The organism is Providencia vermicola (assembly GCF_010748935.1).
GTDB classification, from domain to species: domain Bacteria; phylum Pseudomonadota; class Gammaproteobacteria; order Enterobacterales; family Enterobacteriaceae; genus Providencia; species Providencia zhejiangensis.
The window spans coordinates 295,687-353,357 of record NZ_CP048796.1 but is presented as its reverse complement, the minus strand read 5'-3'; the positions used below and the strand labels follow the sequence as shown (position 1 = coordinate 353,357).

The following is a 57,671-nucleotide window of genomic DNA, read 5'->3' as shown; positions in this document are numbered from 1 at the left end:
GCTTCATCATTGTCATTAAATGCCATCATTCATCTCCTGAGCAACTTTCGGTGAGCTGCCGTTATCATTGTTGTCATTGCGAGTACGGTTGAAGAAATCAATCAGTGCGATTGCGAATGCCCCCAGCGCGACCGCGATAATAGGCATGTTTAAGAACGTCACTGAAATAAAACCAAGAATAAAATAGGCAACATAGGTCTTTTTCATCATGATTTTCATCAGTAATGAGAAACCAATCGCTGGCATCATTCCACCGGCTACGGCTAACCCATCCAAAAGCCATTGCGGCGCTTTTTGTACCATGGCACTTGCGGCATCAGCACCAAAGTAAATGGGTAAGAAAGCAACAATAAAGTAGAAAGAAAATAGAATAAGGATCCCAAAATAGTTCACCATCTCAATACCGCGCCAATTGAGCTTTTTCACCATTTCGTCGCATTTATGCATCATAGGCGAATAAAGTGTGAACAACAGTGTGATACAACCTTGTACGGCGATAGAAAATGGAACCGCAATACCGATAGCAACTTTAGGATCAGCCTGTGTCATGATGGCAAATGTTGTTCCAATAATGCCGCCAATAACGACGTTAGGTGGTTGAGCCCCAGCAAGTGGCACCATTCCCATCCAAACCAATTCCAATGTTCCGCCGACTAATAATCCAGTTTGAACATCTCCTAAAATCAATCCAACAATGGGGCCAATCACCACGGGTCGATGAAAGTGCGTCAAGCCATTAAATAAATCGACCCCAGCAATCCCCGCAATTAAAGCGATAAGTAGTGCGTCAGCCAGCATACTGACCTCCTTAGCTAATTAGCTTAGAGACGGCTTCACCCGCCTCATCCGGTACACGACGAATTTCACAAGTGATCCCTAATTTTTCTAATTCGCGAAAGGCATGAATATCGCTATCATCCACAGAGACCGTTTTATGAATTTGTTTTTTACCTTCAATGAAATGCATATTGCCAACATTGACAAATTTGATAGGAACACCGCCCTGAACTAGGGTGAGTACATCTTGAGGAGTTTTACAAACGATGAAAATCTTTTGACGGTCTGCGGCCTTATGGATCACATCTATGGTTTTTTGCAGGGTAAAATAACGGGTTTGCACACCATCAGAAACCACCATGTCCATTAAAGATTGGGCGACAGGATCGACAGCGGCTTCATCATTTGCAACAACCACCAAATTGGCGCCAAGCGAATTCGTCCATGTCACACCAACTTGGCCATGAATCAAACGATTATCGATACGAGTCATCAATATATTTGGGGTAGACATACTCACTCCTATTATTATTTTGTTGATTTGTATGGGTATAGCTGAACACCTTTAACAACACGATTCACTTCACCATTCGGGCAAGGGTTATCTGGTGATAAACCATGATGAAGAGAGGCTTCAAATGCCAAAAGTTGCAAAAAGACAAGGTAAGGAAATATCAACCAAATATCATTCAGTTGGCTATCAAGCTCGACGGCCTGTACTAAAGGCTGACTGCTCAGTGCCACAATATTCTTTGCTCGTTGGTCATGTTTCAGCTCATTTAGCAAATCTATATCATAGCGGCGGCAATACTCTTCAGCCGATAACATCACTATTACCAATGTTTCTTTATCAATCATAAATTTAGGACCATGGCGTACCCCCAATGTTGAGTCAAAGCGTGTTGCCACTTTCCCTGACGTTAGCTCTAACATTTTCAACGCCCCTTCTTCGGCTATGCCCGTAAAGCAACTTGAGCCAAGCACAACCAGACGACTAAAACTATCCTCTGTTATGCTTTGAATCATCGGTAACCATTGTGAAAGGCCTGTTTCTGCCAATGTGGCAATCTCTTCAACATGGTTAAGTGATTGTGTGAAGTCTTGAACACCAAAGAGTAATAAGGTTGCTAATGTCATACAGCTAAAGCTTGAGGTCATGGCAAAACTGCTGTCATGAGAGCCATCCGGCATGATTAAAGAACAAACATGCTTTTTCCCTTCTGCATAACGTGCTAGCGCGCCGTCGGGATTACAGGTCAACATCAAGTGATAGACATCGTCGAGTAGCTCATCGGCCAGTTCGATGACCCCCACACTTTCAGGGCTATTACCTGAACGCGCATAAGAAACTAATAATGTCGGCTTATGTTTATCAAGGTAGTGCCAAGGGGTTGGGACGATATCGGTAGAGGCATATGCATGTACGTCTAACCCACAGTATTCGCGTAGCCAAGGTGCCATTGCTTTCCCTGCAAAAGCCGATGATCCTGCACCGCATAACACAATTTGTAAGTCTGGCTTGGCGAATAATTTGGCCAAAAAAGGCTGCCATTGTGCTGATTTTGCTGTCAACTCTCGATACAGTTCACGCCACAGTCGAGGCTGGTGTGTAATTTCTTGCGCGGTAAACAGAGCGCCATGCTGTTCTAACCAAGATGGTGAATATGACAATATGGTTTTCATGCCATCACTCCTTGTGATTGAGACTCACACGCCTGTGCATATTGAAGGAGCACCCCTCGAACTTTATCCATAACCCAAGCTTTTGGGTCATTCTCTAAATCGCCGACTTTAACGGCTTCTGCCTGTTCAGGTAGGTATTGGCTTAACATTGAAATAGGAACGGGATTGCGCCTTAAATTGTCTAATAATTTAGCGACCGCGGTTTCCACTTCAGGTTCTGCCCAGTAATAACGAATACGGTCACTTAGGCTATATTGTCTGTCGATGTACTGCTGGTGAGCACTACCTTTGTAATAAGGGCGCCAACGCTCTGGCTGCTCATTCATAATTTGTTCGAGAGTGGCGTGTAAATGAGCGGCATCACGTTCACCATTCCATTCACGATCTAATTTATCGAGTGCAAATAATCCTTCACGTAGAGCAAACGTTAATGCCGGTCCGACTTTTAAGATTGCAAAGTGATCACGTACTAACTGACGATAAGCCTTTAATGCTTGGTAATCGGTAGAGTGGGCTTCATAAACGATATGAGGAACTGATTCGATAAATTGGCTAAGTGCCTTCGCTTTTTCGGGGTGATAATGTTCAACATTGTGATGGTCAAATTCGACGCCAGGTTGTACAACCAATGCAATCACTCGCGGCCACACATGAGCTAACCCATGCTCTTGCCACTTATTTTCATGGATAGACAATGTCGCTTTAGCCGCTTCAGGCGATGTCACCTGCAAGCCATCCATCGATTCTTTAGCACCGCCCGGTACAGGAACCTCTGTGCCAATAACATAAACAGGCGCTTCACCACCATGATCTTGCCAGCTACGTTCCGCCACTTGGCATAGTCTTGCCGCACGAGAAGCGACCACTTCATCACTCAAAGGGATGGGATCATCCGCACAAGACATTGAGCAATCAAGGTGAATTTTACGAAAACCTGCCGCAACATAATCATAAATTAGCGTTTCTGAAAGTTGCATCGCCTCATCAGCACACCGATTTTGCCATGCATTTGGACCTAAATGATCGCCACCTAACCATACTCTCTCACGCGGGAACGCTAATTGATCCGCAATGTGCCAAACCATTTCACGAAAATCGCTAGGCAACATGCCAGTATAGCCACCAAACTGGTTAACTTGATTAGACGTTGCTTCAATTAATACGGAAGTATTTCGCTGTTGAGCAAAACGAATCGCACTTTCTAATACCCATGGATGTGCGGAACAGACAGAGTAAACCCCAACGTCCTCGCCCGATTTATGGCGATGGATCAGCTGTAATAGCGGCTGCATAATTTCTCCAAATAACTCAGATATGATTAAAAACGTTGCGTTTTTAATTAAGAATTAAAATAGATATGCCTTATTCATCAACAACAATGACTTCTACACCAAATGCCGTCAAAGCTTGGCGATAATGAAGTGGGATGCGGCTATCAGTAATAAGACGATGGATCAGTCTAGCTTCGCGTATTAAACAAAAACTCTTACGTCCAAATTTAGTCCCATCTGCCACGGCAATAATTTGATGAGCAACATCACACATCACACGGTTTAGATGTGCTTCTCCGCTATTCGGCGTTGTGATCCCTGCTTCAAGATCAAAGCCATCCACGCCAAGAAACAAAGTATCAAAACGATATTGCGATAACTGCTGTTCAGCAGCTGGCCCATAAAGAGAATAAGAATTTTTGCGCACGTGTCCGCCAAGAACCATAACATCTACGCTGTCGAAACCGGCCAGTTCGTATGCGATATTGAGAGCATTAGTCATCACGACTAAATCACGGTGCTGTTTTAGAAAAGGAACAATTTCGGCTGTGGTTGAACCTGAATCAATGATGAGAGAATCCCCATCATGAACAAACTCCGCCGCTTTTTTAGCGATACGAGTTTTAATTTCACGGTCCATGCGCCCCTTGACCTGTAACGGTCTATCGAAAGCAAATTTATGATTGACCATTGCTCCACCATAAGAGCGCAAGGCACACCCTTTTTTTTCCAGATAACGTAAATCATTACGAATAGTGACGCTAGAAACATTAAATTGTTTGCTTAACGCATCGACACGTACACTCCCTTCTTGGCACAACATATCCATGATGCATTCACGCCTTTTTACGGTATCTGTACTCATGCATATCACTCCTAAAAAACAGTACCTTGTTATCACGATTGACCATGCTAACAACATAGATGAATTACAGCAGAGTGAGCTAATCGAAAATGTGATCCTTGTTAAAGTTCATTTTTAGAACAAAAAACCACTAAAAACCTTTCGTTTCCATTCAAATCGAAAGACTGACCTTTCAATTGATTAATTTACTTTTCAACGAAAATGCCTAATAGAGGCCAATATTTAGGTTAGTGAATGTATTAACAACGAAACGCCCCGAAAGAACGTCAAACAAACCGTTTTCAAATCACGCAGTGATTAAGGTCACAAAATTGAATTTAGTTGCAATAGCTGGCGGGCTGATAAGCAGAAAAACATGGCGAAGGGAAAGGGAGAAAAACAATCAATCCTCATGGATTGGCAATGTCTCTGTGAATACATCACTCAATCAATGTCACGCATCGTAATCTCATTTGATATATTGGAAAGAATATAAGTGGGTAAATACTCACGACCTACCCACCCTATCCATTATGGCTTTTTGATCACTTCAGCAGAAATGATAGAGATTGGCTCAACGGGCACATTTTGGTATGGGCCAACGTTTTCGGTTTTTACTTTAGAAATTTTATCAACCACATCCATTCCTTTGACAACCTTACCAAAAACGGCATAACCAAAGTCACGCTGGCCATGGTCTAAGAAGGCATTATCAGCAACGTTGATAAAAAACTGGCTGGTCGCACTGTCTTTATTCGCTGTACGAGCCATCGAAATCGTTCCACGCAAATTACGTAGACCGTTGTCTGCTTCATTTTTAATGGGGCCACGAGTCTGCTTTTGCTGAAGATCTTTGTTAAAACCGCCGCCTTGAATCATAAAACCAGGAATAACACGGTGGAACGTGGTCCCGTTGTAATAACCTTCATTCACATATTGAAGGAAGTTTTCAGTGGTTACGGGTGCTTTTTTATCATTTAGTTCTAATTCAATGTTTCCCGCGGAAGTCACTAATTTGACATAGGTTTCACCCGCAGCTAATGCCAGAGAAGACGCGCTGATAGCACAGACCGCGAGTAAAGGCACAAAAATTCGTTTTAACATTCAAGATCCCTTTCGCTATAGCTTAATGACTTAATTATACTCTAAATAATTCAAGGTACAGCTAATACACCAAAAAATTGATGGCTAGACGTATAAGTGTGAGCCTGAAAGCATCATCAGCAATGCTGTAAACTTGGACTATGATGAGTGTAATTCACCAATTCTAGAGCGAAGCTAAATATATTGCTAAAGATTTACCTTTATTTACGTCAGATAATCTACAAACTCTCGACAATGGTTAAATTACTACAAATATGAGATAAAAATAGCAAATTTAAACGCATATCATCAATTGTATAGATTAATTTTGGCTTTGTTTGTCAGCCTTCAATAGCTATAATCCCTCAGCCTCAAAGGTCAACTCAGGGAGAACCACCTATGACAATCAAAAACCATAACTATCACATGACAAAATTTGTCATCAGTGCGCCCGATATCCGTCATCTACCAAAAGATACCGGTATCGAAGTTGCCTTTGCTGGCCGTTCCAATGCAGGAAAATCTAGCGCATTGAACGCGCTGACACAGCAAAAAAGCTTAGCCCGTACCAGTAAAACACCGGGACGCACTCAATTAATCAATCTATTTGAAGTCGAAGAAGGCATTCGTCTTGTTGACTTACCGGGCTACGGTTATGCCGAAGTGCCTGAAGAGATGAAACGCAAGTGGCAAAAAGCACTCGGCGAATATCTGCAAAAAAGAGAATGTATTAAAGGCTTGGTGGTATTGATGGACATTCGCCACCCCCTGAAAGACCTAGATATGCAAATGATTGAGTGGTCTATCGCGATGGAAATTCCTGTTTTAGTGCTCCTCACGAAAGCTGATAAACTCGCGTCTGGTGCACGGAAAAAACAATTAATGGAAGTTCGTCAAACATTACAACCATTAGGGGGTGATGTGGAAGTCGAATATTTTTCCGCACTGAAAAAGATTGGTATTGATAAATTACGTATCAAACTCGATAGCTGGTACAGCACGCCCGTTTAATCCATTTCCATCCTTGTGCGTCAATCGGCGCACAACGGCAAATATCATCAATTAGCTCAAATTTTGAATAAAAAAATGCTCCAGTCAAAATATTGACTGGAGCAGCTAATATTCAGCTAAATCCGATTACGTGAAGTAAAAGGTCTGAAAGATAGAACATCTTACCTCTGTACCCTACGCCGTATACTCTACTTGATTTTTTGCGCAAAAAAAAGCTTTTATGTAATTTTTTTTCAATGCTTACTACGATTCAGCGAATATAAAACCGCAATATGCGTTAAAAAACGTATTTTTATTACATATTTATGAGAGATAGGTCGCATTAATATGTAATGTAAATTTTTATTCCACTCAGCTAAAACACGTAGTTTTGCACAAATAACACACAAAAAAGGGGGTTCTCCGCCAAATAAAAACAGCAGGAAAAACCCAAAAAGATAAAGGATGTTTTATGGCATGACACTTTCAAATTGCGCAAAAGAAAACAGAGCAAACATCATCGGTGTCGAGCATCGAGCGAGATCAGGTTCACCTACAAAACAGTTTCAGGCAGTAATGCCCCACCATCAACGACAATCGTCTGTCCCGTAATATAGCCTGCGGCTTGCGAGGCTAAAAATACCATCGCGGCAGCAATATCCTCTGGTTCACCTAAACGGCCGAGAGGCACTGCCCTAGCTATATTTTGATTAAGTTGGTCATCCCCTAAATTGGCCATGGCAGGTGTACGGATCATTCCCGGTTCAACGCCATTTACCGTGATCCCAAAAGGCGCTAACTCCAATGCAGCTGACTTAATAAAACCATTAACTCCCGCTTTAGAGGCCGCATAATGCGTAAGTCCTGGGTAAGCAACTCTAGGGCCAGTGACAGATGAGGTGATTAAAATACGCCCACCGCCCTGCCTTTGCATAATCGGTTGAGCCGCTTGAGCCAAATAAAAAGGCGCCATTAAATTAACACTGAGTGTCTGTTGTAATAACGCCTCATCTATTTGCATAAATTCTGTTAGCGGAAAATAGGCGGCATTGTGTACCACAACATCTAATCGATGATATTGGCACTCTATTTTGGCTATCAAAGCGGTGATTTGTTGCCGCTGTGCACAGTCACAACCTTCCGCCTGAACGTTAAACCCTTTTGCGACCAATGAAGCTGCGGCTGCTTGCGCCTTTTGTAACTGCAAATCAGCCATCATCACGCAAGCCCCTAATTGAGCAAAGGCTTCAACAATCGCTAAACCAATACCTTGAGCTCCACCAGTAACTAGCACGACCTGCCCTTGAAATGCAGTTGAAGAAAATAAGCGTTCCATGATTCATCCTTTAGCTCTGAAATAAGCCTGACGCCATAAAAGATATTAGATTACATAAACGCTATATTGAGGGAAAAAAATGGACTGTGACAATCGTTCTTAGGTAGTAAATGCACATTATATTTGATAGTAAAATAATCTCATTTTGTACACTAACTTAATTAAGTTGGCTCACATAGTAAAACAGATACATTAAATTAAATTTTTAAATGTGATTTTTTATATTTACATTTTAATGGCTGATCTATAATTTAATTAAAATTTCTTTCTGACATCTCATTTAGACGAAACTGTAAAAAACGTATTAGGAATTAATACCAATGAATAAAATAATTAAATTATTTATTTTAATAAGCTCAATAATTATAGGTTTTAATTGTAACGCAGAGGATTTATTGGATATTTATAAAATAACGAAAGATAACAACCCCACATTAAAAAAAACAGAAAGTGAGCGTTATCAAGCCTATAAAAAAATAGATGAAGAGCGTAGCTCATTACTACCTCAATTAAAATTAAACGCGAATTCAAGCTATAAAAACAATGATGAAACAGATAATAATAAAAATATTAAAAACTCCGCATTATCCCTACAAATGACACAAGCTATAATCGATAGTTCCCAGTGGAAATCACTGTCTATTCAAGAAAAACAGGCCGCTATTTCAGATATTAACTATCAAATAAGCCAGCAAGATCTTCTTTTAGAAACGGCTATCTCTTACTTTAATATTTTAAAGTCTATTGATGCCCTCACTTACATAAAAGCCCATAAACTCGCGGTTTATCATCAGTTAGATCAAACCACACAACGCTTTAATGTAGGGCTAACGACCATCACTGACGTGCAAAATGCGAGAGCTAATTATGACAGCATCATTGCTCAAGAGGTTATAGGTTACAACGAATTGAAGAATTCAATTGAAATATTAAGAAAAATTAGTGGCGTACGATATACTCAATTAGCAAAACTCAATATTAATAAGTTACAACTCGCCAAACCCGATAATATCACCTTTCTACTTGAAAATGCTCGAATGAAAAACCTTAGCTTATTAAAATCTCGCCTGATACAAGAAATATCAAATGATAAGATATCCCTCGCCAAAAGCGGGCATTTACCTATAGTCACTTTAGAAGCTTCTACAGCCATCAATAACACTCGGCTAGACAAGAATAATATCGAAAACCAACATCGAATACATAACCATTCAGGGAAAAATAATGCAGCCCTCTCGTTAAATTTACCAATCTATCAAGGAAATACGGTTAATTCCCAAGTTAAGCAAGCTCAGTATGGTTTTCAGGCAGCAACAGAGCAACTTGAAAGTGATTATCGCAACGTCACCCAGCAAGTTAGCTCTTCATACAATAATATATTGTCGTCGATAAGTAGTATTAGAGCCTATAAGCAACTAATCATTTCGACACAAAGCTCATTAGATGCCACAGAAGCGGGTTATCAAGTAGGAACGCGCACTATTGTCGATATGTTGTCTGCCACTTCCGCCCTCTATCAGTCAAAAAAAAATTTATCGAATGCCCAATATGATTATTTAATCAACCAATTAAACATGGAATATTTACAAGGTTCCTTAAACGAAAATAGCATTCAGCGTATCAATAAAATGCTAGGCAATGAAATATCCATTGATGAACCAACAATGCAATAATTTATTTTAATTAAAACTTAATAAATTTCATTTTTATCACTCATCACGCTCTATGCCATTATTGCTTTTAAAGTCAAAATGAGCTCAAGGAAATCAACAGTGAAAGTAAATGAAATGTATTGCATTAAAAATGGAGAAGCGTTAATCATTTCGCCTTCACCACAAAAACGGAAAATAACCATTCCAAAATTAATGGCATCGAGTCGAGGGCAAAAAACAAAAGCTCATCACCGTCTAGATATTAATGGAAAGCAAGTTGCAATTGCTGAAGTTGATACTCGTTAGAATCAATATGGGGTTACTGTCATCAGTATATCATCTTGGTCTGAAATGATTGAGCCTAATACCCAAATGCAAATCATGGCTAATGAGAAAACATCCAAACATTCGTCTGTACTTAGTTATGTATTAGTATTAATAGAATAATATATAATTTCACAATAGATAATATAACTAAATAAAACTGAGTCGAATTAAGCATTCGACTCAGTTCAGACTCTCACTAGTGGGCTTCATCCCAGTTATCGCCAATACCGACATCAACCTTCAACGGTACATCAAGTTGCATACTTTGTTCCATCAACTCACGTATTTTGGCGGTCACACTATCAAGCTCTGACTCTTTGACTTCAAAAACCAATTCATCATGTACTTGCATGAGCATGTCAGCATGTGGTTTTTCGGTCTGTAACCAAGCATCCACCGCGATCATCGCTTTCTTGATGATATCGGCTGCCGTTCCTTGCATAGGTGCGTTGATCGCCTCACGTTCAGCCGCTTTTCGGCGCATACCATTGCTTGATTTAATATCCGCAAGATACAGACGACGTCCTTCTAGAGTTTCAACATAGCCTTGTTCAGAGGCTTGATGGCGTGTATTTTCCATATAACGCAACACGCCTGGGTAACGCTCAAAATAGAGGTCCATATAGCGTTGCGCTTCACCACGAGGGATCCCCAATTGGCGCGCTAATCCAAATGCGCTCATGCCATAAATCAAACCAAAGTTAATTGCTTTTGCGCTACGACGCTGATCACTCGTCACTTCATCCAAAGGCACACCAAATACTTCAGATGCCGTTGCACGGTGAATATCCTTACCTTCCGCAAATGCAGTTAACAACCCCTTATCTTGTGATAAGTGAGCCATAATCCGTAATTCGATTTGCGAATAGTCCGCCGCCACAACCTTATAGCCCTGACGTGCAATGAAAGCCTGTCGAATACGACGGCCTTCTTCCGTTCTAACAGGGATATTTTGCAAGTTAGGGTCACGAGACGATAAACGCCCTGTCGCTGTCACTGCTTGGTGATACGAGGTGTGTACCCGTTGAGTTTGCGGGCTGATCATCAACGGCAACTTATCTGTATAGGTTGACTTCAGTTTTGCAAGACTCCGATGTTCAAGTAACAACTTAGGCAATGCGTGATTCAGTGCTAACTCTTCAAGGACTTCTTCATTGGTGGAAGGTGCACCGCTTGGCGTTTTCTTCACAACAGGCAATTGCAGTTTCTCAAAGAGAATCGCTTGTAGTTGTTTTGGTGACGCAAGATTGAACTCTTCACCCGCAAGCTCAAAAGCCTCTTTCTCCAATTCCGCCAAACGTGCAGTGATCTCTTTCGATTGAGCCGCTAGCACCGCCGCATCGATTAATACCCCTTTACGCTCCATTCTGACAAGAACAGGCACTAAAGGCATTTCGATTTCACGGAAAACTTTATTCAACTTAGGCTCAGCTTCTAGCTGTGGATACAGAGCTTGATGGAGTAGCAAAGTCACATCGGCATCTTCTGCTGCGTAATTCGCCGCTTGTTCCAACGCAATTTGATTGAATGTCAGTTGCTTTTTGCCCTTTCCAGCGATTTCTTCGAAAGAGACGGTTTTATGGTTAAGATGGCGTTCCGCGAGGCTATCCATATCATGGCGCCCCATGCCCGCAACGCTGTTGAGTACATACGACTCCAACATCGTGTCGAATTCAATACCTTTAAGCTCAATATCGTAATTGAGTAACACCTCAGCGTCATATTTTAAGTTTTGCCCTACTTTCAAGATTTTTTCACTTTCCAGTATCGGCTTTAATACAGCCAAAACATCATTTAATGGCAGTTGAGCTGGTGCATCGAGATAATCATGACCTAAGGGTAGATAAGCCGCATAACCAGGTTCAATCGCAAAGGACATGCCGACTAAGTGAGCTTCTTGAGTATCTAAACTGTCGGTTTCAGTATCAAAAGCAAATAGAGATGCTGACGCTAATTTTTCTACCCAACGATCTAAATCTGCTTTTTCTAAGATCGTTTGGTAATTTTCCGCACTCAGTGTCGGAGCAGACATGACAGCTTCAATTTTCTTTTCTGTTTTACTTGCTGCTGCACTACTCTTCGCGCTTTTCCCCTCCATCCAAGTGCCATTTTCGACATCGGCTAACCAACGTTTAAATTCATAGCGGCTAAACAATTGATGAAGTTTTTCTGCATTTGGTTTGGTAATGGCAAGCTCTTCACAGCTTTTGTCTAACTCAACATCCGTTTTAATGGTTGCAAGTTGATAAGAGAGGAATGCAACTTCTCGATTTTCTTCCATTTTAGGGGCAAGTGTTTTTGAGCCTCTAAATCCAAGCGCCGCAATCTCATCTAAAGAATCATAAATCTTCTCTAAACTGCCGATCCCCTGTAATAAGGCAAGCGCTGTTTTTTCGCCAACCCCCGGAACCCCCGGAATGTTATCAGAGGAATCCCCCATTAAAGCCAAAAAGTCGATAATCAATTCAGGTGGTACACCATATTTATCAACCACTTCCTGTGGCCCTAATATCGTATTGGTCATGGTATTGATCAGCGTAATATTGGGTTCAACCAACTGCGCCATATCTTTATCACCAGTACTGATCAAGACAGGGATCCCTTTTTGACTCGCTTGTCTTGCAAGAGTACCAATCACGTCATCAGCTTCTACCCCAGAAACCACCAATAATGGTAAACCCATTGCTTCTACCATTTCGTGCAGTGGTGCTATTTGCTCACGCAAATCATCCGGCATGGGAGGACGGTGTGATTTATAACTTTCAAACAGTTCATCACGAAATGTTTTTCCCTTGGCATCAAAGACGACAGCCACATGGCTTGGCTGATATTGCATAATCAAGCTACGCAACATATTGAGCACACCATACATGGCACCTGTCGGTTCGCCTGCACTGTTAGTCAGAGGTGGAAATGCATGATAAGCGCGGTATAGGTAAGATGAGCCATCTACCAATATAAGAGGATTTTCTGCTATCTGAGCCATAATCTGTCATCATCTTTTTGTCAGGAATGAATAATGAATAGGATGCCACAATGTGGGCTTAGATACACGTTGAGTTTCAATTTCACCGACGATCCTTGCGACAATGTTGCCATTACGATGACAGGAATTGAGTGATTATTTTCCCTTTATCGACGATGAAACCTAACAAAATAACCTGTGGATAACTCTGTGGGCAAAATAATGTTATGCCTTAGATTCAATAACTAAGAAAAGATCAAGTAGTTAAACAAGAAAATGAAATCAATAAGTTAGAGCAAAGTCCATTGATCTAGCGCAAAAATAGTGTATGCGAGACATTGTGGATATTGATAACGGTGCGTAAAGAATCGTGAAATGTGGCGGCAAGTCCCGCCGCCACAAGGATAGGCTATTTTTTGTTGATCAAATAGTTCACAACATTGGAGAACTCTTTTCCATAATCAGCCGCATTCTCTACCGCAATCCCGTTATTACGGATTTGATATTTGCCATCAACAAACATCGCTGGAACTCCACGTAGCTTCAGATCTTGCGCAGCATTCTGCTGTTTAGACACCAGTGATTTGACGACAAAGCTGTTCAACGCAGCATCATATTCTTCACCACTCACACCAGCCTTAATGAAGGCGTTACGAATATCTTCTGGTGTATGAATAGATTGCGTTTTTTGGATACCTTCGAACAGAATAGGTGTCACTTTGTCTTCAACTTTTAATACCATCGCCACAGCCCAAGCTTGGGTCAGATTTGGACCTAACGGGCCTAAGAAATCAACATGATAGCGTTCCATTTTCACGCCTTCAGGCAGATTTTTTTCTACTGTCTGCGGTACTTTATAGACATTTTCAAACTGATAGCAATGTGGGCAATAAAAAGAGAAAAACTCTAATACCTGTGGCAGGTTTTGTACGGGTTGTTTGATCTCCGTATATTCTTTACCTTCAGAGTAATTTGCGGCAGCAGCCCCAAATGACATGGCAATACCAATTAAAGCCAACATGATTCTTTTCATATACTACGTTCTCCAAAAATAGTATTTATTTAATTAAAATTGAGAGTTCAACTGCAAAGGGGCTTCCTGCAATCGTTCAACTTGCAAAGCAAATTCGATTGATTGTTTTTGCCAGAAATCATCATCTTGTAACCATGAAAACGCCTTTGGAAAAGCAGGATCTTGCCAGCGACGAATGATCCATCCCAAATAATGCACCATTCGCATCGCTCTGAGTGGCTCGATCAATTTCAGTTCTTTGACATCAAAATCACAAAATTCATTATAGGCTTCCAGTAGCGTGTCCAACTGAATTAACTGTTCCTGACGAGAGCCATTTAACAGCATCCATAAGTCTTGCACCGCAGGGCCATTACGCGCATCATCAAAATCCACCAGCCAAGCCTCATCACGCCACAAAATATTGCCGGGGTGGCAATCCCCCTGTAAGCGTATTGCAGCCAATTCCGTTGGCCAAAGCCGTTTCGTCTGCTCTATCAATCTGTCGAGTGATTCAATGAATGCCGGTTTCCATCTTGGTGAAATCAATTCACTCTGAGCCATGATGTGCCTAGGTTGCTCGAGATACTCGGTAATGCCTAATTTAGGACGAAACGTGAAGTTGTTTTTCTTGCCCACTTGGTGGATCCGGCCTAATAAGCGTCCAACATCTTCAAGCTGAAATAAGTTATCAGTTTCATATTGACGCCCACCAATACTTGGAAAAACAGCAAACATGAAGCCACCGAATTCCAATACGGTTTGCCCTGAAAATTCGATGGGAGCAGCAACAGCTAATTCAGCCTCTTGTAATTCAAGCGTAAAATCATGCTCTTCTTGAATTTGTGAGCGATTCCAACGTTCGGGTCGATAAAACTTCACCACAAACCGTTTACGGTTTTCGTCCTGAAACTGGTAAACCCGATTTTCATAGCTATTAAGCTCAGTCAGGCCTGATTCAGGGTAGATACCCGCTTCCATGAGTGCATCAAGGATCAGGTCAGGAGAGATGCCACTAAAATGAAAATGAGAATGTTCAATATTATTCATGACGAATTAATCTTTTATGATACCACGAGCCCGCAGTAACGCGGTTTTGAAGTCTTCTTCATAATCTTTTTTCAAACCAGGTATAGCTTCATCACTGCTTTTATCACGCATTTTCAGATGATATATCAGCACATCATCCGTGAGGTCAGATAAAGGGCCTTTAAAACCCGCCTCATCTGCAAGTTTTTGCAGTAATTCCACTAAGTTCAGATCTGAATTGTCCTTCCATACAGGATGTAGAAGCTCAATAACTTCATTTAAACGATGGCATTTCATGTTTATTCCTTCATCACGAATATTGGGGCCAAATTACTTGCTATCATACAAGAGAAAAAGCGAATGGATGTCAATCTAAGTAAAGTTTAACTTTAATTCGCATGTACATTCGTTGATTTTATAGGAAAATGGAATAAATTTTAGCGAATACTATAACGAAATTTACTTTCATCTGTGTTGAAACCTTTTATTGAAGATAGTCAGGAAAATTGAATATGTTAGATAAGCAATCAATAACCGGTGTGATACTCGCTGGTGGGCTAGGCCGCCGTATGGGGGGGGTCGATAAAGGTTTAATATCACTTCGCGGTAAACCGCTTTATCAACATATTCTTGAACGCCTTCAGCCTCAGGTCGGAAAACTGGCGATCAATGCGAATCGTAACCAAGAATGCTACCAACAAAGTGGTTTTCCTGTTATTTCTGATCTCAATGCGGATTTCGCCGGACCATTAGCTGGCATGCAGGCTGGATTACATCATGCGACAACAGAATGGTTATTATTTGTTCCTTGTGATGTTCCTGATTTTCCGCTCACACTAGCTTCAACCCTGTTTCAATCAAAAGGCGATAGCCTCGCTTGTTATGCTAATGATACAGTACGTGATCATCCGACTTTTGCCTTACTCCATCGTTCTTTAGCACCTTCGTTGGATGAATATCTCGCAAAAGGGGAACGAAAATTAATGTTATTTATGCGGGAAGTTGCAGCAAAATGTGTAATTTTCCCTCCACAATCGGGCTCTTTTGCTAATTTAAACACACCAGAAGATAGCCGCAACTGGGAACAGCAACAAAAAGAATCATGAACCAAAAATCTCTACCTCTACTGGGTATCACGGCCTACAGTGGTACTGGCAAAACAACGCTATTAAAAAAAGTGATCCCATTACTACGGCAACGTCACCTCCGTGTCGGCTTAGTCAAGCACACGCATCACGATATGGATGTTGATAAACCGGGTAAAGACAGTTATGAATTGCGTAAAGCAGGTGCCGACCAAACACTCGTCGCCAGCCAAAAACGTTGGGCGCTCATGACGGAAACGCCAGATAATGAAGAAGAATTAGACCTACATTACCTCGCGAGCCGTTTTGATCCACACTCACTGGATCTCATTTTAGTGGAAGGTTTTAAGCATGAGGCGATCAATAAGATCGCTCTGTTTAGAGCTGAGGTGGGTAAACCCCTCGATGGCTTAATTGATCAACATGTGATTGCTGTAGCAAGTAATCAAATTATTGATACTGTCTTACCGCAACTGGATATTAACAATCCTGAACAGATCGCTGACTACATTGTTTCTTGGTGGCAAAAAAGCCAATAAATTTAAGCGTATTATTAAAATAATATGCTTAATGTCTTATCAGCATGAGCCATTAAATAACAAAGGCTGAACCTACACGTTCAGCCTTATCTCGTTGAATGACCTAAAACGGGTGTTTTAACGCATTGTCACGAACTCTTCCGCCGCTGTTGGGTGGATAGCCACAGTATTATCGAAATCTTTCTTGGTTGCCCCCATCTTCAGCGCAACAGCGAATCCTTGCAAGATTTCATCCATACCAAATCCAATACCATGAATACCAACAATTTTTTCATCCGCCCCTGCACAAACTAATTTCATGCGGCATGGCTGACGATGGGAAGTCACTGCTGTATACATAGCGGTAAAGGACGACTTATAACATTTAACCTGATCAGCACCGTATTTCTCAATAGCTTCAGGCTCCGTTAAACCAACGGTTCCAATAGGTGGATGGCTAAATACAACGGTTGGAATATTACTATAGTCTAAATGCTCATCAGGTTTGTTATTAAACAAACGTTCTGAAAGGCGACGACCCGCGGCAACCGCGACTGGCGTTAATTCAACCGCGCCCGTGTTATCACCTACGGCATACACGCCAGCAACATTGGTATTTTGATATTTATCGACTTTGATGTAGCCTTTTTCATTCAGCTCAACACCTGTCGCTTCAATATTCAAGTTATCTGTCATTGGTTCACGCCCAATAGCCCAGATCAAGGCATCAACAGTGTGTTGTTTGCCATTTTCGAGTTTCAACGTCAGTGAGCCATCTGCATTTTTCACAACTTCTTTTGGCACTGACTCTGTATGCAAAGTGGGGCCTTCGGTATTCATGACTTCAACTAAAGTTTCAACGATCAGCGGGTCGAATGAGCGTAATGGAGCGTGTTTACGCACAAACAAGTGTGCTTCGCTACCAAGACCATTTAATACCCCAGCTAACTCAACCGCGATATAGCCCGCACCAACAACAGCAACACGTTTTGGCAACGCTTCTAACTCAAAGAAGCCATCTGAAGTCATGCCATATTCAGCACCAGGGATGGCAGGGATCACTGGACGACCACCTGTTGCAATCAAAATATGGTCTGCTGTATAAATTTCACCATCGACTTCAACGGTATGTGCGTCAACAAAACGAGCAAATCCCTTGATCACATCAACCTTATTATTGCCTAACACACGATCATAAGACTGGTGGATACGATCAATATAAGCAGTACGACTTGCAATTAATGTTTTCCAATCAAACCGATTAATTGTGGTGTCAAAACCATAGTCAGGGCCGTAAGCACGGATAGCTTCAGAAATTTGTGCGGCATGCCACATCACTTTTTTTGGAACACATCCTACGTTTACACAGGTTCCACCTAATTCTTTCGCTTCGATCAGGGCACACTTTTGTCCATACATCGCTGCACGGTTCATAGAAGCAATGCCGCCACTACCACCACCAATTGCAATATAGTCGTAATGTTTACTCATAACTTGGTTATCCCATTTTGATTAATTAAAAAGCTATACTCGTTGACTTCTTCAAGTAGCAGCGCTACACGCTAAGATCGGCTATTGACGCCTAATGGCACTCATCACACAACTGACCCTATGCTTAGCCACTTGTTCACTGATCACCTAGCTACACGTCGAATTATTTAGCGTAAAACATGTCCGATTATGCTAATTATCCCTCTAAGCACAATAGTTTCAATAGGTAGGTATTACCTCTCAATGTAATAGCTTTTACCTATTCTGGTACGATCCATTCGACCAATGTATGCCCAGTTCCCTCTGGAACAAGAGTTTGATGCAACCAAGGCAGCACTTTTTTCATCTGCTGTTCTAGCTTCCAAGGGGGATTGATCACAATCATACCTGACGCGGTCATGCCTCGTTGATCGCTATCAGGACGCACCGCTAATTCAATTTGTAGAATTTTACGGATCCCAGTCGCCTCTAATTGGCTGATCATTCTTTTGATCTGTTGACGCAATACAACGGGATACCATATCGCATAAGTCCCCGTCGCAAAACGTTTATAGCCCTCAACAATGCCCTTCACTACCGCTTCATAATCTGATTTCAACTCATAGGGTGGATCCATCAACATAAATCCACGGCGGCTCGGAGGTGGCAATTTTGCTTTTAATTGCTGATAACCATCTTCTTTCGAGACTTGGGCACGATTGTCACGAGAAAACTCTGCACGCAATAAGGGATAATCTGTAGGGTGTAATTCAGTCAGTACGAGTTTGTCTTGCTCACGTAATAAGTATTTCGCTAATAGCGGTGAGCCGGGATAATAACGTAGTCGCCCATTGTCATTCATGCGACGCACGATATTCATATAAGGGAGTAATTCCTCTGGTAGGTCTGGTTGTTCCCAAATACGTGCGATCCCTTGCAGATACTCACCTGTTTTCTCTGCATGTTCTCCCGTCAATTGATAACGGCCAGCCCCTGAATGAGTATCCACATACAGGAAAGGTTTTTCTTTCTCTTTAAGAGATTCAATAATGAGGCTTTGAACAGTGTGCTTTAACACATCCGCATGATTGCCTGCGTGAAAACTATGGCGGTAACTTAGCATGACACTCTTATTTCCTGAGGACATTCAACACTAGCCACGTATGGCTACTATCAAATAGATTCTTTAAAGACAGCCTGTTGAATAAAAATAGACCGAATGATTTGTTCTGATTCTGCACCATTATAGCCAACTTTTTATCAAATTAGCACCATTCCTATTTTGACAAAATAGTGATGACGTCAATACAATAAAAAGCTATCCTAACTAAAATTTCAATATAATTAAGGACAGAAAATGCGTAAAACACTCATGACCACAATGACTACGGTATTAATTTTAGCAGGGACATCCGCAATGGCCGCGAGTCCAAATAATGGCTGCCAAATTAAAAAGCAGAAGATTGAAACGCAAATCGAATATGCTAAAAAGCACGGTAACACACATCGTATAGCTGGGCTACAAAGAGCGCTTGATAATGTTAATACCTACTGTACTCCTGAATCACTTTACCGTGATAGCCAAAAAAATGTCGCGGAAAAACAAGAAAAAGTGCAAGAAAGGGAAGCTGAATTACTCGAAGAAAAACAAAAAGGTGATAGCGGTAAAATTGCCAAACGCGAGCGTAAATTAAAAGAAGCTCAAGAAGAGCTGAAAGAAGTACAAGCGGAATTAGAAACCTATAAAACAGGTTTATAATACTGTGTAATCCTCCCATATTCTTTGTCTAATTGCGCCTTATTTTACAACAATATGACTCCCCTTAATGCCTACTTAATCGATAAAAATAGGCATTAAGGTGAAAAATTTTACCAGTTTGAGCTATAGTATGGTGAAAATTAAGCGAAATTAGACAAGATGTAGAAAGAGGAACGAATGTCGAATATGCAGGATAAAGAGCAAAAAGACGCTGGTAAATTAAAATCTTCACTAAATAAAAGTATCGATAATAGTAAAAAAGCGCTTACCTTTTCGATGAAGGTCGTGAATTTTATTTGTGCGATACCTTTTATTGCACACCTTATTCGCACCGCCCAACGGTTTACTGACCGCATGGGGAATCAGTTCGGTGCTGCTATTACCTATTTTTCGTTCCTCTCTTTAATTCCTGTATTAATGTTCACCTTTGCCGCTGCCGGTTTTGTGTTAGCCAGTAACCCTGAATTACTTGAACGTTTAGTGCGTGGTATCTCAGCCAATATCAGCGACCCAACCTTGGCAAATACTTTAGAAAGAACAATAGATACCGCAATTCGCCAACGTACCACCGTGGGTTTAACCGGTTTAGCGTTAGCCGTCTATTCTGGAGTCAATTGGGTGAATAATTTACGCTTGGCAATTTTAGCGCAATCCCGCCCAGTCTGGGAGCGTAATGAAGATGAACACGAAAAAATTTATTTCCGCTACTTACGTGATTTTCTCGCTTTAATTGGTTTACTGATCGCCTTAATCGTGACAATTACACTAACCTCTGTCGCGGGTTCAGCGCAAGCCACCATAGTAAGAACACTAGGTTTAGACAGCATCGAATGGTTAAGACCTGTTTGGACATTGATCGGCCTTACTATTTCAATTACAGCTAACTTCTTGCTCTTTTTATGGATCTTCTGGATTTTACCACGCATGCAGCATCGCCGTTCATCATTATTGAAAGGCACTTTACTGGCGGCAATTGGTTTTGAAGTGATTAAATCAGTGATGACATGGATTTTACCAAATTTGGCTTCATCACCGTCCGGAGCAGCTTTTGGTTCTGTTTTAGGCCTAATGGCATTTTTCTATTTCTTTGCCAGACTCACACTATTCTGTGCTGCATGGATAGCCACAGATGAGCCAAAAGACACGACAGATAAAGAAGCAGTAACCCCTTAACACCATGCGGGATGGCGAAAATAGCCATTATTGCCATCCCGCTGCTGCCTTAAATATCGTTCAATTTTCCATCTCTGACACCAGTGTTTCTATCAACCTTTTTGCGGGCATCTCTCGTGCTTTCATTGCATTTTTCCCTGCCCAATGTGCGGCAAAACCCTCATTACCTATTTTGCTGGCTGCTGCATGCAACTGTTTTCCGATATCATAGGCGATGGGATAATCAGGTATGAGTGGGCACTCATCAACCTGTGTCATTTGTATGAACTGATTAACAATACCTCTGGCTGGTCGGCCTGAAATTGCCGCGGTTAAGGCCGTATTCTCCGCGTTTTTACTGTTTAAATTCCGCCGATAACCTTCATTCGCGGCTGATTCAGGACATAATATAAACGCAGTTCCCAATTGAGCGGCTGCGGCTCCACGTTCCAAAACTGCGATAATATCTTGTCCACTCATTAATCCCCCCGCCGCAATAAGAGGAAGCCGAGTGTGTTGAGCCAACAATTCAACCAAAGCTAATGTGGTAATGCCTTCATCCTGAGCCTGAACATCAAACATACCTCGGTGCCCACCCGCTTCAATACCTTGTGCTACAATTGCATCAATACCGGCTTGTTCAATCAACTGTGCTTCTCTTAAATTAGTTGCTGTCGCTAACGTGTAAATCCCTTGAGACTTGAGCTGACTAATAGCCTGTTTATCCGGAATGTTGAAATGAAAACTGACCACCGCGGGCTTCATTTCGAGTAGCAAAGCCAACATATCAGGATCATCCAAGAATGAGGTATACACTTGGTTTAATTGCTTGGGGGGGAGTGCATTGAATTTGCTGAATTGATCAGCAAAATAGTGGATCCATGCTTGCTCTATTTCAGTGTTGCGTACCGGCGTTGCATGGCAAAATACATTTACATTGAAAGGCTTGGTTGTTAAGGCTTGAGTTTGAGCAATTAGCTGACGGGCTTGAGATAGCGAGCTTGCACCAAGTCCCAATGACCCTAAACCTCCTGCCTCAGAGACTGCCGCTGCTAATGCTGGTGTTGAAACACCCGCCATAGGTGCTTGAATTATCGGATATCGCAAGCCTAAACGCTGTAGAAATAATGTTGAATGAACCATTGTCTTTCCTTTATCACAAAGTAGGGTTACACTTATTATTCTTTTATTAAGAATAAATATAGCACCATATTCACAAAAAAAGAAAATGAACTCTGAATCGCTAAAAATATTTTGTATGGTTGCTGAGGAACTCAGCATTACACGGGCAGCGACTCGCTTAGGCAGAGTGCCATCGAACATTACCACTCGAATCCAGCAGCTTGAAACGGATTTGGGGGAACAGCTGTTTATTCGCCAAGGCAAACAGATGCAATTGTCGCAGGCAGGCTTACGCTTTTTGCAATATGCATACCGATTACTTGCCTTAGAACAAGAAGCACGTCATGTCACCAGTTTAGGTAAGGAAGGCGGTCAACTCAGAATAGGCAGTATGGAAAGTACAGCGGCATGTCGTTTGCCACAACCTTTAGCGACCTACCATAAACAATATCCTGAAACACAGCTTTGCTTAACCACAGGCACTACCCAAGCGTTAATAGATCAAATACGCACTGAAAAATTGGATTGTGCTTTTGTCGCTTTACCACCTGATTTGTATGACCTCTCCCAATTCAATGAAATAGGGATACAAACAGAAAAATTATGGCAAGAACGACTTGTTCTCTTACTTCCTGAACAAGATAAAGCCGCTAAGGCTGCTGAAGATATCCAAACTCGCTCACTGGCTACTTTTGCTCATGGCTGTAGCTACCGCTATCTTGCTGAGCAATGGTTAAACATTCCAAACCAACTAAATTGGCATATTCAGCAACTCAATTCCTACCATGCCATGGTCGCTTGTGTCAGTGCAGGAAGTAGTGTTGCCCTGCTACCTAAACAATTACTCGAATCCATGTCCCATGAGAAACTCGCGCTTGCAACGCTTGATGTTGCCTTATGCCATACTTATTTGATTTATCGCTCAGATTACCATGTGCCTGCATTCGCTGCCTTTAAAGCTTTAATGTTAGCTGAATAAAACACAATAGAGCCTTTCTGAACACATGCTAAGCTGATTATTCCAGTATGTTATAACTAGACGAATACACTCAGGTCATCTCGGAATATCAGAGGCATTGGCATAAAAATGATAACAACAGACTCTATTCAGCAATTAGAAAATTTATCCTGCGGCGTTGTGCTGTACTATCACAATCAAGCAAAAGCCACTACCGGCACTTTTTGTGCGAGAGGTAGTGATTTGGCAGGCAATCCCCTAACCGTTGACACACCGTTACGTATTGCCAGTAATACAAAAACATTTACAGCAGCTGCGGTGCTTCGATTAGCCGAAATGGGAAAATTGTCGCTAGATGATGCGATATCACAACATATCGCCACCGAATTTAATCAATTACTTTGTCATCGTTATGCGACAGACCACATTAGCATTCGCCACTTACTCAATCATAGTAGTGGACTTTGTGATCATGCCGATGAACATTATCTCAAACGAGTACTCGCAAGACCTGACTATCAATGGACTCGACTGGAGCAAATGCAAATATACGCCCGTAAATCGTTTCCATTTGTCGCTCCTTCAGAAACATTCATCTATTCAGATACCGGTTATATTTTATTAGGTGATATTATCGAACGCATAACGGGTCAATCACTCGGTCATGCCGTGAGAACACTATTAAAGTTCCATAAAATCGGACTAGATAGCGCTTATTGGGAATGCCTTGAGCAACCGACAACGCAAGCGCCCCGTGCTCGCCAATATTTGAAAGATTTTGAAGGAACACATATTCATGCGTCTATGGACCTCTACGGCGGTGGCGGTCTCATTACCTCTTCTCGACAAATGGCTCGCTTTCTCGAAGCGCTATTTAATGGTGAGATATTTGATAACCCAGAGACACTCAATACGATGCTGAGCGTGGGGACCCATGAAGGTGCACAAGCGTATCGTTTAGGTCTAATGGCAAGTGTCGTCAATGGCGTAACGCTTTATTCGCATCTTGGCTTTTGGGGGTCTGCCGCCTATTACGCCCCTGAAAGCAAAATAAGTGCAGCAGGTTTTGTCGATGACAGAGAGTCTCGTGAAACGTTAATTCAGGTTATTGAAACATTACTGACACAACGCTAACAAACATACCATGTGATAAGTCAATAGCCCCTTATTAGGGGCTATCCGGAAACTCACTATTGTGTCGCTTTAGCGGGTTCAGTGGCTACCGTAGGCTCAGTTTCAACAGCCGAAGCCGGCTCTGCTTGTGGCCACAACACTTTGGTAAATTTCTGACGAATTTGTTCTGCATCCATCAGCTGTTTATCTTTTGGTTGAGTCAAAACAAACGCCGCTTCTTGAGACAATAAACGACGCACTTCCATATTTACTTGCTCAAGCGTTTGACCAGCAAGGAAAGATTGGCGTAAACGTTGATACTGCTCAGGTGCAATATCAACCACTCCATTTTGCTGAGAAATCAGACGCTGGCCGGCTAATACATCCGTACTGGTACGCGCATATGCGGCAAAGAGTTGTGATAACTGAACTTGCTTCTCATTGATCATTTCATTAAATAATTCAGGTGAAATGCCATTTTGGTCAACCGTTGAAAGCTCATTCAGCACGACATCAGCAACTGCCATCATTTTTTCAGGTGGCGCGTTAACGGTAAGTGTACAGCTTGCCTTTTGATACTGTACTCGGCAATCTAAATTAGAGGAGACCTCATCTTGACTAAACTTTTGATTAAAGGTTTTTTGCAAGGAACGATACAGTGCTTCACGCGCCAAATCACTACCCCAGTAACGCAATAGCACCGCAGAATCATTAATCGGTTGCCAGTCGATATCCCAAATCAATGACAAACTATCCTTCGATTGTTTATCTTGCAAAATATCAATGGATTGAGGCTTAACCTGTGATAAAACCGCTACTGAGACAGGCTCTGAGCGCTTGCCTTCTAAAGATGAAAACGTTTGTGTGATATAGTCAGACAGCATGCGAGCATCTACATGGCCTGCAACATAGAGTGTCATCACATCCGGTGTGTACCATTTTTGATAAAAAGCATTCACACTTTCTAAATTCACATTATCACTAATCTTTTGGCCGGGATCATACCCCATCATCGCAGAACCTTTTAAACGAGCACGCCAGACTGGGTCTGTAGCATCAAGAGGTAATGTGGCAACAGGTGCATTTGTCACTGTTAACCCATTATGCAATGATGTTTCTGTATAGGTTGCGCCCGCAGCAGAAGTTGCCAACCAGTTTAGCGCTTGTTTAAGAAGTTCAGGCTTATTATGCGGTAAACTTAAACTGTAAATTGTGTAGTCATACGAAACAACCGCTGGGGGAATGGGTACATCAGGATCAGTCGCCTGACGCCAAAAATTTTGTAATGTCGCCGCTGGAAATGCTTCAGTTTGGTGTAGTAATGCCATTTTCGGGATTAAATAGCTATACCCCTTTTCACTCGCTTTTTCTGATAGTGAGCCAGCCTTGATGGCTAACCTAAGCTGAATTCGGTCATTTGGACGTTGTGGTGTTTGTAGCAGTTGCCAACTGAAGCCATTCTCAAGCTTTCCTTGTTGCCATGCTGGATCAGGCTGTAATGGTTCAGCACTCGCAAAGCCAGCGACTGACAATAGCACCACACTGAAGATATACCGAATTTTCGAACCCTGCATGTAGACCCCTATGTATTTTCTATCCTTGTATTTAACCGCAAAAAATGACTGACAAATTAACGAAAAGCGTTAATTATAGGGTTAAATGATATGGTTGGGTCGCATACAATATTAATGACACCAACTATTTACGATATTAGACCACAAAGCTCATCACATGTTCATGACTTAGTCTGAATTTTGCTTTTTTCTTTGGCGGTTATAATTCTTCGCCAAAAGACCAATCTCGTCATCCTCATGATAATTTGGCACTGCGATATCGTGATTATCATCATCCTGTAATTCTAGCGCAATTTTGCGTAATGGCCTGACGATCATTCTACTGACACACCATGTCATTGCTATCGCGATAATTAAGACCAATAGCAAATAGGTTGTAATCATCAGCGCTAATGTATTAACCGCGAAACGATAGACCCGATTAGAATCAACTTGGAGTGTTAAATACCCCTGTGGTTTTGCTGTCAGAATGGTATTCCCATATGCGTACAAAGGTACTGTCATTTCTACTGGAATACCTGCAAATTTTATTGCCCAATCAGGAATTGGCCTAGCGGTTGCAAAATCTAAATTCATAACGGTTGCACCATCTACCGTCACAATGGCTTTCCCCATAATACCCGATGTTTTCAGGCTTACGAGTAACCTTTTAACCTCGTTCAAATCTGAACTGAGCAACGAATCCGTTAATGGTTTTTGGATCTGCACTACAGCATTGCTCAATTGGTCAAGATAGTCATTTTTTCTTTGATCAAGTAAGTAACTAAATTGAATTCCCAAAAAAAGGGCGAGTGAACTTAACGTGATCACAAAAAATACGATCATGCTTTTTAACGTTAGTGAACGCTGAACTCGGGCCTTCATTTTTCCGAAACCTTATTTATCAAGCTTCTTTTCAATTTAATATTCTTGCTGCTTAAATGGCTATGTTTTCAACAAGGACAAATGGCTTCTGACCGTTATCCTTTTGACCCAGTATATAGCAACCTATATACAGGCACGCTTCACCCATATTATCTTATAGCAACTGAATACAGATAGTTATTTAAGCTAAATAATGAAAGTTTAGGTACCGTTACCAGAAGATAAGTTTACGGGGTATAGGATATCGTTAGCCAAAACCCAGTATACTTGATTTTATCGGGAAAAGAGCAGTTAAAAATGAAAGTTTATGTAATTAGGACAAAGGGGCAGTTGGCATCGGTATCTATAAAGGCATAACGCTGGATAACGGCAAAAAGAGCACACTTTTTGCCGTCTTAACCCCTTAACTCACTACTAACGTATTTTTTTCATCTTCTTCTACTGCAAAACACGCCACTAACTGACCATCATACTCTTTAAGTGAAGGCTGGAATTGCGTGCATTGCCCAAACGCTCTGCGGCAACGAGCAGCAAAAGCACATCCTGGCGGTGGATTCAATGGACTTGGTAATTCTCCAGTCAGCTTTATACGCTCACGGCGTGAACTTGGATTCAAGCGTGGCGTTGCGGATAGCAAGGCTTGCGTATAAGGGTGCAAAGGATTATTAAAAATTTGCTCTTTGGTTCCCTTTTCTACACAGCGCCCTAAGTACATCACCATGACTTCATCAGCAATATGCTCAACGACTGAAAGATCATGTGAAATAAACACATAAGAAAGCCCAAGCTCCTGCTGTAAATCCATCATTAAGTTAAGTACCTGAGCACGGACAGAGACATCCAGCGCAGAAACAGGTTCATCTGCAACAACGACATCAGGATCAAGCATTAACCCTCTTGCAATCGCAATACGCTGACGCTGCCCGCCCGAAAACATATGCGGGTAACGCTCATAATGCTCTGTTTTTAAACCGACTTTTGCCATCATTGATAAGACTTTTTCTCTACGTTGCTCTTTAGACAATGGCGTATTAATCAATAACGGCTCTTCCAGTATTTGCCCAACTTTTTTACGTGGATTCAACGAGCCATAAGGATTTTGGAACACAATTTGAATTTTTTGACGGCGTAATTTTTCTGCTGTTTTATCTTTTACCAATAAATTTTGATCTTGATAATACAGCTCACCTTCCGTCGGTTGCTCAATCATGGTTAATAAACGACCTAGTGTCGATTTACCACAACCAGACTCCCCAACCACCGCAAGCGTTTTACCTTTTTCAAGTTCAAATGAAACGCCATCTAATGCTTTTACTAGCTTTTCAGCCGAAAATAGACCGCTTTTTGCTGAGTAATATTTTTTTAAATTGACGGCCTGTAGTAATGGTTTATTTTGCTTTTCGCTCATAATGTCGGCCTCCCCATATCATCCAAAGGCATGTGACATTTCACCTGCCTATCCCCAATAGAGCGCAGCTCAGGCTCCTCTATACGGCAGCGTTCTGTCGCATATGGACAGCGAGGATTCAACAAGCAACCTTGTGGCCGATCATATTTGCCAGGAACAACGCCAGGTAAAGAAGCGAGCCGAGATTTATTCGTTGAAAACTCGGGTAATGCACGTAATAACGCTTGAGTATAAGGATGTCGTGGAGATTTAAAGATATCGGAAGCTTTTGCAGATTCAACAACTTGACCTGCATACATCACAATAATGTGGTGTGCCGCTTCCGCGACTAAGGCAAGGTCATGTGTAATCAAGACCAATGCCATATTTTCTTGCTGCTGTAATTCAAGCAACAATTCAATAATTTGAGCTTGAATGGTTACGTCAAGAGCAGTCGTGGGTTCATCTGCGATCAAGAGTTTTGGTCGACATGCAATAGCCATTGCGATCATCACACGCTGACTCATCCCTCCGGACAGTTGGTGAGGATAAACGTCAAGCCGTGATTGCGGATCAGGGATCCCCACCATCGTCAGCAAGTCAATCGCACGTTGCTTGCGTGTACTCTTGCTACCACCTTGGTGCACTTTCAGGGCTTCCATAATCTGATAACCCACAGTAAAGCAAGGGTTAAGACTCGTCATAGGATCCTGAAATATCATTGCGACATCTGCACCAACAATCTGTCTACGCTCTTTTTCTGGAATCGACAGTAAATCCCGTCCATCAAATTGCAATGCATTTGCCATCACTTTGCCGGGGTAGTCAATCAACCCCATAATTGCCAAGGAACTCACCGATTTCCCTGAACCGGATTCACCAACGATACCGACAACCTGACCTTTCTCAACGCGATAGCTAATGCGGTCAACGGCGCGGAACGGAGTAGCTTCATCACCGAAGTGTACCGAAAGTTGTTCTACATTTAACAATGCCATTAGATTACCTCATTACTGCTTGAGTTTTGGATCAAATGCATCACGTAAACCATCACCCATCAGGTTAAACGCTAATACAGTCAACAAAATTGCTAAACCTGGAAAGGTGACCACCCACCATGCACTTTGAGCGAATTGCAGCACATCCGATAACATTGTGCCCCACTCTGGTGTTGGTGGTTGCGCCCCCATACCAAGGAACCCTAAAGCAGCCATATCTAAAATAGCATTAGAAAAACCAAGCGACGCTTGAACAATTAACGGTGCCAAACAGTTAGGTAAAATATTGACAAACATCTGGCGGACAGCACCTGCCCCCGCAACACGAGAAGCCGTCACATAATCGCGATTAACTTCAACTAATACAGCAGCACGGGTCAATCGAATATAGTGTGGCAGTGCTACGAAGGTTAAAGCAATCGACGCATTCACAATAGACGGGCCAAAAATAGCGACCAACACAAGTGCCAGCAGTAAGCTTGGTAGTGCTAACATGATATCAACGACACGCATAATAATGGCATCGACCACACCACCGAAGTAACCCGCAATCACTCCAAGCGCCACCCCAGAAATTAACGACAGGACGACGACTAAGCAGCCGACCAGCAGAGATAAACGGGCGCCATACATCAAACGTGATAACAGGTCACGCCCGACATCATCCGTACCTAAAATAAATTGCCAACTTCCTCCATGTTCCCAAACAGGTGGAACCAATAAGAAGTCACGGAATTGTTCATCGGGTGCATGAGGTGCCAGCACCCCAGCAAAAATAGCAATTAAGATCATTAAGATGATATATATCATCCCAATAACAGCGCCTTTATTGCGTTTGAAATAATGCCAAAACTCTTGAAATGGTGTCATCGGCTTAGGGGCGCTGACAACCGTTGGCTCAGTAGATTGAGACATTTTAGCGCTCCTTATTTTTTATGGCGAATACGTGGGTTAACAATGCCATACAGCACATCAACCACTAGGTTAACAAAAATAATCAGTGTCGCGACTAACAGAACACCACCTTGCACAACGGGGTAATCGCGGCGTTGCAACCCTTCAATCAACCATCGACCTAGGCCGGGCCATGAGAAAATCGTCTCGGTGAGGATTGCTCCTGCTAGCATTACGCCAACTTGGAGGCCAATAACAGTCACAACAGGCAATAATGCATTACGCAATGCATGGATCAGAATAACGCGTGCGCGGCTAACGCCTTTTGCCCTAGCTGTACGAATATAGTCTTCACCAAGTACTTCTAACATTGAGGAACGAGTCATACGTACAATGACCGCTAACGGTATCGTCCCCAAGACAATCGATGGCAGTATTAAATGCTCAACAGCATCAATAAAGTTGCCTTCTTCTCCCCAAATAAACGTATCAATTAACATAAAGCCAGTAAGTGGATATGAATCATCAAGGAAAACACTATCACTCACACGTCCAGATACTGGGGTCAAATCCCAGTGCACAGACACGAGCATGATTAGCATGATGCCCCACCAAAAGATTGGCATGGAATAACCCGTCAGTGATAGACCAATCGCTGTGTGATCAAAAATAGAACCACGTTTAACCGCAGCTAATACACCAACAGGGATCCCGACAGAAACAGCAAAAATCATCGCACAAATAGCCAGTTCCATTGTGGCTTTAAAGCGAGGGAAGAACTCATCCCACACCTCGATACGGCTCTTCAATGAAATTCCCAAGTCGCCATGAAATATGCCGTTAATATAATGAAGATACTGTTTCCAAAGAGGCTGATCTAAGCCCAATTCAGCCATTAGGTAAGCATGCCGTTCAGGCGATAAGCCCCTTTCTCCTGCCATAATCATCACAGGATCACCTGGAATCATATGCACAAAAGCGAAAGTGAGTAATGTAATACCGATAAACGTTGGGATAACTAATCCCAAGCGTCGGAGGATAAATTGCAACATATCCCGAATCTCTTTAATAATGCCTTTGACGGCTCTAAGTCCGTTTGGCTAATCAGAAGGGTGCTATTTCTTCTGCCTGCTCACAAAGAACTAAGTTTTCTGTTTCCCTGAAATTCAGAGGCGAAAACGCCCTTCGTTATCAGAGGATGACGAAGGGCTGTGACAAATTAACAACGATTATTTTTCAATATCGACGTTTTCAAAGTGGTGTTTGCCGAGTGGATCGACAACATAGCCCTTCACTTCTTTACGTACTGGTTCAAATACTGTTGAATGCGCAATGATTAAGGCAGGAGCTTGTTCATTCATAACAACCTGTGCTTGTTTGTAGAGGTCAACACGTTTGTTATGATCCGCAGTCATACGAGCAGGTTGGATCAGGTCTTCAAAACCTTGATAACACCATTTCGAATAGTTAGAACCTTGTTCTTTTGCCGCGCAGCTAAACAGCGTTGCAAAGAAGTTATCTGGGTCACCATTATCACCGGTCCATCCCATCATTACCGTTTGTGGCTCACCATCTTTGGCGCGTTTGAGGTATTCGCCCCACTCATAGCTCACAACTTTCGATTTAACACCAATTTTTGCCCAGTCTGCTTGGATCATTTCAGCCATACGGCGCGCATTTGGGTTGTATGGACGTTGTACAGGCATTGCCCACAGATCAATCTCAAATCCATTAGGGAAACCTGCTTCAGCTAACAGTGCTTTCGCTTTTTCAGGATTATATTCATAATCCTTCACATCATCGTTGTAACTCCACATCGTTGGTGGAATTAAGTTTTTCGCTTTTTGGCCAGCGCCTTGGTAAACCGCATCAATGATGGCATCTTTATTAACCGCCATTGACAAAGCTTGGCGAACTTTTTGGTTATCTAATGGTTTCTTCTCAACGTTGAAAGAGAGATAACCCACGTTCAAACCTGGCTGTTCCATTAGCGTGATATTTTTGTCTTGCTTCATGCGCTCTAGGTCAGCCGGATTTGGATACGGCATCACTTGGCATTCATTTTTTTGTAACTTCGCGTAACGGACAGAAGCGTCAGGTGTAATGGAGAAGACTAAACGATCAATTTTCGGTTTATTGCCCCAATACTCTTTGTTCGCTTTGTAAAGGATACGAGAGTCTTTCTGATACTGTTGTAACTGGAATGGACCTGTACCGATCGGGTTCAAGTCAACTTTTTGTGGTGTACCTGCTGCCAGCATTTGATCTGCATATTCAGCAGAAAGAATCGATGCGAAATCCATTGCCATATCGGCAAGGAATGGCGATTCAGGACGAGTCAATGTAATACGAACGGTATTGTCGTCGACTTTCTCAACTTTATCGATGATCTTATCCATATCCATTCCCATAAAGTATTCATAGCTACCGCCAGAAATTTTATGGTATGGATGATTTGGATCTTTTTGGCGCATAAAGGAATAAATCACATCATCCGCATTGAAATCACGACTCGGTTTAAAGTCCTTACTGGAATGCCATTTAACGCCTTTACGTAAGTGGAAAGTATAAACTTTACCATCTTCACTGACTTCCCAGCTCTCTGCTAATCCAGGCTCAATCTCTGTCGTGCCCAGTTTAAACTCAACAAGCCGATTATATAATGGAATTGAGCTAGCATCGTATGTTGTACCTGAAGTGAATAGCTGTGGATTAAAACCTTCAGGGGATCCTTCTGAACAATAGACCAATGTTTTTGCTTGCACAGAGGCAGAAACTGCAAGTGCTGAAAGTGTAAGCCCTACTGCCAATAAACCTGTCTTTTTGATTGAGAGCGCCATCTGTATGCTCCTGTGGTGTTCATGTGTTATTTGCTTAATGCCCTATCCATCATAGGAATGACAGATAAGGAATCTGTATTTTTTAGTTATTCATAGTGCAATTAATCAACTGTCACCCACTTCGTCAATAGTATGTCTCACTCCCTTCTCTACTAACTTATAACATTTTAGAAACATATATGGCGTGTTATTAGTCTATTGTATAGATACTCAACCAATAACGCAGAAGTAATAACCACAAAAACAGTATAGAATAGCTTTTTATCACGGGGTGATTTATTTTTATATTTGTGATTAAGTGCTGAATTACTGAACGAAAATAGTGTAACTTCTTAGAGAGTGCGGCATAAAGTTCTGAAGCATTATCGGCTAATAATCTGCTTAGCTTATTATTGTTTTGCTTGTTTTTTATTCACATAAAAATGAGCGCGCCATGATAATTTAACAATTTGTTCATTAGTTAATAACTTCAAAAAATGAATAACCCTCTTGATTCTATTCTTCCTACCTATTTTCATCTATTTAAGTCATGAGCTAATAATCAAAACTGACTTTAACCCCAAAGTTCACGTCATTAACCTTTAGCGCATCGGGATACCAAAGTGGAGCCTCAATAAAGAGCTTATAATCCATCCTTGCAAACCGCCCTTTTAGCCCTATCTCTGTACCGATTAAATGGTTTTCTTGCCACAAATTGGCTCGATCTGTTGACCCCGTTGCATAATCTAGCGCGCCATACAACTCAACGCCAAACCATGGTGAAAACCACCCCCATTCATTTTTGAATTTGAATGTATTATCCCCTCCATTTTCAATGCCTAAGCTATTTGTAAACCCTCGAATACCCAAATTTCCTGAAAGGCTATTCAGTTCAAGTAACGGATCAAGTTTTGAATGGCTGAGTTGAACTTCAAGTTCATGCCGGTGATACATGGATTGCCCCATTAAATTGAATATGCGCTGATAGTCTATTGATAATAAGTAGATTCGGGCCTGTTCTAGACCAGTGACTTGTGCTCGTGTGGAACCAAACCAATCAACATCTTGTTTAACGCTAAATGAAAATACCGCATTACCTTGTACAAAATCGCGTTTATGGCTGAGACCCAGTAAGAGATAACTGCTAAAACGTCGCTGAGTTTCTAAACGATACTGTTCTAAGAAAATATCAAGTGTTTGAATTTGAGTGCCTATACTCGCGGAGGTGGAACCCGTCCGTGTTCGATGAAGAAGGTACTCTGCTTGTAATGACAGCAAACGACTTCTCGAATCATAACGGATTTCCATTGCTTCGTTAGATTGTAGATATTGGTTCATGCTGTTTTCTTGATACCCCGCATATAAGGTCCATAACCAATAGTGGTAGGGCACAGAATATAAGATAGACGCTGACTTTAATGTCTTCTCTGCGCGACTTCCTATATCGCTGTCTACGCGGCCAAAAAAGAAATCATTGAGTAACAGTGGATTGGCAAGCATAACGACGTTGCTAATTCTATGTTTTGGCAACTGCTGCGATGCTTTCGACTCTAATAATAATCTCCCTTTAAAAGCCCTTATCGCCTGACGTTGAATAACTAATTGATTCAAATTATTGTTTTGGTTATCTGAAATAATATGAATTTGATGTCGAATCAATTGGGTATTATGAAGATTAGCAAGCCCTTGGTTGATGGGGTGAAGATGAATCACTTCCCCTTTTTGCAAAGGGAATGCAGAAAATAACGAATGGCTCTCATGACCCGTTTCTTGATGCACGATACTGCCGAGTTTTCCCGGCACCAATTCAACGCGTAATACCCCCAATAACAACGCTTGTTTTGGGTAATGAATATAGGATGTGATATAACCCAGTTCCGTTAATTGTGCATTCAAAAAATCGGCATATAACAGTAACGCTTCATCATTCACACATTGCCCTTCTACCCTTCTTTTCCATTGGCTCAAGCGTTTCTGTGTAATTAATGGAAATGGCGATAATGTCGAGAAATGAACTTGGTGGATTGCCACACAGGCCATTACAGGTTGCTGCATAACAGATCGAACGGTTGGAGTCTGTTTAAGCAAATGCTGTGCTGACATAGAATACTTATCAGCATAACAAGATGTGCACCTCAACAACACAAACAGCCCAATAAGCAGTATAGGTATCTCTTTCATTGACAGTATCCTTGTCATAAAAATTCCGTATAGAGGTCATCTACGACTAGCTACTGCATAGCGCATGACGATTGCGCCAACTAATGGTTAAGCAGACAGAGTACATCACTATAAGAACAGATTATGAACAAGAAAGACAACAAAGTTACTCCGAAAGATTGCGGTGAACCCGTCGGTGTAAAATAGTAAGGTTATTGCGATAATTTGTATTATCACGAGAGGACAGTTCGAAAAACGCATATGCGTCTATAAAGCAAAAAACCCCACCTCATTTGAGGTGGGGTTTTGGAATCTGGTCGGCGAGAGAGGATTCGAACCTCCGACCCACTGGTCCCAAACCAGTTGCGCTACCAAGCTGCGCTACTCGCCGAAAACGGTGTGAATCATACTGTTGCGAGCTCTCGCCGTCAACCCATTTTTCACTAAATTTGTTTGCATGATGATAAAACCATCAACTTGATGTGGTTTTTTAATCAATCCACCAATTTAGAGAGTCATAAGCGCTCACAAGTCTAACTTAATGAGCGCTTATCCGCATTGATGTGGTGATATAAACCATGCCTACCACCAACTCGTAACCACTTATTGCAGTAAAGAAATATCGGCTACTTTCAGGAACAGCTCACGCAATTGGCTCAGTAGAGTCAGACGGTTAATACGTACAGCCTCATCTTCGTCCATCACCATGACATCGACAAAGAATGCATCAACAACTTCACGTAGTGATGCTAACTCAACCAATGCATCTTGATAGTTACGCTCAGCGAACATTGGCTCTAGTTTTTCTTGTAATACAACAAGATGAGTAGCCAACTTCACTTCCTGTGGTGCTTTGAGCACAGATGCCAACACTTTATCAGCCAGTTTTTCATTCGACTTGCTCAAAATGTTAGACACACGTTTATTCGCTGCGGCCAATGCTTCCGCATCTTCTAATGTACGGAAGTGAGTTACCGCTTTCACGCGCGCATCAAAATCTGCGGGTGAGGTTGGGCGACGTGCCAACACAGCTTGAATAGTGTCAATGCTGTAGCCAAGCTCTTGATACCAAGAACGGAAGCGACCAAGCATAAATTCAACAACGTCATTAACCACATTCTTGTTCGTGAGCTTATCACCGTAAAGACGTACTGCTTCTTCTGTCATTTCAACCAGATCAAGCTGATAGCCTTTTTCTACGATAATACGCAAAACACCGAGTGCGGCACGACGTAATGCGAATGGATCTTTATCACCTTTCGGATGCTGCCCAATGCCGAAAATACCCGCTAAGGTATCCATTTTCTCTGCTAAGGCGAGTGCCGCAGAAACATCGGTAGAAGGGAGTTCATCACCGGCAAAGCGTGGTTGATATTGTTCTTTCAGCGCTAATGCGACATCTTCTGACTCACCATCGTGACGTGCATAATGCATACCCATTACGCCTTGAGTATCTGTAAACTCAAACACCATGTTAGTCATAAGGTCACATTTCGCCAATAAACCAGCACGTGTTGCATGATTGACATCAGCGCCAATCTTAGCAGCAATCCAACCGGATAATGCTTCTAAGCGCTCGGTTTTATCACGTAATGTCCCTAACTGTTGTTGGAACAGCACGGTCTCTAAACGCGGTAAGTTATCTTCAAGACGTTGTTTACGGTCGGTTTTAAAGAAGAACTCAGCATCTGCCAAACGAGGACGCACAACTTTCTCATTACCTGAAATAATTTGTTGTGGGTCTGAAGACTCGATATTTGCCACGAAAATGAAGTTCGGCATTAATTTGCCTTCATTATCATAAACAGGGAAATATTTTTGGTCCCCTTTCATGGTATACACCAATGCTTCAGCAGGTACTTCTAAGAATTTTTCTTCAAATTTTGCGGTCAGTACAACTGGCCATTCAACCAATGAAGCAACTTCTTCTAATAAACTGTCTGTTAAATCCGCTTTACCCCCTAAAGCAAGTGCCGCTTTTTCAGCATCCGCTTTAATAACCGATTTACGCTCCGCGTAGTCCGCAATAACCTTACCGCGCTCACGCAAGATCTCAGGATATTGGTCAGCACTGTCAATGGTAAACTCCGCTTCACCCATAAAACGGTGACCACGGATTGTACGACCACTTTTGATCCCCAGCACTTCCCCTTCAACAACATCGCTACCTAGCAATAATGTGACGGTATGAACAGGGCGAACAAAATGGGTTTCTTTATCCCCCCAACGCATCAGTTTAGGAATAGGTAATTTAGCCAAAGAGCGAGCCACCATATCCACTAATAATTCGCTCACGGCAACGCCTTTGACTTGAGCACGATAAAGGAGCCACTCGCCTTTATCTGTTTTTAAACGCTCAGCTTGGTCAACGGTAATACCACAACCACGCGCCCAACCTTCAGCGGCTTTAGTTGGCTGACCTGCTGCATCGAAAGCCGCAGAAATCGCTGGACCACGCTTTTCAACTTCACGGTCAGGTGAAGCATTGGCCAGATCTGCAACCTTTAACGCTAAACGGCGAGGAGCTGCAAACCAGCTAATCTCACCGTGTGCAATATCTGCACTATCCAATTCTGTCGTAAAGTTTGCCGCAAATGATTCAGCTAATGAACGAAGAGCCTTCGGCGGTAACTCTTCTGTGCCGATTTCCACTAGGAAAGTCTGTTGAGTCATGACAGCCTCTTAATTCTTGTGACACATAGGGAATCCGAGCGCCTCGCGAGAAGCATAATAAGCTTCGGCGACCCCTTTTGTCAGGGTACGGATACGTAAAATATAACGTTGACGCTCTGTCACTGAGATTGCTTTACGTGCATCCAGTAAGTTGAACGTATGAGCCGCTTTTAGAATGCGCTCATAAGCAGGAAGCGGTAGTGGCGTTTCCAATGACAGAAGGTGCTGAGCTTCTTTTTCATACTCTTCAAAGCATTTGAAAAGAAAGTCCACGTTGGCATATTCAAAGTTATAAGTTGACTGTTCAACTTCATTCTGGTGATAGATATCACCATAGGTTGTTTTGCCTAGCGGGCCATCACACCAAACGAGATCATAAACACTATCAACCCCTTGAATGTACATGGCAAGGCGTTCAAGACCATAAGTAATTTCGCCCGTAACAGGCTTACACTCGAGACCGCCAACTTGTTGGAAGTAAGTAAATTGCGTGACTTCCATCCCGTTTAGCCACACTTCCCAACCAAGGCCCCATGCACCTAATGTTGGGTTTTCCCAGTTATCTTCAACAAACCGAATATCATGAACTGTTGGGTCAATTCCCAACTCTTTCAAAGAGCCGAGATAAAGCTCTTGAATATTGTCAGGCGACGGTTTGATGATCACTTGAAATTGATAGTAATGCTGAAGACGGTTTGGGTTTTCGCCATAACGGCCATCGGTTGGACGACGGGAAGGCTGAACATAAGCCGCTGCAATTGGCTCAGGCCCTAACGCGCGTAAGCACGTCATTGGATGAGATGTTCCGGCGCCGACTTCCATGTCCAATGGTTGAACAATGGTACAGCCTTGACGCGCCCAGTAATCCTGTAGTGTCAGGATAAGACCTTGGAAGGTTTTGGTATCAAACTTTTGCATGTTAGATCCGCACGCGATACATATGATTTAAATGAAAGTATGTCAGTATACCCTTTGACCGCCAGATATACAGCACTGAATCTACGTCTATTTAGCCTATAAATAAAAAAACTTTACTTTCTCTCTTTAAAACTGGATATTTATCCAGTATAAATGAGCAACATTCTGCCCTAAACCGCTAGCCAATCCCCAAAAGGAGATCGTATGGATTCATCACTAACTCGCTGCCGATGGGTCAATCAAGACCCTGAATATATTGCATACCACGATAATGAATGGGGAAAGCCAACGAAAGATAATCTACAGTTATTTGAAATGATCTGCTTAGAAGGCCAGCAAGCAGGGCTGTCTTGGTACACTATATTAAAAAAACGCCAAGGTTACCGAGAATTATTTTATCAATTTGATCCCAGCCGAATTGCCATCATGAATGAAGAAGATGTTGAGCGTTTAATGCAAGATACTCGCATTATTCGTAACCGCGCCAAAATTAATGCGATCATTGCTAATGCTAAAGCCTACTTACAAATGATGGAAAATGGAGAAGACTTTTCCACTTTCCTCTGGCAATTCGTCAACAATACCCCCATTGTCAACCAGTGGCAGTGCCATTCTCAAGTTCCCGCCGAAACAGAACTTTCAAAAACACTCTCGAAGGCGCTTAAAAAACGAGGCTTTAAGTTTGTTGGCGCGATTACTTGCTATGCCTTTATGCAAGCGACTGGCATGATTAATGACCATTTAGTGGGATGCCATCAATATAAATAAATTAGAACTAAGCGGCGCTAGCTTCTTCATCAAAAGCAACATTCACTATACTTTAACTAATTTTAACATATATTAAACTTATAAATAATAAATACTTGGTTTTTTATCTGGAAGAGGGGTCACTTTCAGCTGTTGAACTCTCTTGTCGAGCGGAGTATGTTTTAAATTCCATTAACAAACTACTTAACATATGTGAATAAATGAGATGATATTTTCTAAATTCGGTAATAAGTTCGCTCAGAATTCAGGGATTTCAACCTTAATGAAAGACTTGAACGACGGTTTGAGAACCCCAGGTGCAATTATGCTCGGTGGCGGTAATCCTGCGCATATTCCAGAAATGGATGAGTATTTCCAAACTTTATTGTCAGAAATGTGTGCTAACGGCAAATTAACTGAGACTTTGTGCAATTATGATGGTCCACAAGGTAAAGATGCCATGTTGAAAGCGCTAGCAGCAACTCTAAAAGCGAAACTCGGCTGGAATATTAGTGCAAAAAATATCGCGCTATCCAATGGTAGCCAAAGTGCGTTTTTCTATCTATTTAACTTGCTTGCTGGTCGTTTTGAAGATGGTATCACGCGTAAGGTCCTATTTCCGCTAGCACCAGAGTATGTGGGTTATGCTGACTCTGGTTTAGATGATGATTTGTTTGTCGCAAATAAGCCTCAGATTGAATATTTACCCAATGGTCAATTTAAGTATCGCGTTGATTTCAATACATTGGAAATCACGGATGATATTGGTGTCATTTGCGTCTCTCGTCCAACAAACCCAACGGGTAACGTGATCACCGACGAAGAAGTTGAACATCTTGATCAATTAGCCAAACAACACAATATCCCCTTATTGATTGATAATGCATACGGCGTACCTTTCCCTGGCATTATCTTCAGTGAAGCAACCCCTTTTTGGAATGACAATGTCATTCTCTGTATGAGCCTATCAAAACTTGGCTTACCGGGAACACGTTGTGGGATCATTATCGCTAATGAAGAAATCATCAACGCTGTCAGTAATATGAATGGCATTATTAGTTTAGCACCAGGTGGTGTTGGACCAGCGCTAGCGTTAGAAATGCTGCAACGTGATGAGCTGATTTCTCTATCTAAAAATGTTATCGGTCCTTTTTACCAACAACGTGTCAAAGACGTGATTCAAATCATTCGTCGTTACATACCTGAAGATAGGTGTTTGATTCATAAACCTGAAGGCGCTATTTTCTTGTGGCTTTGGTTTAAAGACCTACCGATTACAAGTTTAGAGCTCTATCAGCGACTGAAAAAACGCGGTGTTTTGATGGTTCCAGGCCATTACTTCTTCCCTGGGCTTGAGGAAAACTGGCCTCATGCTCACCAATGTATGCGTATGAACTATGTACCTGAGCCGGAGAAAATTGAGAAGGGTATCGCTATTTTGGCTGAAGAATTAGAACTAGCTTATCAAACAGTTGAGTGCTAATACGCAAAAGTTAAATAAAAAAATAGCCCTTTTATTGAAGATAAAAGGGCTGAAAAAATTAGCGAGAACTCCGTAATCAAGTATTACATTACGAATATCATTCAACGATATTAAAGCACCTTTTGAATAAGTTCATTGCTTGAATAAGCACCATTTTTACCTCTATATACTCTCATACCCTATTTCTTCACAATCAGACTTAAGATTTTAAATAGTTCGTTATGTCACATCGCCCAAAATAAAATCGCCAGTAATTGCGGGGAAATGATACGTAAAAACATCGCTAAGGGATAAACTGTCGCATAAGAAAGTGCGGGCGCTCCACTTGTTGGATGAATATTATTCGCAAATGCTAGCGCTGGTGGATCCGTCATTGAACCCGCTAGCACACCACACAGACTGAGATAGTTCATTTTGCCAAAAATTCGAGCCACAAGACCGGTAATAAATAAAGGTACAAAAGTAATCAACAAGCCATAGCCAATCCATGTCAATCCGTCACCTTTAACTAAAGTGTCAATAAAGCCACCACCGGAATTCAGCCCCACAACGGCAAGGAACATCACGATACCAAGCTCACGCAATGCAAGGTTCGCACTTGGAGGCATAAACCAATATAAACGCCCTATTGTCCCAATACGCCCTAAAATCAGTGCGATAACTAATGGGCCTCCTGCTAAACCAAGTTTTAATGCCGCGGGAAACCCCGGTATAAAGAGCGGTATTGACCCCAAGACCACACCAAGGCCGATCCCGATGAATACAGGCAGCATTTGTACTTGCTGTAATTTATGTTTTGCATTACCGAGTAGAGCACTAACCGCCTCGATAGACTCAGGACGCCCGACTATATTGAGGATGTCACCAAACTGGAGAATCGTATTGTTATTAGCCACAAGCTCAACACCAGCGCGGTTCAATCGTGTTACCACGACATCATATTTCTGTTTTAAATTAAGGTCGCGTAGGCGTTTGCTGAGTACTGCATCATTTGTCACAACCACCCGTACTGAGTGCAAGACGGAACTTGATGTCGATAAGGAAGCATCAACTTCTTCCCCTAAGATTAAACGTACTTTATTCAGATCTTCTTTCTGCCCAACAACATGCAGTAAATCGCCTAACTGAATTTCTGTTGTGGGTTGAGGCACCATCAGCATTTCACCTCTTTTCAGCCTTGAACAAACAATCTCTTCACTTCCCAATAGCGGGATATCTTGCATCATGAGACCATCAAGGTTGGTGTTGCGAACAGCGATATTCATTGTTTGTAACGTTTCTCGTTGATGCATATTTTGATTGCTAAACGCAGACGCTTCTTTATCAACAGCAATCCTAAAAATGATACGTATCAACCACATCACAAGTAAAATACCGCAGATCCCCATAGGGTATGCCATCGCATATCCCATTCCCATTTGGCCGACTAAAGCAGGATCTGAACCTAAGTCAGTCAATATTTGCTGACCCGCACCTAATGAAGGCGTGTTCGTTACCGCACCTGAAAAAATACCTAAAATAATCGGTAAAGGGATATCGGCTAATTGGTAAATAATCGCCGTCACCACAGCACCCAGAACAACGATTAATAAGGCAAAACCATTCAGTTTTAATCCCGATACGCGTAGCGATGAGAAGAATCCAGGCCCAACCTGAATCCCAATTGTGTAAACGAATAGAATCAATCCAAATTCTTGGATGAAATGCAGCATGTGAGCATTTAGTTGTAAATCATAGCTTTGCGCAAAATGACCCACAATAATACCGCCAAATAATACCCCTCCTATACCAAGCCCAACATTACGGATTTTCCAATTACCTATCCATAAACCTAATGCAGCCGCTAACGCCAACAAACTCACAGTAAGAGCTAATTCACTCATAGACCGCTATCCTTTTGACGAACCGTCACTTACAAAACGTAACTTGAAAGGTGGTAAAACATACAACTGAATCGATTATGTCAAATAAAAACAAAGTAATATGTGCATTAGCCCACAGTTCAAAAGGAATTACATTTTGTTCAGGACACCTTTGATCAGCAATTCACTTAGTTAGGAAATAGTGACTTATATTTGTTAACTTTTCTTACAAATGAGGATATTGGTTTAAATCTTTATCTACACTTATAATACAAAAATAACGATTTGTATTATGCTCTGATTGTTAATTTTGCATTTTTAGCTATTATTGACTCAGGAAACAATAATAAATTTAAAGGGTAGGTTAAATAAATTATATGGCTGGGTTATTACTAACGAGAATATTGATCTGTACTCCTCTTCTTTTCTTAACTGGTTGTTCCAGTATTATGACTCATGCTGGTCCTTCGGATGGTTATTACCCCGGTTCTAAAAACAGTTTAGAAATGCTTAAAGATGAAAATACGGGCTGGGTAATGCGCCCATTACTGGCGATTGACCTACCTTTTACCGCCATTATGGACACCCTATTAATCCCTCTTGATTACGTAAAATCAGACAGTAACCCTGAAGAGAGTTCACCTAAAAAGCGTATTGAAGCATTAGACAAACAAACTAATACGACATTGAACCATAATCAAATTCATTCAGAGAATAATCTAGAATAATGTATTCAAATAACGAGTATTATTGTTTTGGTGATGACCTCTTTATTTATATAATTAGTTAAATAAATCATCTAATTAATACTATTTAATAATGATTTAATAAATCGGCCATTCTTATTGACACCGATTGTCGATATATCGAATAACAAAAATAGCTTTATTAAAGATGAATACATGATGAAGAGGCAAAATCACCTCTTCATCTCAAAAACAGATTGCCGTCATCTTTTTGCCAATATCAACCACCCAAGCCCGTTTCTACCGTATAAATCTGTCTAAAACCATCGGCTTCATCACGCATAAAAGCAATCAGACGATCATCCGGTGAGAATACAACCGCATCAGCAACGGGGGAAACGTCACTACGAACCGTTAATCTGTGTAATTCCCCTGAAGTCATATTGCAACGCATCACGCTGTTATCACAAATAAAAGCAATATGCTGCCCTTGGCTATCCCAGCTAAAGGCGGATTGAATTGGCATTCTACTATGCGTAATTTGTGTTAGCGCCCCTGTACAGGTATTCACTAACCACAGCTGAACAATGCCATCATCATCTTTCATCAGGCAAGCAATTGAGCGGCCGTCGGGTGATGAGCGTAACCAGTGTCTAGGGTGTTTAGCTAACCCAGGATATCGGCGCTCATGAGTATATGTCAGCCTTTTTTGCTGAATGTTTTTCGGTGGGAAGGGCATTCGTGACTCAGTACCTTGTAATGGAAATTCACCTTGTTGAGTGAACGCATTTTCGTCGTCAGGCAAATTAACGAGGAAAATTTCTGGGATAATCTCGCCATTAGCAGCATGAGTATCACCAATAAAGGTAATCGCCTTATTTTGCCATTGTCCGTTTTCCATTAAGTAGCCTTTCTGCCCTACCCACCCCTCTTCATAAGCTCGACTAATATCGTCACTTCCAAGGCGAGGCGTAGGTACCGTCTGGGAGATAACACAACAAAAGTATTCGCCATTATACTCACGCTCATGGCCTTTAGGTTCAACGAGTACTTTTTTTATCGGCACAGCTATAGCTACATTTCGTTGGTCTAATCGAACATCAACTTCATGCATCACATGATCATTGTATGTAAAACTTAACCATTTACTGTCAGGGCTAAAGACATGAACGTGTGTCCCTCCTCTTAATGCCCCAGCGATGTATGGCGGAGTGATACACATCGCATCGATAGAATATGCCGTTCCTAAATGATCATCCCTAACATATACGCCTCTGCGATGGTGAAAATCATATTTCCACTGCTCATTAGGGAATTCCGGCCCATGTATAAAGGCATAACGAGGTGGATTTTCAGCACTGACGGTCACCACTCCAACGTGAGCACCATGATGAGCACGATAAATTTCTATTTGTTTTTGCGTATTAACATGAATTTTTTCTATCGTTAATCCAGTAAACGAACTCGCACTCGGCCGAACATCATAAACTAGCCATTGGCTATCCGCTGTCCAAACATTAATATTTGTAAGTTGATGACTTCGTTTATCATCTGTTATTTGAGTTTCTTTATAAGGCAATTTACTGTTCAATCTGTTATCCTGTGACATCTTTTAATATGGGCTATCGGATTACTTTAACTAATCTATTTTGTAAGGCACTAGAAAAACTCAGTCGAGAATTTCTACAAGTAATATTACCCTTTAGCAATAACTTTAGTGTCGAATAGAATCATCATGTTATTAAGTGTTCTTTATATTATTGGTATCACCGCGGAAGCCATGACTGGCGCTCTTGCAGCGGGACGGCGTAAAATGGACGTCTTCGGCGTCATTATTATTGCATCAGCAACTGCGATTGGCGGGGGCTCGGTTCGTGACGTCCTACTTGGCCACTACCCATTAGGCTGGGTACAAAACCCCGAGTATATTCTTACTGTTGCTGGCGCTGCTGTTGTCACCATTTGGATAGCGCCAATGATGAAGCATTTACGACGTTTGTTCCTTATCCTAGATGCAATCGGCTTAATTGTCTTTTCAATTCTTGGCGCCCAAATTGCTCTTGATATGAATTATAGCCCAGTCATAGCTGCAATTGCGGCTGTGATTACAGGGGTATTTGGTGGCGTTCTTCGCGACATGTTATGTAATACCATTCCTCTCGTATTCCAAAAAGAAGTCTATGCGGGCGTCTCATTTGCTGCCGCATGGTTGTATATCGGGCTTTTATACACCCCGCTCCCACAAGATATTGTTGTGATTATTACCTTAATTGCAGGCCTAAGCGCCCGACTTATCGCCATCCGTTATCGTTTAGGCTTACCGATCTTTAACTATGAAAGCCAAGATTAATGATTCATGCCATCACATAATTAAAAGGGTGGCATGTTTTTTATATCGCTAACGATATTAAGTACATTCCGTATTTCAGGTATCAATAGCCATTGATTTCATTTTACCTTGCGCGTTTGCTGAGTGTTGCACATTGAAATCATTCAGAATGGCTTTCTTGCTGAGACAATAAATAGCGGCAACTGAAAGCACCATTAATGATATAAAAAGCGTTAACTTCAGCGTCAGTCTAAGCCCATTCGCCTTTTGCCTAAATGACATAAACCATTCTTATCATCTTATTTAGTTATCTCAGAACGCTATAATCTTGAAGCGATATTCTTTAATTTACCGTACATTTTCATTGGCTTTGCGAAACATTTCGCAAAAAGTATGTACTTTGTATAAATAGAGAAATATTTTATCGCATCGCTTCGCAATTCATCTATTTATTAAATAAATTGCGCTGTATACTCTAGATGATATGAAAGGTAATAAAGGAAGACGTCGCTAAAGGGATAGCTCGTTGGCTATCGATATAATGAATCACTACAGCCATGTCGCAGCGATAAATGAAGAGATAATTTATGCTTTATTGATAACGCTGCATGTTCGCTTAAGTCCGTGTATACTATGTGGGGTTTATTATCATCATTTATGTTTAATCCTCGACTATTCAAGAAACCATCATGATACAAGGCACGTTATATATTGTTTCTGCCCCAAGCGGTGCGGGTAAATCTAGCCTGATCCAGGCGTTGTTGAAAACACAACCGTTGTATGACACGCAAGTTTCTGTCTCTCATACAACACGAGCTGCACGACCTGGTGAAGTTCATGGTGAGCACTATTTCTTTGTCTCTGAAACTGAATTTTTGACGATGGTCGAAAATAATGAATTCTTAGAACATGCTTGTGTATTTGGCAATTACTATGGGACTTCTCGACCTGTTATTGAAGAAGTGCTCAAAAGTGGTGTAGACGTTTTTCTCGATATTGACTGGCAAGGTGCTCAACAAATTCGCGCTACAATGCCTGAAGCCCGTAGTATTTTTATACTACCACCATCAAAAGATGAACTTTATCGCCGCTTACGTGGCCGAGGCCAAGATAGCGATGAGGTCATTGAAAAACGTATGTCACAAGCGGTTGGTGAGATTGAACATTACAATGAGTATGACTATCTCATTGTAAATGATGATTTCAATACTGCATTAAGTGATTTGCAATCTATTATTCGTAGCGAACGTCTAAGATTAGAGCGTCAAATTCAACGACATGGTGCTTTAATCAGCAAATTACTGGCAGACTGAGAATAGTTTCAGTATCATATCAGGTCATTTTTTTATTTCTTTTGGAGTAGCACATTTATGGCACGCGTAACTGTTCAAGACGCAGTAGAAAAAATTGGTAACCGCTTTGACCTCGTACTGGTCGCGGCTCGCAGAGCGCGTCAGTTACAAACTGGCGGTAAAGACCCTCTAGTTCCTGAAGAAAACGATAAATATACTGTTATCGCACTCCGTGAAGTAGAAGAAGGTTTAATCAACGGTCACATACTGGATGTACGTGAGCGTCAAGAGCAGCAGGAACAAGAAGCGGCTGAAATGCAAGCAGTTTCTGCTATAGCTGAAGGTCGTCGCTAATCACTAAGGTGGGTCTGCCTTGTATCTGTTTGAGAGCCTAAATCAAGTAATTCAGAAGTACCTTCCTCCGGAACAGGTTGAATTACTGAAAAAAGCCTATGTTGTCGCCCGGGATGCCCACGAAGGACAAACCCGCTCAAGTGGTGAGCCATATATAACTCACCCAGTTGCTGTGGCCTGTATTCTGGCTCAAATGCGCTTGGATCATGAAACATTGATGGCAGCGCTACTTCATGATGTTATTGAAGATACTCCAGCGACATTTCAGGATATAGAAGAGCTATTTGGCACAACTGTTGCGGGTCTCGTTGAAGGTGTATCTAAACTCGATAAACTAAACTTTCGAGACAAAAAAGAAGCTCAAGCAGAAAACTTTCGCAAAATGATCATGGCGATGGTCAAAGACATTCGCGTCATTTTGATAAAACTGGCAGACCGCACTCATAATATGCGCACGCTAGGCTCATTAAGGCCTGATAAGCGTCGACGTATTGCAAGAGAAACATTGGAAATCTATAGCCCTCTTGCTCATAGATTAGGTATTCATCACATCAAAACTGAGCTAGAAGAGCTTGGGTTTGAAGCCTTATATCCAAACCGTTATCGCGTTATCAAAGAAGTCGTTAAAGCAGCTCGCGGCAACCGTAAAGAGATGATCCAAAAAATCCTCTCTGAAATCGATGGTCGCCTAACCGAAGCGGATATACCTTGCCGAGTCAGTGGCCGCGAAAAACATCTTTATTCTATCTATCGCAAAATGCACCTTAAAGAGCAGCGCTTCCATTCAATTATGGATATTTATGCTTTTAGGGTGATAGTCAAAGATGTCGATACCTGCTATCGCGTATTGGGACAAATGCATAATTTGTACAAGCCGCGCCCAGGCCGTATCAAAGATTATATCGCTATCCCAAAAGCTAACGGCTATCAATCGCTACACACCTCATTAATTGGCCCACACGGTGTTCCTGTCGAAGTACAAATCCGTACAGAAGATATGGATCAAATGGCTGAAATGGGGGTTGCTGCACATTGGGCTTATAAAGAACAAGGCGAGCAAGGCACAACCGCTCAAGTACGTGCTCAACGTTGGATGCAAAGTTTACTTGAGCTACAGCAAAGTGCAGGTAGCTCTTTTGAATTCATCGAGAGCGTTAAATCTGATCTATTCCCCGATGAGATTTATGTCTTTACACCAGAAGGACGCATTGTTGAACTGCCAACGGGCGCGACACCTGTCGATTTCGCCTATGCCGTGCATACGGATATTGGCCATGCTTGCGTTGGAGCTAGGGTTGATCGTCAGCCTTATCCATTATCTCAAGCCCTCACCAGTGGGCAAACTGTCGAAATTATTACCGCGCCGGGCGCTAGACCAAATGCCGCTTGGCTCAATTTTGTCGTCAGTTCAAAAGCACGCGCTAAAATCCGTCAGTTACTGAAAAACCTCAAGCGTGAAGATTCAATCAACTTAGGTCGCCGCTTATTAAACCACGCTCTTGGCGCAGGTCATAAATTAACGGATGTCCCCCAAGCAAATATTGATCTTGAATTAGCCCGCATGAAGCTCAACTCTATCGACGACTTACTGGCTGAAATAGGTTTAGGAAATGCAATGAGTGTTGTGGTTGCGCGTAATTTACAAAGCAATCCACAAGTTTCCCCAGAGGAAGAGGATGAGCCCGTCATCACAACACGCAACAAGCTGTCCATAAAAGGGGCAGATGGTGTTCTCATCACCTTTGCGAAATGCTGTCGCCCTATCCCTGGCGACCCTATTATCGCTCATATCAGCCCAGGTAAAGGACTCGTGATACACCACGAATCTTGTCGAAACATTCGTGGCTACCAGAAAGAGCCCGATAAATTTATGGCTGTAGAATGGGATAATGATACCGATACTGATTTCATCGCCGAAATCAAAGTCGATATGATTAACCATCAAGGGGCGCTTGCTAATTTAACAGCTGCTATCAATGATGCTAACTCAAGCATTCAGAGTATGAATACTGAAGAAAAAGATGGCCGTGTTTATTGTGCCTTTATCCGCCTAACAACCAAAAACCGGGTTCAGTTAGCAAATGTTATGCGCAAAATTCGGATCATGCCTGATGTATTACGAGTTAGCCGGAACCGTAATTAACTATGAATGAACGCCGCTATCGCCGCATTTGCCAAATGATGGCGATGCGGCAGCCAGACCTCACCATTTGCCTCGAAGAAATTCATAAACCCCATAACGTATCTGCCATCGTACGCAGCGCAGATGCCGTTGGCATCCATCAAATTCATGCTATTTGGCCAGACCAAAAAGTTAAACTTTCCGTTTCTTCTGCCGCAGGAAGCAATAGCTGGGTCAAAGTCATTTCACATCAATCCACTGAAGAGGCTATTTCACAGATAAAATCACAGAACATGCAAGTTCTTGTAACGAACTTATCTGAACAAGCCGTCGATTTCCGTGAAATTGATTATACTCGCCCGACCTGTATTATGATGGGGCAAGAAAAAAAAGGGATCTCTTCAACAGCACTGAAATTAGCCGATCAACACATTATTATTCCAATGGTTGGTATGGTTCAATCCCTGAATGTCTCTGTCGCCTCGGCACTGATTCTCTATGAAGCACAGCGCCAAAGGCAACTTGCTGGTATGTATTCCCGCGAAATAAGCCAACTTTCAGAGCAAGAGCAGCAAGAGTGGCTATTTGATGGCGGCTATCCCGTTCTTGCAGAGGTTGCCAAGCGTAAAGGCTTACCACGGCCTTATATCAATGAACGAGGAGAGATAGAAGCCGATGCGTCTTGGTGGGCACAAATGCAGCTAAGTGAAAAAATGAAAAAACAGCAGCTAGGTTAAGGGAGAAACAATGAACAGTGGCCTACTTGATACGATTTCATTGACCACGCTACATGGCGTTGGGGCTAGCCAATCTGAAAAACTAAGTAAGATAGGGCTAAATACTGTTCAAGATTTATTATTACACCTCCCTCTTCGTTATGAAGATCACACTCGTCTTTACCAAATTCGTGACCTATTGCCAGGTACAACCGCAACTATTTTAGGGGAAGTATTACAAACTAAGGTCGTCTTTGGCCGTAAGCGCATGATGACTAGTCTTATCACCGACGGAACAGGCAACTTAACTCTACGATTTTTCAATTTTTCGGCAGCAATGAAAAATAGCCTTGCAGAAGGTCGCCATGTTATTGCTTATGGCGAGGTGCGTCGTGGCAATACTGGTCCAGAAATCATTCACCCTGAATATAAAGTCTCTCAAGATACGACCAATATTTCTCTCCAAGAGAACCTCACCCCCGTTTATCCCACAACAGAAGGGGTAAGGCAGGCAACACTGAGGAAATTAATTGAGCAAGCGTTAGCGCTATTAGATAACGGGCAGATCAAAGAACTATTACCTGAAGAACTTAGCCGTGGTTTAATCAGCCTTCCTGAGGCAATTCGCTTATTACATACTCCACCACCTAACGTTGCCTTAAGTGAGCTAGAAAAAGGTCAGCATCCCGCTCAAAAACGTTTAATACTCGAAGAGCTTTTAGCACATCATTTAAGTATGTTGGCGATCCGTGCAGGCAATCAACGCCTTTATGCTCAGCCTATGACACTGGACGGCAAACTCAAAAAACAATTTTTAGCCCAGTTACCTTTTTCCCCAACCAACGCTCAAAATCGCGTGGTTACCGAAATAGAACAAGACCTTGTCAAAGATGCACCGATGATGCGTTTAATTCAAGGGGATGTTGGCTCAGGAAAAACACTCGTTGCCGCATTAGCGGCTTTATCTGCGATTGAAAATGGTCAACAAGTGGCTTTGATGGCACCAACCGAGATTTTGGCTGAGCAACATGCTAATAATTTTAAATTATGGTTTGAACCTCTCGGGATCAATGTGGGTTGGCTTGCTGGCAAGCAAAAAGGTAAAGCGCGCCAGCAGCAGCAAGATGCCATTGCAAATGGTGAGGTGAGCATGGTCATTGGGACTCACGCCCTGTTTCAAGAGCATGTCTCCTTTAAAACTCTTGGTTTGGTTATCATTGATGAGCAACATCGGTTTGGTGTGCATCAACGCCTCGCTTTACGTGAAAAAGGTGAACAACAAGGGTTTCACCCCCACCAATTAATTATGACCGCCACACCGATCCCCAGAACTTTGGCAATGACCGCTTATGCTGATATGGATACCTCTATCATTGATGAGCTGCCTCCTGGGCGAACACCTGTTACGACAGTGGCCATTCCCGATACTCGGCGTAAAGATATTATTGAACGTGTCAGGCAAGCCTGTATTGATGAGGGCCGCCAAGCCTATTGGGTCTGCACTTTAATTGATGATTCTGATGTTTTAGAAGCGCAAGCAGCACAAGCGACGAGCGAAGAGTTATCATTAGCATTGCCCGAATTAAAAGTAGGTCTCGTGCATGGAAGAATGAAACCCGCCGAAAAACAGAGTGTGATGACGGCATTTAAAAATAATGAGATTCAGCTACTAGTTGCAACTACCGTTATCGAAGTGGGTGTTGATGTTCCTAATGCAAGTTTAATGATTATTGATAATCCAGAACGACTAGGGCTAGCTCAATTGCACCAATTACGAGGCCGAGTAGGTCGAGGTGCTATCGCCTCTCACTGTGTACTGCTTTATAAAACACCGTTAACCCATGTCGCCAAACAACGTTTACAAGTATTACGTGACAGTAACGATGGTTTCGTCATTGCTCAAAAAGATCTGGAAATCAGGGGGCCGGGGGAATTATTAGGAACACGCCAAACCGGCAATGCTGAATTTAAAGTCGCTGATTTACTGCGAGATCAGCATATGTTGCCTGAAGTACAACGTATCGCGCGCCATATTCAGCAGAACTATCCTGAAAATGCCAAATTGATTATTGAAAGGTGGCTACCTGAACGTGAGCAATACAGCCAAGCTTAATGCAATCGTAGCACTATAAAGACCTTAATACGTTTTGTAAAAATTAAAAGCCATAACAACAAGGGATAGTGGAACATGAAGATACAAATCTTAATTGGTAGTGTTCGACAAGCACGAATAGGACCTCAGATAGCACACTGGGTTAAGGATGTCGCTGCGAAAAATTATCCAACTGAAATCCTTGATCTCAGAGATTGGCATTTACCAATGGATGATGAGCCCTATCTCCCCGCCGAAGGAATATATACCCAAGCACATACCATTGCTTGGAGCAAAAAAATCGCTGAAGCCGATGCTTATATTTTCGTTTTTCCACAATATAACTGGGGCTATCCAGCCGCACTAAAAAATGCGATAGACCATTTGTATAAAGAGTGGAACAACAAACCTGCCTTAATGGTCAGTTATGCCAATCGAGGTGGTGGAAGAGCTGCGGAGCAGTTGCAACAAGTTTTGCAAGGTATTCATATGCGTACCACAGAATCTCATTTAGAAATTAAGCTATCTGAGGTTAATTTCTCACCTTCCAACAGTGATACCTCTTACCCTGAAACACTTGACCATTATGAAAATGAGCTTGTTTCAGCGCTACATCAGATGAGCCTGTTACACACATCGCGCTAATTTCATTATTTATTATGTGCCCTATAAACGAAAATTGCCGTGAATAAATTCACGGCAATACCTGCTATTTACCTTTATCTATTTTTATCTGTTATCCCGTTATTGAAGGAAATACCGGTAACATTAAATACAGTTTGATCACAATCGCATTGACGATATCAATAAAGAATGCACCAACCATTGGAACAACTAAGAATGCAAGATGAGATGGACCAAATCTATCCGTTACTGCCTGCATGTTAGCGATTGCTGTCGGTGTTGCACCTAGACCAAAACCACAGTGACCTGCCGCCAATATCGCTGCGTCATAGTTCTTACCCATCACACGGAAGGTCACGAAAATGGCATAGCCTGCCATCACACAAGCTTGAACAGCCAAGATCACTAACATTGGGATTGCTAGAGATGCCAGTTCCCAAAGTTTCAGGCTCATCAGTGCCATCGCAAGGAATAAGGAAAGGCTCACGTTACCGACAACAGAAACCGCACGGTCGAATACACGATAAAAACCCGCAATAGATAAGCTGTTGCTTAAAATAACGCCCACAAATAGCACACAAACGAATTTAGGTAGAGCAAACGCTGTGCCCGCTAATAACTCTGCAATATAGCTACCTGCCATTAAACAGATCGCGATCATAGCAATCGTTTCGATCAGTACCATCGAAGTAATCATACGGCCTGATTGTGGTTTTTCAAAAGCAGTAGGGACATCTTTATCATCATCCCCAGTACCTGGCGTAGGAATATTGCGGATCAGGAAACGTGCAACTGGACCGCCGATTAATCCACCGAGTACCAAACCAAATGTTGCACATGCCATCGCAACTTCAGTTGCACTTTGGAAACCGTAATTTTCAGTGAAGATCTTACCCCATGCAGCTCCGGTACCGTGACCACCTGATAAGGTAATCGAACCAGCAAGCAGCCCCATAAGAGGATCAAGACCAAGTAATTCCGCTAAGGCAATACCAACCGTATTTTGTACTAGCAGTAAGCCTACAACCACAAAGATGAAAATAAAGAGTGCCTTACCACCAGCCTTCAAGCTGGCTAAGTTTGCGTTTAAACCGATTGTCGCGAAGAAGGCTAACATCATCGGTTCTTGTAATGATAAATCGAAAGATAAGCTCCAATCGAATACTTGCTTGATCACTAATAAGCTAAAAGCGACCAGCAACCCGCCTGCAACAGGCTCAGGGATAGTATATTTCTCTAGGAAAGGAACTGTTTTTACAAGTTTACGTCCGAGCAATAGCACAAGGGTAGCTGCCACAAGCGTACCGTAGACATCGAGATGATACATTTATGTACCTCGTCTGTTGTTAATATTATTTAAAACTAGTAAGACGTTAATTTCTTCCTTAAAACGCCAAAAGCAGGTAACTGAATTAGAAAAAAAATTGGCGATAAACACAAGTTAAAACATATAAAAATGTGACATTCCTTATCTAACAATGAAGAAATATTTTTCACGCAAACGATTGCTTTTTAAATTAGTCGCTTTACAATGCTTTTTTTGTTGGCAGAGAAAGACCAAAATGACCACCGAAGTATCTCAAAAACAGGCTGTTGACGTCGCACCTAAAAGTGAACTCATTTACCGATTAGAAGACCGACCTCCTCTCCCCCAAGCATTATTTGCAGCTGGACAGCATCTTTTAGCGATGTTTGTTGCAGTGATCACCCCGGCAATGCTCATTTGCCAATCATTGGGGCTTCCAGCGCATGACACTCAGCGTATTATTAGCATGTCTCTATTTGCTTCTGGTATTGCCTCTTTAATACAGATCCGAGCATGGGGTCCTGTGGGGTCGGGGTTACTCTCAATACAAGGTACAAGCTTTAACTTTGTTGCACCTTTGATTATGGGAGGGGTTGCACTTAAACAAGGTGGTGCTGATATTCCTTCGATGATGGCAGCACTTTTTGGCACACTACTGGTTGCAGCGCTCACTGAGGTGGTACTCTCTCGCTTCCTACATTTAGCACGACGGGTAATTACTCCTCTCGTTTCGGGTGTTGTTGTCATGATAATTGGTTTATCACTCATTCAAGTCGGATTAACGTCTATTGGTGGTGGTCATACCGCAATTTCTGATAATACTTTCGGTTCCCCTGATTATTTATTGCTAGCGGGTATTGTGTTGGCTGTTATCATTTTACTTAACCGCCAAAAAAATCCTTACTTGCGTGTTGCCTCTTTAGTTATCGCCATGGCAATTGGTTATATTGCTGCTTGGTGGTTAGATATGTTACCCACAGCTCAAGAGACAAACGCGGAACAATCCATGATAACGATACCTGAGCCGTTTTATTATGGGTTGTCGTTTGATTGGAATCTGTTAATTCCGCTGATGCTAATATTTATGGTGACCTCTTTAGAGACGATTGGTGATATTACGGCAACATCCGATGTTTCAGAACAGCCGGTACGTGGTCCAATCTATATGAAGCGAATTAAGGGTGGCGTCTTAGCGAATGGTTTGAACTCGATGGTATCTGCCGTCTTCAATACTTTCCCTAACTCCTGTTTTGGTCAAAATAATGGGGTGATACAGCTTACTGGCGTCGCCAGCCGTTATGTCGGCTATATCGTAGCGTTAATGCTTGTTTTATTAGGTTTATTCCCAGCTGTTGCCGGTTTTGTACAACAGATCCCTGAGCCTGTACTTGGCGGAGCAACAATTGTGATGTTCGGAACCATCGCGGCATCTGGCGTACGTATTGTCTCCCGTGAACCACTTAATCGTCGAGCGATCATGATTATTGCATTATCCCTTGCCGTCGGAATGGGGGTTTCGCAGCAGCCGTTGATTTTACAGTTTGCGCCGGACTGGCTGAAAACTTTATTTTCATCCGGTATCGCGGCAGGCGGTTTAACTGCAATTATTCTGAATTTAATTTTCCCTCACGAAAAGTAACCTATCATTTACCGCCAGAGTTGAATACACTGGCGGTTATTCTGTATTCTATCTTAGTCATTTACCCGGCAGCGCTTTCATCCAAACAATCCAATATATGGAGAGGCAGATAAACCATGAGGTGGTTAACTAAGCTCATCACGACCCTTTTACTACTGTTGTTATTAGTGGTTATATTTACTTACGCTGGGCTGCAAACACGCTGGGGTGCATCCTATGCCAGTCAGTTGTTAAGTAAATTCACTGATTATGATATTAAAGTGGGTATCATGGGGCATGAGTTTGCCAATGCTGGAGAATTTATCTTTCAAGACGTCAACATTGTGTCACGTCATAAAGATATGACTTTGGATGCTAAGCAAATGATTGTTGATATAAACTGGCGTAATTTATTGAGTGGCACCGCCATTCGTCGATTAGTCATCACCGAAGGGAATTTAGATATCTCCTCTGTAGAGACTGCCACGCCAATACCTTTAAATGCCAATATCCTGCAATTTGAAAATAGCCGTATTCAACTAAATCAAGCAAATAATAAGTTCAACGTATTTGGCTTTACGGGTGGCATTACACCATGGCACCCCACGACTAACCATCCTTTCGGCTACGGAGACTTTCGATTTACCACAAAAGAATTGAATATTAATGAGTTACCATTAAAAACGGTTGCAGTCACCGGTAAGCTCGAAAAAAATCTTACTGAATTTACTCAAGCCAGTGGCTACCTCAATAATGGTTATATTAAAGGCTCAGGAAAGGTGTTAACGGACAGCACCATCACAGTTGATTCTTTAGTCATGGACAAAGTTGGTTGGCAAAATAATATTCCCTTTGCTTCATTAAATCAGGCTCTCAATAGTCACCGTACAGTGTCCTTGAAAAATGTCGCTCTCACTAATGTGGATATCCAAGGAAAAGATTGGGCAATTTCAGGGCTCAATACTGAAATCGACCACCTTGACTGGGTCAGAAGTAGTTGGAGTAGCCCTGAAAGTCATATCAATTTCAGCATTAATCAACTCGTTATTAATGATCAACAACTTGATACGCTGATTGGCAATCTCAACCTTCAAGGCGATAACCTCAATATCGAGAAACTTTCAGGTTATTATTACAAAGGGGTATTTAGCCTTAATGGTGTATGGCAACGTAATAATAAAACGCTGACACTCAATGACGGCAAATTAGCCGGTATTTTATATACCTTGCCTGAAAATTGGCTACACTTCTTCAGCCAACCCTCACCTGATTGGTTATCCGGCTTAACGATCAAACAATTTACCTTATCGCAGTCTTTATTGATGAATATTGCCCCTAGTTTCCCATTCGAATTCACGGCACTGAGCGGCAAAATAGAAGACGTCAGCCTTATTAAACAAAAACAATGGGGGATTTGGAGTGGCAAGGCCACCTTTAATGCCGATAGTGGAACCATCAATCAAGTCATGATACGTCGGCCTTATATGGACTTACGCCAAAGTGGTCAAAGTTCTGCTGCGGCTTCATTCACTACAAGCACAGACAAAGGGCTGGTGAAGTTAGGGTTATTAGTCAAGCAATCCCCTAAAAAAATCCCCTTTTTACTCCGAGCCTCAGGGACTAATATTGAGCTTTCCGCTTTAAATCAATGGGGTTGGCAAGGCTTCCCATCTCAAATCGTGGGTGATTTTGATGCCTCATTGCAAGGTGACTTGTTAGCACCATCATTAGCTAGCAGCTTAAATGGTGAATTAGTGGCAATACCATTACAAGGGAAACAGATGTATCGAACCGTTGTGAAAGGCGTCGTCACCTCATCAGTTGAAAATGAGGCCTCACCGATGGAGCCTCAGCCCGCTCCTGCTGCGGCTCCCGACGCTATTCCCACAAATATTTTGCCAACAAATGAGCAAATTCCCGCGCTGATAACTCAATAAATAACAAGGCAGGCCAGCGATCACGCTTGGCCTGCCTTTAAAATCAGTATATACGAAAGGCATTACAGTG

51 protein-coding genes and 1 tRNA gene (2 of these 52 only partly in view) are annotated in these 57,671 nt (G+C 42.0%); 21 read left to right on the top strand and 31 right to left on the bottom strand.

Annotated features, from left to right (window positions below; translation table 11 throughout):
• The 7 genes from G3341_RS01520 to ppiA form a co-directional block, all read right to left on the bottom strand.
• Nucleotides 1–26 carry the start of a PTS system mannose/fructose/sorbose family transporter subunit IID gene (locus G3341_RS01520; RefSeq protein ID WP_154622088.1) on the bottom strand. 868 nt of this gene lie to the left of the window's left edge, so 26 of the gene's 894 nt are visible here — the first part of the coding sequence; its start codon is at nucleotides 24–26; its stop codon lies beyond the left edge, outside the window.
• Complete coding sequence (agaW, locus tag G3341_RS01515; protein WP_154622080.1) at nucleotides 16–798, bottom strand: PTS N-acetylgalactosamine transporter subunit IIC; 783 nt, start codon at nucleotides 796–798, stop codon at nucleotides 16–18. The genes G3341_RS01520 and agaW overlap by 11 nt, the downstream gene beginning before the upstream one ends.
• Before the next feature lie 10 nt (nucleotides 799–808).
• The gene (gene agaV / locus G3341_RS01510) at nucleotides 809–1,291 is read right to left on the bottom strand and encodes a PTS N-acetylgalactosamine transporter subunit IIB (RefSeq protein ID WP_154622081.1); all 483 of its coding nucleotides are present in this window, start codon (nucleotides 1,289–1,291) and stop codon (nucleotides 809–811) included.
• A gap of 14 nt (nucleotides 1,292–1,305) precedes the next feature.
• Nucleotides 1,306–2,460, bottom strand: coding sequence for an SIS domain-containing protein (locus G3341_RS01505; RefSeq protein ID WP_163860550.1), 1,155 nt, complete (start codon nucleotides 2,458–2,460; stop codon nucleotides 1,306–1,308).
• On the bottom strand, nucleotides 2,457–3,752 hold the full coding sequence (locus tag G3341_RS01500) for a D-tagatose-bisphosphate aldolase, class II, non-catalytic subunit (protein ID WP_163860549.1): 1,296 nt from the start codon (nucleotides 3,750–3,752) through the stop codon (nucleotides 2,457–2,459). The genes G3341_RS01505 and G3341_RS01500 overlap by 4 nt, the downstream gene beginning before the upstream one ends.
• Nucleotides 3,753–3,822: 70 nt before the next feature.
• Entirely contained in the window at nucleotides 3,823–4,596 is a 774-nt protein-coding gene (gene agaR / locus G3341_RS01495) for a transcriptional repressor AgaR (RefSeq protein WP_154622084.1), read from the bottom strand.
• A 510-nt stretch (nucleotides 4,597–5,106) separates the two neighbouring features.
• Complete coding sequence (gene ppiA, locus G3341_RS01490) at nucleotides 5,107–5,679, bottom strand: peptidylprolyl isomerase A (protein ID WP_154622085.1); 573 nt, start codon at nucleotides 5,677–5,679, stop codon at nucleotides 5,107–5,109.
• Between the two features lie 378 nt (nucleotides 5,680–6,057).
• Between ppiA and yihA the strand changes: the two genes are divergently transcribed.
• Nucleotides 6,058–6,669, top strand: coding sequence for a ribosome biogenesis GTP-binding protein YihA/YsxC (yihA, locus tag G3341_RS01485; protein WP_154622086.1), 612 nt, complete (start codon nucleotides 6,058–6,060; stop codon nucleotides 6,667–6,669).
• A 532-nt stretch (nucleotides 6,670–7,201) separates the two neighbouring features.
• On the opposite strand, the gene G3341_RS01480 is transcribed toward yihA, so the two are convergent.
• Nucleotides 7,202–7,984 carry an SDR family oxidoreductase gene (locus G3341_RS01480; protein ID WP_163860548.1) on the bottom strand — a complete coding sequence of 261 codons (783 nt, stop codon included), beginning with the start codon at nucleotides 7,982–7,984 and terminating at the stop codon, nucleotides 7,202–7,204.
• A gap of 320 nt (nucleotides 7,985–8,304) precedes the next feature.
• Between G3341_RS01480 and tolC the strand changes: the two genes are divergently transcribed.
• Both tolC and G3341_RS20600 read left to right on the top strand, forming a co-directional pair.
• Nucleotides 8,305–9,657, top strand: a complete 1,353-nt coding sequence (gene tolC, locus G3341_RS01475) for an outer membrane channel protein TolC (protein ID WP_163860547.1) — start codon at nucleotides 8,305–8,307, stop codon at nucleotides 9,655–9,657.
• A 99-nt stretch (nucleotides 9,658–9,756) separates the two neighbouring features.
• Nucleotides 9,757–9,942, top strand: coding sequence for a hypothetical protein (locus G3341_RS20600; protein ID WP_230085810.1), 186 nt, complete (start codon nucleotides 9,757–9,759; stop codon nucleotides 9,940–9,942).
• A gap of 217 nt (nucleotides 9,943–10,159) precedes the next feature.
• Here G3341_RS20600 and polA read toward each other — a convergent pair whose 3' ends face one another.
• From polA to G3341_RS01450, 4 genes are all read right to left on the bottom strand, one after another.
• Nucleotides 10,160–12,949 (bottom strand): DNA polymerase I, encoded by a 2,790-nt coding sequence (gene polA, locus G3341_RS01465; protein WP_163860546.1) that lies wholly within the window; start codon nucleotides 12,947–12,949, stop codon nucleotides 10,160–10,162.
• Nucleotides 12,950–13,337: 388 nt separating this feature from the next.
• Nucleotides 13,338–13,961 (bottom strand): thiol:disulfide interchange protein DsbA, encoded by a 624-nt coding sequence (dsbA, locus tag G3341_RS01460; RefSeq protein ID WP_154624382.1) that lies wholly within the window; start codon nucleotides 13,959–13,961, stop codon nucleotides 13,338–13,340.
• A gap of 33 nt (nucleotides 13,962–13,994) precedes the next feature.
• Nucleotides 13,995–14,990: a serine/threonine protein kinase gene (locus G3341_RS01455; RefSeq protein ID WP_163860545.1), complete on the bottom strand. Its 996-nt coding sequence runs from the start codon at nucleotides 14,988–14,990 to the stop codon at nucleotides 13,995–13,997.
• Nucleotides 14,991–14,996: 6 nt separating this feature from the next.
• Nucleotides 14,997–15,266 carry a YihD family protein gene (locus G3341_RS01450; RefSeq protein WP_154624380.1) on the bottom strand — a complete coding sequence of 90 codons (270 nt, stop codon included), beginning with the start codon at nucleotides 15,264–15,266 and terminating at the stop codon, nucleotides 14,997–14,999.
• Between the two features lie 215 nt (nucleotides 15,267–15,481).
• Here G3341_RS01450 and mobA point away from each other — a divergent pair, with 215 nt between their 5' ends.
• A complete protein-coding gene (gene mobA, locus G3341_RS01445) occupies nucleotides 15,482–16,075 on the top strand; it encodes a molybdenum cofactor guanylyltransferase MobA (RefSeq protein WP_163860544.1) in 594 nt (197 codons plus the stop codon).
• A complete protein-coding gene (gene mobB / locus G3341_RS01440) occupies nucleotides 16,072–16,593 on the top strand; it encodes a molybdopterin-guanine dinucleotide biosynthesis protein MobB (protein WP_163860543.1) in 522 nt (173 codons plus the stop codon). Before mobA ends, mobB begins: the two co-directional genes overlap by 4 nt.
• Before the next feature lie 117 nt (nucleotides 16,594–16,710).
• On the opposite strand, the gene gorA is transcribed toward mobB, so the two are convergent.
• Both gorA and G3341_RS01430 read right to left on the bottom strand, forming a co-directional pair.
• Nucleotides 16,711–18,063: a glutathione-disulfide reductase gene (gene gorA, locus G3341_RS01435; protein ID WP_154624377.1), complete on the bottom strand. Its 1,353-nt coding sequence runs from the start codon at nucleotides 18,061–18,063 to the stop codon at nucleotides 16,711–16,713.
• A gap of 259 nt (nucleotides 18,064–18,322) precedes the next feature.
• Complete coding sequence (locus G3341_RS01430; RefSeq protein ID WP_154624376.1) at nucleotides 18,323–19,165, bottom strand: 23S rRNA (adenine(2030)-N(6))-methyltransferase RlmJ; 843 nt, start codon at nucleotides 19,163–19,165, stop codon at nucleotides 18,323–18,325.
• Between the two features lie 234 nt (nucleotides 19,166–19,399).
• On the opposite strand from G3341_RS01430, the gene G3341_RS01425 reads away from it, so the two are divergent.
• Nucleotides 19,400–19,801, top strand: a complete 402-nt coding sequence (locus tag G3341_RS01425) for a DUF1090 domain-containing protein (RefSeq protein WP_154624375.1) — start codon at nucleotides 19,400–19,402, stop codon at nucleotides 19,799–19,801.
• 177 nt (nucleotides 19,802–19,978) lie between these two features.
• Nucleotides 19,979–20,974 (top strand): inner membrane protein YhjD, encoded by a 996-nt coding sequence (gene yhjD / locus G3341_RS01420; RefSeq protein WP_154624374.1) that lies wholly within the window; start codon nucleotides 19,979–19,981, stop codon nucleotides 20,972–20,974.
• A gap of 60 nt (nucleotides 20,975–21,034) precedes the next feature.
• On the opposite strand, the gene G3341_RS01415 is transcribed toward yhjD, so the two are convergent.
• Entirely contained in the window at nucleotides 21,035–22,096 is a 1,062-nt protein-coding gene (locus G3341_RS01415) for an NAD(P)H-dependent flavin oxidoreductase (RefSeq protein ID WP_154624373.1), read from the bottom strand.
• A gap of 85 nt (nucleotides 22,097–22,181) precedes the next feature.
• Here G3341_RS01415 and G3341_RS01410 point away from each other — a divergent pair, with 85 nt between their 5' ends.
• Complete coding sequence (locus G3341_RS01410; protein ID WP_154624372.1) at nucleotides 22,182–23,054, top strand: LysR family transcriptional regulator; 873 nt, start codon at nucleotides 22,182–22,184, stop codon at nucleotides 23,052–23,054.
• Nucleotides 23,055–23,162: 108 nt separating this feature from the next.
• A complete protein-coding gene (locus tag G3341_RS01405; protein ID WP_163860542.1) occupies nucleotides 23,163–24,167 on the top strand; it encodes a serine hydrolase domain-containing protein in 1,005 nt (334 codons plus the stop codon).
• Nucleotides 24,168–24,223: 56 nt separating this feature from the next.
• Here G3341_RS01405 and G3341_RS01400 read toward each other — a convergent pair whose 3' ends face one another.
• The 11 genes from G3341_RS01400 to glyQ form a co-directional block, all read right to left on the bottom strand.
• A complete protein-coding gene (locus tag G3341_RS01400) occupies nucleotides 24,224–25,720 on the bottom strand; it encodes a M16 family metallopeptidase (RefSeq protein ID WP_154624370.1) in 1,497 nt (498 codons plus the stop codon).
• A gap of 168 nt (nucleotides 25,721–25,888) precedes the next feature.
• On the bottom strand, nucleotides 25,889–26,584 hold the full coding sequence (locus G3341_RS01395) for a HAMP domain-containing protein (protein ID WP_154624369.1): 696 nt from the start codon (nucleotides 26,582–26,584) through the stop codon (nucleotides 25,889–25,891).
• A 403-nt stretch (nucleotides 26,585–26,987) separates the two neighbouring features.
• Nucleotides 26,988–27,992 (bottom strand): dipeptide ABC transporter ATP-binding subunit DppF, encoded by a 1,005-nt coding sequence (gene dppF / locus G3341_RS01390; protein ID WP_154624368.1) that lies wholly within the window; start codon nucleotides 27,990–27,992, stop codon nucleotides 26,988–26,990.
• A complete protein-coding gene (dppD, locus tag G3341_RS01385) occupies nucleotides 27,989–28,969 on the bottom strand; it encodes a dipeptide ABC transporter ATP-binding protein (protein WP_154624367.1) in 981 nt (326 codons plus the stop codon). Before dppD ends, dppF begins: the two co-directional genes overlap by 4 nt.
• 12 nt (nucleotides 28,970–28,981) lie before the next feature.
• Nucleotides 28,982–29,884 (bottom strand): dipeptide ABC transporter permease DppC, encoded by a 903-nt coding sequence (gene dppC / locus G3341_RS01380; RefSeq protein WP_154624366.1) that lies wholly within the window; start codon nucleotides 29,882–29,884, stop codon nucleotides 28,982–28,984.
• 11 nt (nucleotides 29,885–29,895) lie between these two features.
• On the bottom strand, nucleotides 29,896–30,915 hold the full coding sequence (gene dppB, locus G3341_RS01375) for a dipeptide ABC transporter permease DppB (protein ID WP_154624365.1): 1,020 nt from the start codon (nucleotides 30,913–30,915) through the stop codon (nucleotides 29,896–29,898).
• Nucleotides 30,916–31,092: 177 nt separating this feature from the next.
• Entirely contained in the window at nucleotides 31,093–32,703 is a 1,611-nt protein-coding gene (dppA, locus tag G3341_RS01370) for a dipeptide ABC transporter periplasmic-binding protein DppA (RefSeq protein WP_154624364.1), read from the bottom strand.
• A 534-nt stretch (nucleotides 32,704–33,237) separates the two neighbouring features.
• Nucleotides 33,238–34,863, bottom strand: a complete 1,626-nt coding sequence (locus tag G3341_RS01365; protein ID WP_154624363.1) for a ShlB/FhaC/HecB family hemolysin secretion/activation protein — start codon at nucleotides 34,861–34,863, stop codon at nucleotides 33,238–33,240.
• Between the two features lie 293 nt (nucleotides 34,864–35,156).
• Nucleotides 35,157–35,233 (bottom strand) — tRNA-Pro (locus G3341_RS01360).
• Nucleotides 35,234–35,445: 212 nt separating this feature from the next.
• Nucleotides 35,446–37,515, bottom strand: a complete 2,070-nt coding sequence (gene glyS, locus G3341_RS01355) for a glycine--tRNA ligase subunit beta (protein ID WP_163860541.1) — start codon at nucleotides 37,513–37,515, stop codon at nucleotides 35,446–35,448.
• A 9-nt stretch (nucleotides 37,516–37,524) separates the two neighbouring features.
• The gene (gene glyQ, locus G3341_RS01350; protein WP_154624361.1) at nucleotides 37,525–38,433 is read right to left on the bottom strand and encodes a glycine--tRNA ligase subunit alpha; all 909 of its coding nucleotides are present in this window, start codon (nucleotides 38,431–38,433) and stop codon (nucleotides 37,525–37,527) included.
• A gap of 204 nt (nucleotides 38,434–38,637) precedes the next feature.
• On the opposite strand from glyQ, the gene G3341_RS01345 reads away from it, so the two are divergent.
• Together G3341_RS01345 and G3341_RS01340 are read left to right on the top strand one after the other, a co-directional pair.
• On the top strand, nucleotides 38,638–39,201 hold the full coding sequence (locus tag G3341_RS01345; RefSeq protein ID WP_154624360.1) for a DNA-3-methyladenine glycosylase I: 564 nt from the start codon (nucleotides 38,638–38,640) through the stop codon (nucleotides 39,199–39,201).
• A gap of 205 nt (nucleotides 39,202–39,406) precedes the next feature.
• The gene (locus G3341_RS01340) at nucleotides 39,407–40,663 is read left to right on the top strand and encodes a valine--pyruvate transaminase (protein ID WP_154622815.1); all 1,257 of its coding nucleotides are present in this window, start codon (nucleotides 39,407–39,409) and stop codon (nucleotides 40,661–40,663) included.
• Nucleotides 40,664–40,887: 224 nt separating this feature from the next.
• Here the strand turns inward: G3341_RS01340 and G3341_RS01335 are convergent, their stop codons facing one another.
• Nucleotides 40,888–42,546 carry a putative transporter gene (locus G3341_RS01335; protein WP_163860540.1) on the bottom strand — a complete coding sequence of 553 codons (1,659 nt, stop codon included), beginning with the start codon at nucleotides 42,544–42,546 and terminating at the stop codon, nucleotides 40,888–40,890.
• A gap of 356 nt (nucleotides 42,547–42,902) precedes the next feature.
• On the opposite strand from G3341_RS01335, the gene G3341_RS01330 reads away from it, so the two are divergent.
• A complete protein-coding gene (locus G3341_RS01330) occupies nucleotides 42,903–43,253 on the top strand; it encodes a YceK/YidQ family lipoprotein (protein WP_154622813.1) in 351 nt (116 codons plus the stop codon).
• Nucleotides 43,254–43,491: 238 nt separating this feature from the next.
• Here G3341_RS01330 and G3341_RS01325 read toward each other — a convergent pair whose 3' ends face one another.
• Nucleotides 43,492–44,820, bottom strand: a complete 1,329-nt coding sequence (locus G3341_RS01325; RefSeq protein ID WP_208852755.1) for a DUF3748 domain-containing protein — start codon at nucleotides 44,818–44,820, stop codon at nucleotides 43,492–43,494.
• A 126-nt stretch (nucleotides 44,821–44,946) separates the two neighbouring features.
• On the opposite strand from G3341_RS01325, the gene G3341_RS01320 reads away from it, so the two are divergent.
• On the top strand, nucleotides 44,947–45,561 hold the full coding sequence (locus tag G3341_RS01320) for a trimeric intracellular cation channel family protein (RefSeq protein ID WP_154622481.1): 615 nt from the start codon (nucleotides 44,947–44,949) through the stop codon (nucleotides 45,559–45,561).
• Between the two features lie 75 nt (nucleotides 45,562–45,636).
• Here the strand turns inward: G3341_RS01320 and G3341_RS01315 are convergent, their stop codons facing one another.
• Nucleotides 45,637–45,822, bottom strand: a complete 186-nt coding sequence (locus G3341_RS01315; protein WP_163860539.1) for a hypothetical protein — start codon at nucleotides 45,820–45,822, stop codon at nucleotides 45,637–45,639.
• Nucleotides 45,823–46,229: 407 nt separating this feature from the next.
• On the opposite strand from G3341_RS01315, the gene gmk reads away from it, so the two are divergent.
• The 6 genes from gmk to G3341_RS01285 all read left to right on the top strand — a co-directional run bounded on the left by gmk (nucleotide 46,230) and on the right by G3341_RS01285 (nucleotide 52,761).
• The gene (gene gmk, locus G3341_RS01310) at nucleotides 46,230–46,853 is read left to right on the top strand and encodes a guanylate kinase (RefSeq protein ID WP_154622479.1); all 624 of its coding nucleotides are present in this window, start codon (nucleotides 46,230–46,232) and stop codon (nucleotides 46,851–46,853) included.
• 57 nt (nucleotides 46,854–46,910) lie between these two features.
• Entirely contained in the window at nucleotides 46,911–47,186 is a 276-nt protein-coding gene (rpoZ, locus tag G3341_RS01305; protein WP_004262665.1) for a DNA-directed RNA polymerase subunit omega, read from the top strand.
• Nucleotides 47,187–47,205: 19 nt separating this feature from the next.
• The gene (spoT, locus tag G3341_RS01300; protein ID WP_154622478.1) at nucleotides 47,206–49,329 is read left to right on the top strand and encodes a bifunctional GTP diphosphokinase/guanosine-3',5'-bis pyrophosphate 3'-pyrophosphohydrolase; all 2,124 of its coding nucleotides are present in this window, start codon (nucleotides 47,206–47,208) and stop codon (nucleotides 49,327–49,329) included.
• Nucleotides 49,330–49,331: 2 nt separating this feature from the next.
• Nucleotides 49,332–50,045, top strand: coding sequence for a tRNA (guanosine(18)-2'-O)-methyltransferase TrmH (gene trmH / locus G3341_RS01295; RefSeq protein WP_154622477.1), 714 nt, complete (start codon nucleotides 49,332–49,334; stop codon nucleotides 50,043–50,045).
• Nucleotides 50,046–50,055: 10 nt separating this feature from the next.
• Nucleotides 50,056–52,137, top strand: coding sequence for an ATP-dependent DNA helicase RecG (gene recG, locus G3341_RS01290; RefSeq protein WP_163860538.1), 2,082 nt, complete (start codon nucleotides 50,056–50,058; stop codon nucleotides 52,135–52,137).
• Between the two features lie 75 nt (nucleotides 52,138–52,212).
• Nucleotides 52,213–52,761, top strand: coding sequence for an NADPH-dependent FMN reductase (locus tag G3341_RS01285; RefSeq protein WP_154622475.1), 549 nt, complete (start codon nucleotides 52,213–52,215; stop codon nucleotides 52,759–52,761).
• 91 nt (nucleotides 52,762–52,852) lie between these two features.
• Here G3341_RS01285 and gltS read toward each other — a convergent pair whose 3' ends face one another.
• Nucleotides 52,853–54,067 (bottom strand): sodium/glutamate symporter, encoded by a 1,215-nt coding sequence (gene gltS / locus G3341_RS01280; protein ID WP_154622474.1) that lies wholly within the window; start codon nucleotides 54,065–54,067, stop codon nucleotides 52,853–52,855.
• Between the two features lie 235 nt (nucleotides 54,068–54,302).
• On the opposite strand from gltS, the gene G3341_RS01275 reads away from it, so the two are divergent.
• Nucleotides 54,303–55,685, top strand: coding sequence for a uracil-xanthine permease family protein (locus G3341_RS01275; RefSeq protein ID WP_163860537.1), 1,383 nt, complete (start codon nucleotides 54,303–54,305; stop codon nucleotides 55,683–55,685).
• A gap of 116 nt (nucleotides 55,686–55,801) precedes the next feature.
• Entirely contained in the window at nucleotides 55,802–57,601 is a 1,800-nt protein-coding gene (locus G3341_RS01270; protein WP_163860536.1) for an AsmA family protein, read from the top strand.
• A 62-nt stretch (nucleotides 57,602–57,663) separates the two neighbouring features.
• On the opposite strand, the gene fabY is transcribed toward G3341_RS01270, so the two are convergent.
• Nucleotides 57,664–57,671 carry the 3' end of a fatty acid biosynthesis protein FabY gene (gene fabY, locus G3341_RS01265; protein WP_154622471.1) on the bottom strand. 916 nt of this gene lie beyond the right edge of the window, so the window shows 8 of its 924 coding nt (coding positions 917–924); its start codon lies off the right edge, out of view; the stop codon is at nucleotides 57,664–57,666.

What these genes read in the sequence shown, in the direction of transcription:
- agaW (WP_154622080.1), bottom strand. Translation starts at nt 798, where the DNA reads ATGCTGGCTGACGCACTACTTATCGCTTTAATTGCGGGGATTGCTGGG.
- agaV (WP_154622081.1), bottom strand. Translation starts at nt 1,291, where the DNA reads ATGTCTACCCCAAATATATTGATGACTCGTATCGATAATCGTTTGATT.
- G3341_RS01505 (WP_163860550.1), bottom strand. Translation starts at nt 2,460, where the DNA reads ATGAAAACCATATTGTCATATTCACCATCTTGGTTAGAACAGCATGGC.
- G3341_RS01500 (WP_163860549.1), bottom strand. Translation starts at nt 3,752, where the DNA reads ATGCAGCCGCTATTACAGCTGATCCATCGCCATAAATCGGGCGAGGAC.
- agaR (WP_154622084.1), bottom strand. Translation starts at nt 4,596, where the DNA reads ATGAGTACAGATACCGTAAAAAGGCGTGAATGCATCATGGATATGTTG.
- ppiA (WP_154622085.1), bottom strand. Translation starts at nt 5,679, where the DNA reads ATGTTAAAACGAATTTTTGTGCCTTTACTCGCGGTCTGTGCTATCAGC.
- yihA (WP_154622086.1), top strand. Translation starts at nt 6,058, where the DNA reads ATGACAATCAAAAACCATAACTATCACATGACAAAATTTGTCATCAGT.
- G3341_RS01480 (WP_163860548.1), bottom strand. Translation starts at nt 7,984, where the DNA reads ATGGAACGCTTATTTTCTTCAACTGCATTTCAAGGGCAGGTCGTGCTA.
- tolC (WP_163860547.1), top strand. Translation starts at nt 8,305, where the DNA reads ATGAATAAAATAATTAAATTATTTATTTTAATAAGCTCAATAATTATA.
- polA (WP_163860546.1), bottom strand. Translation starts at nt 12,949, where the DNA reads ATGGCTCAGATAGCAGAAAATCCTCTTATATTGGTAGATGGCTCATCT.
- dsbA (WP_154624382.1), bottom strand. Translation starts at nt 13,961, where the DNA reads ATGAAAAGAATCATGTTGGCTTTAATTGGTATTGCCATGTCATTTGGG.
- G3341_RS01455 (WP_163860545.1), bottom strand. Translation starts at nt 14,990, where the DNA reads ATGAATAATATTGAACATTCTCATTTTCATTTTAGTGGCATCTCTCCT.
- G3341_RS01450 (WP_154624380.1), bottom strand. Translation starts at nt 15,266, where the DNA reads ATGAAATGCCATCGTTTAAATGAAGTTATTGAGCTTCTACATCCTGTA.
- mobA (WP_163860544.1), top strand. Translation starts at nt 15,482, where the DNA reads ATGTTAGATAAGCAATCAATAACCGGTGTGATACTCGCTGGTGGGCTA.
- mobB (WP_163860543.1), top strand. Translation starts at nt 16,072, where the DNA reads ATGAACCAAAAATCTCTACCTCTACTGGGTATCACGGCCTACAGTGGT.
- gorA (WP_154624377.1), bottom strand. Translation starts at nt 18,063, where the DNA reads ATGAGTAAACATTACGACTATATTGCAATTGGTGGTGGTAGTGGCGGC.
- G3341_RS01430 (WP_154624376.1), bottom strand. Translation starts at nt 19,165, where the DNA reads ATGCTAAGTTACCGCCATAGTTTTCACGCAGGCAATCATGCGGATGTG.
- G3341_RS01425 (WP_154624375.1), top strand. Translation starts at nt 19,400, where the DNA reads ATGCGTAAAACACTCATGACCACAATGACTACGGTATTAATTTTAGCA.
- yhjD (WP_154624374.1), top strand. Translation starts at nt 19,979, where the DNA reads ATGTCGAATATGCAGGATAAAGAGCAAAAAGACGCTGGTAAATTAAAA.
- G3341_RS01415 (WP_154624373.1), bottom strand. Translation starts at nt 22,096, where the DNA reads ATGGTTCATTCAACATTATTTCTACAGCGTTTAGGCTTGCGATATCCG.
- G3341_RS01410 (WP_154624372.1), top strand. Translation starts at nt 22,182, where the DNA reads ATGAACTCTGAATCGCTAAAAATATTTTGTATGGTTGCTGAGGAACTC.
- G3341_RS01405 (WP_163860542.1), top strand. Translation starts at nt 23,163, where the DNA reads ATGATAACAACAGACTCTATTCAGCAATTAGAAAATTTATCCTGCGGC.
- G3341_RS01400 (WP_154624370.1), bottom strand. Translation starts at nt 25,720, where the DNA reads ATGCAGGGTTCGAAAATTCGGTATATCTTCAGTGTGGTGCTATTGTCA.
- G3341_RS01395 (WP_154624369.1), bottom strand. Translation starts at nt 26,584, where the DNA reads ATGAAGGCCCGAGTTCAGCGTTCACTAACGTTAAAAAGCATGATCGTA.
- dppF (WP_154624368.1), bottom strand. Translation starts at nt 27,992, where the DNA reads ATGAGCGAAAAGCAAAATAAACCATTACTACAGGCCGTCAATTTAAAA.
- dppD (WP_154624367.1), bottom strand. Translation starts at nt 28,969, where the DNA reads ATGGCATTGTTAAATGTAGAACAACTTTCGGTACACTTCGGTGATGAA.
- dppC (WP_154624366.1), bottom strand. Translation starts at nt 29,884, where the DNA reads ATGTCTCAATCTACTGAGCCAACGGTTGTCAGCGCCCCTAAGCCGATG.
- dppB (WP_154624365.1), bottom strand. Translation starts at nt 30,915, where the DNA reads ATGTTGCAATTTATCCTCCGACGCTTGGGATTAGTTATCCCAACGTTT.
- dppA (WP_154624364.1), bottom strand. Translation starts at nt 32,703, where the DNA reads ATGGCGCTCTCAATCAAAAAGACAGGTTTATTGGCAGTAGGGCTTACA.
- G3341_RS01365 (WP_154624363.1), bottom strand. Translation starts at nt 34,863, where the DNA reads ATGAAAGAGATACCTATACTGCTTATTGGGCTGTTTGTGTTGTTGAGG.
- glyS (WP_163860541.1), bottom strand. Translation starts at nt 37,515, where the DNA reads ATGACTCAACAGACTTTCCTAGTGGAAATCGGCACAGAAGAGTTACCG.
- glyQ (WP_154624361.1), bottom strand. Translation starts at nt 38,433, where the DNA reads ATGCAAAAGTTTGATACCAAAACCTTCCAAGGTCTTATCCTGACACTA.
- G3341_RS01345 (WP_154624360.1), top strand. Translation starts at nt 38,638, where the DNA reads ATGGATTCATCACTAACTCGCTGCCGATGGGTCAATCAAGACCCTGAA.
- G3341_RS01340 (WP_154622815.1), top strand. Translation starts at nt 39,407, where the DNA reads ATGATATTTTCTAAATTCGGTAATAAGTTCGCTCAGAATTCAGGGATT.
- G3341_RS01335 (WP_163860540.1), bottom strand. Translation starts at nt 42,546, where the DNA reads ATGAGTGAATTAGCTCTTACTGTGAGTTTGTTGGCGTTAGCGGCTGCA.
- G3341_RS01330 (WP_154622813.1), top strand. Translation starts at nt 42,903, where the DNA reads ATGGCTGGGTTATTACTAACGAGAATATTGATCTGTACTCCTCTTCTT.
- G3341_RS01325 (WP_208852755.1), bottom strand. Translation starts at nt 44,820, where the DNA reads ATGTCACAGGATAACAGATTGAACAGTAAATTGCCTTATAAAGAAACT.
- G3341_RS01320 (WP_154622481.1), top strand. Translation starts at nt 44,947, where the DNA reads ATGTTATTAAGTGTTCTTTATATTATTGGTATCACCGCGGAAGCCATG.
- G3341_RS01315 (WP_163860539.1), bottom strand. Translation starts at nt 45,822, where the DNA reads ATGTCATTTAGGCAAAAGGCGAATGGGCTTAGACTGACGCTGAAGTTA.
- gmk (WP_154622479.1), top strand. Translation starts at nt 46,230, where the DNA reads ATGATACAAGGCACGTTATATATTGTTTCTGCCCCAAGCGGTGCGGGT.
- rpoZ (WP_004262665.1), top strand. Translation starts at nt 46,911, where the DNA reads ATGGCACGCGTAACTGTTCAAGACGCAGTAGAAAAAATTGGTAACCGC.
- trmH (WP_154622477.1), top strand. Translation starts at nt 49,332, where the DNA reads ATGAATGAACGCCGCTATCGCCGCATTTGCCAAATGATGGCGATGCGG.
- recG (WP_163860538.1), top strand. Translation starts at nt 50,056, where the DNA reads ATGAACAGTGGCCTACTTGATACGATTTCATTGACCACGCTACATGGC.
- G3341_RS01285 (WP_154622475.1), top strand. Translation starts at nt 52,213, where the DNA reads ATGAAGATACAAATCTTAATTGGTAGTGTTCGACAAGCACGAATAGGA.
- gltS (WP_154622474.1), bottom strand. Translation starts at nt 54,067, where the DNA reads ATGTATCATCTCGATGTCTACGGTACGCTTGTGGCAGCTACCCTTGTG.
- G3341_RS01275 (WP_163860537.1), top strand. Translation starts at nt 54,303, where the DNA reads ATGACCACCGAAGTATCTCAAAAACAGGCTGTTGACGTCGCACCTAAA.
- G3341_RS01270 (WP_163860536.1), top strand. Translation starts at nt 55,802, where the DNA reads ATGAGGTGGTTAACTAAGCTCATCACGACCCTTTTACTACTGTTGTTA.